Source organism: bacterium (assembly GCA_018812485.1).
Taxonomy (GTDB): Bacteria; JAHJDO01; JAHJDO01; order JAHJDO01; family JAHJDO01; genus JAHJDO01.
The window spans coordinates 1-50,306 of sequence record JAHJDO010000134.1 but is presented as its reverse complement, the minus strand read 5'-3'; the positions used below and the strand labels follow the sequence as shown (position 1 = coordinate 50,306).

The 50,306-nt window shown below is 37.2% G+C and carries 49 protein-coding genes and 2 tRNA genes; 41 read left to right on the top strand and 10 right to left on the bottom strand.

The features are described from left to right. The first annotated feature begins 150 nt into the window (after window positions 1-150). The 8 genes from KKC91_11510 to KKC91_11475 are packed head-to-tail and all read left to right on the top strand — an operon-like array spanning window position 151 to window position 6,708. On the top strand, window positions 151-783 hold the full coding sequence (locus KKC91_11510) for a site-2 protease family protein (protein ID MBU0479179.1): 633 nt from the start codon (window positions 151-153) through the stop codon (window positions 781-783). A 59-nt stretch (window positions 784-842) separates the two neighbouring features. After that, window positions 843-1,829, top strand: a complete 987-nt coding sequence (trpS, locus tag KKC91_11505) for a tryptophan--tRNA ligase (GenBank protein ID MBU0479178.1) — start codon at window positions 843-845, stop codon at window positions 1,827-1,829. Then, window positions 1,830-2,897: a prephenate dehydratase gene (pheA, locus tag KKC91_11500; protein ID MBU0479177.1), complete on the top strand. Its 1,068-nt coding sequence runs from the start codon at window positions 1,830-1,832 to the stop codon at window positions 2,895-2,897. Between the two features lie 40 nt (window positions 2,898-2,937). After that, a complete protein-coding gene (locus KKC91_11495; GenBank protein MBU0479176.1) occupies window positions 2,938-3,717 on the top strand; it encodes a UPF0280 family protein in 780 nt (259 codons plus the stop codon). Beyond that, window positions 3,669-3,866, top strand: coding sequence for a 30S ribosomal protein S21 (gene rpsU / locus KKC91_11490; protein MBU0479175.1), 198 nt, complete (start codon window positions 3,669-3,671; stop codon window positions 3,864-3,866). Before KKC91_11495 ends, rpsU begins: the two co-directional genes overlap by 49 nt. Then, window positions 3,866-4,552 (top strand): TrkA C-terminal domain-containing protein, encoded by a 687-nt coding sequence (locus KKC91_11485; GenBank protein ID MBU0479174.1) that lies wholly within the window; start codon window positions 3,866-3,868, stop codon window positions 4,550-4,552. The genes rpsU and KKC91_11485 overlap by 1 nt, the downstream gene beginning before the upstream one ends. Next, window positions 4,545-5,750, top strand: a complete 1,206-nt coding sequence (locus KKC91_11480) for a 2,3-bisphosphoglycerate-independent phosphoglycerate mutase (protein MBU0479173.1) — start codon at window positions 4,545-4,547, stop codon at window positions 5,748-5,750. Before KKC91_11485 ends, KKC91_11480 begins: the two co-directional genes overlap by 8 nt. 4 nt (window positions 5,751-5,754) lie before the next feature. Further along, complete coding sequence (locus KKC91_11475; GenBank protein ID MBU0479172.1) at window positions 5,755-6,708, top strand: GDP-mannose 4,6-dehydratase; 954 nt, start codon at window positions 5,755-5,757, stop codon at window positions 6,706-6,708. Here the strand turns inward: KKC91_11475 and KKC91_11470 are convergent, their stop codons facing one another. Next, entirely contained in the window at window positions 6,709-8,205 is a 1,497-nt protein-coding gene (locus KKC91_11470) for a tetratricopeptide repeat protein (GenBank protein MBU0479171.1), read from the bottom strand. Window positions 8,206-8,349: 144 nt separating this feature from the next. On the opposite strand from KKC91_11470, the gene recO reads away from it, so the two are divergent. From recO to KKC91_11395, 15 genes are all read left to right on the top strand, one after another. Continuing rightward, window positions 8,350-9,099, top strand: a complete 750-nt coding sequence (gene recO / locus KKC91_11465; protein ID MBU0479170.1) for a DNA repair protein RecO — start codon at window positions 8,350-8,352, stop codon at window positions 9,097-9,099. Further along, window positions 9,096-9,935, top strand: a complete 840-nt coding sequence (locus tag KKC91_11460) for a glycine--tRNA ligase subunit alpha (GenBank protein MBU0479169.1) — start codon at window positions 9,096-9,098, stop codon at window positions 9,933-9,935. Before recO ends, KKC91_11460 begins: the two co-directional genes overlap by 4 nt. Then, window positions 9,932-12,031, top strand: a complete 2,100-nt coding sequence (glyS, locus tag KKC91_11455; protein MBU0479168.1) for a glycine--tRNA ligase subunit beta — start codon at window positions 9,932-9,934, stop codon at window positions 12,029-12,031. Before KKC91_11460 ends, glyS begins: the two co-directional genes overlap by 4 nt. An 11-nt stretch (window positions 12,032-12,042) precedes the next feature. Next, window positions 12,043-12,115 (top strand) — tRNA-Ala (locus tag KKC91_11450). 25 nt (window positions 12,116-12,140) lie between these two features. Then, entirely contained in the window at window positions 12,141-13,304 is a 1,164-nt protein-coding gene (locus KKC91_11445; GenBank protein MBU0479167.1) for an RtcB family protein, read from the top strand. Continuing rightward, a complete protein-coding gene (locus tag KKC91_11440) occupies window positions 13,301-13,570 on the top strand; it encodes an acylphosphatase (GenBank protein ID MBU0479166.1) in 270 nt (89 codons plus the stop codon). The genes KKC91_11445 and KKC91_11440 overlap by 4 nt, the downstream gene beginning before the upstream one ends. 11 nt (window positions 13,571-13,581) lie before the next feature. Next, the gene (gene gmhB, locus KKC91_11435) at window positions 13,582-14,163 is read left to right on the top strand and encodes a D-glycero-beta-D-manno-heptose 1,7-bisphosphate 7-phosphatase (GenBank protein MBU0479165.1); all 582 of its coding nucleotides are present in this window, start codon (window positions 13,582-13,584) and stop codon (window positions 14,161-14,163) included. Then, window positions 14,156-15,154 carry a bifunctional hydroxymethylpyrimidine kinase/phosphomethylpyrimidine kinase gene (locus KKC91_11430; GenBank protein MBU0479164.1) on the top strand — a complete coding sequence of 333 codons (999 nt, stop codon included), beginning with the start codon at window positions 14,156-14,158 and terminating at the stop codon, window positions 15,152-15,154. Before gmhB ends, KKC91_11430 begins: the two co-directional genes overlap by 8 nt. Next, window positions 15,151-15,621: an adenylyltransferase/cytidyltransferase family protein gene (locus tag KKC91_11425; GenBank protein ID MBU0479163.1), complete on the top strand. Its 471-nt coding sequence runs from the start codon at window positions 15,151-15,153 to the stop codon at window positions 15,619-15,621. The genes KKC91_11430 and KKC91_11425 overlap by 4 nt, the downstream gene beginning before the upstream one ends. Window positions 15,622-15,624: 3 nt before the next feature. Further along, window positions 15,625-16,422 (top strand): serine/threonine protein kinase, encoded by a 798-nt coding sequence (locus KKC91_11420; protein MBU0479162.1) that lies wholly within the window; start codon window positions 15,625-15,627, stop codon window positions 16,420-16,422. Next, on the top strand, window positions 16,423-16,626 hold the full coding sequence (locus KKC91_11415) for a helix-turn-helix domain-containing protein (GenBank protein MBU0479161.1): 204 nt from the start codon (window positions 16,423-16,425) through the stop codon (window positions 16,624-16,626). Beyond that, entirely contained in the window at window positions 16,623-17,552 is a 930-nt protein-coding gene (gene miaA, locus KKC91_11410; GenBank protein ID MBU0479160.1) for a tRNA (adenosine(37)-N6)-dimethylallyltransferase MiaA, read from the top strand. The genes KKC91_11415 and miaA overlap by 4 nt, the downstream gene beginning before the upstream one ends. 68 nt (window positions 17,553-17,620) lie before the next feature. After that, a complete protein-coding gene (locus tag KKC91_11405; protein ID MBU0479159.1) occupies window positions 17,621-18,418 on the top strand; it encodes a 2-amino-3,7-dideoxy-D-threo-hept-6-ulosonate synthase in 798 nt (265 codons plus the stop codon). Window positions 18,419-18,433: 15 nt separating this feature from the next. Further along, the gene (locus KKC91_11400) at window positions 18,434-19,423 is read left to right on the top strand and encodes a 3-dehydroquinate synthase II (GenBank protein MBU0479158.1); all 990 of its coding nucleotides are present in this window, start codon (window positions 18,434-18,436) and stop codon (window positions 19,421-19,423) included. Between the two features lie 8 nt (window positions 19,424-19,431). Continuing rightward, window positions 19,432-21,429 carry a sodium:solute symporter gene (locus tag KKC91_11395; protein MBU0479157.1) on the top strand — a complete coding sequence of 666 codons (1,998 nt, stop codon included), beginning with the start codon at window positions 19,432-19,434 and terminating at the stop codon, window positions 21,427-21,429. A gap of 22 nt (window positions 21,430-21,451) precedes the next feature. Here KKC91_11395 and KKC91_11390 read toward each other — a convergent pair whose 3' ends face one another. The 8 genes from KKC91_11390 to KKC91_11355 form a co-directional block, all read right to left on the bottom strand. After that, window positions 21,452-22,609, bottom strand: a complete 1,158-nt coding sequence (locus KKC91_11390; GenBank protein MBU0479156.1) for a DUF799 family lipoprotein — start codon at window positions 22,607-22,609, stop codon at window positions 21,452-21,454. Beyond that, window positions 22,603-23,595, bottom strand: a complete 993-nt coding sequence (locus KKC91_11385; GenBank protein MBU0479155.1) for a patatin-like phospholipase family protein — start codon at window positions 23,593-23,595, stop codon at window positions 22,603-22,605. The genes KKC91_11390 and KKC91_11385 overlap by 7 nt, the downstream gene beginning before the upstream one ends. 40 nt (window positions 23,596-23,635) lie before the next feature. Next, window positions 23,636-24,085: a nucleotidyltransferase gene (locus KKC91_11380; protein MBU0479154.1), complete on the bottom strand. Its 450-nt coding sequence runs from the start codon at window positions 24,083-24,085 to the stop codon at window positions 23,636-23,638. Then, a complete protein-coding gene (locus KKC91_11375) occupies window positions 24,045-24,227 on the bottom strand; it encodes a hypothetical protein (GenBank protein MBU0479153.1) in 183 nt (60 codons plus the stop codon). The genes KKC91_11380 and KKC91_11375 overlap by 41 nt, the downstream gene beginning before the upstream one ends. A 159-nt stretch (window positions 24,228-24,386) precedes the next feature. After that, window positions 24,387-24,686 carry a zinc ribbon domain-containing protein gene (locus tag KKC91_11370; GenBank protein ID MBU0479152.1) on the bottom strand — a complete coding sequence of 100 codons (300 nt, stop codon included), beginning with the start codon at window positions 24,684-24,686 and terminating at the stop codon, window positions 24,387-24,389. Between the two features lie 51 nt (window positions 24,687-24,737). Next, window positions 24,738-27,851 carry an efflux RND transporter permease subunit gene (locus KKC91_11365; GenBank protein MBU0479151.1) on the bottom strand — a complete coding sequence of 1,038 codons (3,114 nt, stop codon included), beginning with the start codon at window positions 27,849-27,851 and terminating at the stop codon, window positions 24,738-24,740. Beyond that, window positions 27,848-29,296: a TolC family protein gene (locus KKC91_11360; protein MBU0479150.1), complete on the bottom strand. Its 1,449-nt coding sequence runs from the start codon at window positions 29,294-29,296 to the stop codon at window positions 27,848-27,850. The genes KKC91_11365 and KKC91_11360 overlap by 4 nt, the downstream gene beginning before the upstream one ends. Next, window positions 29,293-30,540 carry an ATP-binding protein gene (locus tag KKC91_11355; protein MBU0479149.1) on the bottom strand — a complete coding sequence of 416 codons (1,248 nt, stop codon included), beginning with the start codon at window positions 30,538-30,540 and terminating at the stop codon, window positions 29,293-29,295. Before KKC91_11355 ends, KKC91_11360 begins: the two co-directional genes overlap by 4 nt. Before the next feature lie 355 nt (window positions 30,541-30,895). On the opposite strand from KKC91_11355, the gene KKC91_11350 reads away from it, so the two are divergent. From KKC91_11350 to KKC91_11335, 4 genes are read left to right on the top strand one after another with little or no spacing between them, the layout of a single operon-like run. Next, window positions 30,896-31,132 carry a hypothetical protein gene (locus tag KKC91_11350; protein MBU0479148.1) on the top strand — a complete coding sequence of 79 codons (237 nt, stop codon included), beginning with the start codon at window positions 30,896-30,898 and terminating at the stop codon, window positions 31,130-31,132. Between the two features lie 12 nt (window positions 31,133-31,144). Beyond that, entirely contained in the window at window positions 31,145-31,771 is a 627-nt protein-coding gene (locus KKC91_11345; protein ID MBU0479147.1) for a hypothetical protein, read from the top strand. Window positions 31,772-31,781: 10 nt separating this feature from the next. Beyond that, window positions 31,782-34,058 carry a hypothetical protein gene (locus tag KKC91_11340; protein MBU0479146.1) on the top strand — a complete coding sequence of 759 codons (2,277 nt, stop codon included), beginning with the start codon at window positions 31,782-31,784 and terminating at the stop codon, window positions 34,056-34,058. A gap of 19 nt (window positions 34,059-34,077) precedes the next feature. Continuing rightward, on the top strand, window positions 34,078-34,452 hold the full coding sequence (locus tag KKC91_11335; protein ID MBU0479145.1) for a hypothetical protein: 375 nt from the start codon (window positions 34,078-34,080) through the stop codon (window positions 34,450-34,452). A 156-nt stretch (window positions 34,453-34,608) separates the two neighbouring features. Here the strand turns inward: KKC91_11335 and KKC91_11330 are convergent, their stop codons facing one another. Further along, window positions 34,609-35,769 carry an AAA family ATPase gene (locus KKC91_11330; GenBank protein ID MBU0479144.1) on the bottom strand — a complete coding sequence of 387 codons (1,161 nt, stop codon included), beginning with the start codon at window positions 35,767-35,769 and terminating at the stop codon, window positions 34,609-34,611. A gap of 232 nt (window positions 35,770-36,001) precedes the next feature. Between KKC91_11330 and KKC91_11325 the strand changes: the two genes are divergently transcribed. The 14 genes from KKC91_11325 (at window position 36,002) to KKC91_11260 (ending at window position 50,088) form a co-directional block, all read left to right on the top strand. After that, the gene (locus tag KKC91_11325) at window positions 36,002-37,135 is read left to right on the top strand and encodes an alanine--glyoxylate aminotransferase family protein (GenBank protein MBU0479143.1); all 1,134 of its coding nucleotides are present in this window, start codon (window positions 36,002-36,004) and stop codon (window positions 37,133-37,135) included. Next, the gene (serA, locus tag KKC91_11320; GenBank protein MBU0479142.1) at window positions 37,132-38,712 is read left to right on the top strand and encodes a phosphoglycerate dehydrogenase; all 1,581 of its coding nucleotides are present in this window, start codon (window positions 37,132-37,134) and stop codon (window positions 38,710-38,712) included. The genes KKC91_11325 and serA overlap by 4 nt, the downstream gene beginning before the upstream one ends. A 2-nt stretch (window positions 38,713-38,714) precedes the next feature. Beyond that, window positions 38,715-39,650, top strand: a complete 936-nt coding sequence (locus KKC91_11315) for a homoserine kinase (protein MBU0479141.1) — start codon at window positions 38,715-38,717, stop codon at window positions 39,648-39,650. After that, complete coding sequence (locus tag KKC91_11310) at window positions 39,628-40,893, top strand: homocitrate synthase (GenBank protein MBU0479140.1); 1,266 nt, start codon at window positions 39,628-39,630, stop codon at window positions 40,891-40,893. The genes KKC91_11315 and KKC91_11310 overlap by 23 nt, the downstream gene beginning before the upstream one ends. A gap of 9 nt (window positions 40,894-40,902) precedes the next feature. Beyond that, window positions 40,903-42,195: an adenylosuccinate synthase gene (locus KKC91_11305; protein ID MBU0479139.1), complete on the top strand. Its 1,293-nt coding sequence runs from the start codon at window positions 40,903-40,905 to the stop codon at window positions 42,193-42,195. Window positions 42,196-42,216: 21 nt separating this feature from the next. Then, a tRNA-Lys gene (locus tag KKC91_11300) sits at window positions 42,217-42,293 on the top strand. 90 nt (window positions 42,294-42,383) lie between these two features. After that, window positions 42,384-43,601 (top strand): PDZ domain-containing protein, encoded by a 1,218-nt coding sequence (locus KKC91_11295; GenBank protein ID MBU0479138.1) that lies wholly within the window; start codon window positions 42,384-42,386, stop codon window positions 43,599-43,601. After that, window positions 43,598-45,088, top strand: coding sequence for a PDZ domain-containing protein (locus tag KKC91_11290; GenBank protein MBU0479137.1), 1,491 nt, complete (start codon window positions 43,598-43,600; stop codon window positions 45,086-45,088). Before KKC91_11295 ends, KKC91_11290 begins: the two co-directional genes overlap by 4 nt. 28 nt (window positions 45,089-45,116) lie before the next feature. Beyond that, the gene (locus KKC91_11285) at window positions 45,117-45,680 is read left to right on the top strand and encodes a methyl-accepting chemotaxis protein (protein MBU0479136.1); all 564 of its coding nucleotides are present in this window, start codon (window positions 45,117-45,119) and stop codon (window positions 45,678-45,680) included. Window positions 45,681-45,751: 71 nt separating this feature from the next. Next, window positions 45,752-46,213 carry an HAD-IIIA family hydrolase gene (locus tag KKC91_11280; GenBank protein ID MBU0479135.1) on the top strand — a complete coding sequence of 154 codons (462 nt, stop codon included), beginning with the start codon at window positions 45,752-45,754 and terminating at the stop codon, window positions 46,211-46,213. A 12-nt stretch (window positions 46,214-46,225) separates the two neighbouring features. Beyond that, window positions 46,226-47,095, top strand: coding sequence for an ATP phosphoribosyltransferase (locus KKC91_11275; GenBank protein ID MBU0479134.1), 870 nt, complete (start codon window positions 46,226-46,228; stop codon window positions 47,093-47,095). 2 nt (window positions 47,096-47,097) lie between these two features. After that, window positions 47,098-47,997: a tetratricopeptide repeat protein gene (locus tag KKC91_11270; protein ID MBU0479133.1), complete on the top strand. Its 900-nt coding sequence runs from the start codon at window positions 47,098-47,100 to the stop codon at window positions 47,995-47,997. 1 nt (window position 47,998) lies between these two features. Next, window positions 47,999-48,802, top strand: a complete 804-nt coding sequence (gene iolB / locus KKC91_11265) for a 5-deoxy-glucuronate isomerase (GenBank protein MBU0479132.1) — start codon at window positions 47,999-48,001, stop codon at window positions 48,800-48,802. Between the two features lie 80 nt (window positions 48,803-48,882). After that, the gene (locus KKC91_11260) at window positions 48,883-50,088 is read left to right on the top strand and encodes a GntR family transcriptional regulator (protein ID MBU0479131.1); all 1,206 of its coding nucleotides are present in this window, start codon (window positions 48,883-48,885) and stop codon (window positions 50,086-50,088) included. The last annotated feature ends 218 nt before the right edge of the window (window positions 50,089-50,306 follow it).

Here is a 50,306-nt window from a genome sequence, read left to right as displayed (position 1 = left end):
TGTTTTTTTCTTAGGAGAGAGGATAGCCCTTTCTTTTTCCTATCTCAATTACTTTTGCATAAAATATTTTACATTACCAATAAAACTTCCCATTGTCTTATATCATTAAAATATGATATAATTTCTTTTATTGAAATGTGAGTGTTAAAAATATTGAATCCTGCAATTCTATTATTAATTTTTGTTTTGCTTTTTGCAGTTATAACACACGAGGTTGCCCATGGCTGGGTTGCCTATAAGTGCGGAGATCCTACTGCCCGAGATATGGGAAGACTTACGCTTAATCCCCTGCCCCACATAGATCTATTTATGACGATAATAGTTCCTTTTTTAATATATCAGATGTCAGGGTTTATATTTGGAGGGGCAAAACCAGTTCCCATTAATCCTAATAATTTCAGGCACCCTAAAAGAGACATGATTCTCGTGTCTCTTGCCGGATGTGTGTCGAATTTCATAGCAGCTATTTTTTTTGCACTTCTTATAAGATTAGGGATTGCGGGAATACTGCCGGCTTTTACTATGCTGTGTATGTATGGCGTGCTGATAAATATTCTTTTGGGGGTGTTTAATCTTATCCCAATACCTCCGTTGGATGGTTCGAAAGTGTTAATGTCAGTTCTGCCGCACAGACAGATGATGGCTTACTTAAAATTTGAGCGGTTTGGATTTATTTTGATAATGCTATTCGTTTTTTCTGGGATGTTTGGCTTTATTGTTAGATATGTCGTCTTGCCATTAGGATATTTTATGACTGGTGGATTAATTAATAAGATATTATAGGAATGATAGAAATAGAGATGAAACGGAAATACGAATATGTCTAACGAGGTAAAAAAAAGATTTTAACAGGAGATAGGCCAACAGGGCAGTTACACATTGGACATCTTCTAGGCGCCCTGCAAGACCGTGTAGCACTTCAGGATGAATATGATACCTTTATAATAATTGCTGATATACAGGCGTTAACTGACAATTTTAAAGATCCCCAAAAAGTGCGAAGCAATATTTTTGAGGTTGCAATTGATAACCTTGCTGTTGGTATAGACCCAGACAAGTCAACCATTTTTATTCAATCTTTAATTCCTGAAATAGCAGAACTAACTGTTTTTTATTCTAATCTAGTTACAATTGCCAGATTAGAGAGAAATCCGACGGTTAAAGAGGAGATTAAACAAAAAAAAGATTTATTTGGCGATAATGTAACATTTGGGTTCTTGGGATATCCAATTAGTCAGGCGGCAGACATTACTGCGTTTCAGGCTGATTTGGTACCAGTAGGTGATGATCAGTTGCCTCAAATTGAGTTAACTAGAGAAATTGTTAGAAAATTCAACCAAATTTATGGGCAAACACTAAAGGAGCCGGAACCTAGAATAGGGCGGTTTCCCAGGGTTAAAGGATTAGATGGGAATAAAATGAGCAAGAGCTTGAATAATGCTATATATCTAGCTGATTCTCCGGAAATAATTGAAAGGAAAGTTCTCTCAGCAATAACTGATACACAGAAAATTCGTCTTAAGGATAAAGGGCATCCGGATATCTGTGTAGTGTATCATTATTACGAAATGTTTGGTGCTGAAAAATTAGAGATAATTAGAAAAGAGTGTAAAAAGGGAGATAGGGGTTGTGTTCAATGCAAAAAACAATTAGCTCAAGATATAATTAAGAGGTTGTCTCCCATCCGAGAAAAAAGATTATACTATCAAAAGAAAAGAAAACTAGTTGGAGAAATTTTGTATGAGGGAACTAAAAAAGCGAGGCAAGTTGCGCAAGCTACTATGTCAGAGGTTAGGAAAGCAATGAAACTATACAGCGGAGGCTTTTAAATGGGTATTAATAAATTGAGAAAAATGATAGATGAAGCAGATGAGGGGATTTTAAACCTGTTAAATCAAAGAGCAAAAACAGCAGTGGCTATTGGTAAGGAAAAGCAGAAAAAGCGATTAAAAACACACGATAAGCTTCGTGAAGAGAAGATTCTCGAAAAACTTGTTTTGAGAAATGAAGGTCCCTTATCAAAAAAAATGGTTATTGCTGTATATCGTGAAATACTATCTGCATGTCGCAGTTTGCAGTCCTCTATTAAAGTAGCGTATTTGGGGCCAAAAGCTTCTAATGCCTATCTTGCTGCAAGAAAGAGATTTGGAGCATCTGTTGATTTTGTCCCTGTTAGTACTATTTTTGATGTTTTCAGAGAAGTTGAAAAAGACAAGGCGCATTTTGGTCTTGTTCCTGTTGAAAACTCCACAGAGGGAATGGTTTCCCATACATTAGACATGTTTTTTAGCTCTGAGCTTAAGATATCTGGAGAAGTTAGTTTGCCTATTACTCATAATTTATTAGCAAAAGGTTCTAAAAAGGAAATTAAACGTGTGTATTCTCATCCGCAGGCTCTAGCGCAGTGTAGAACATGGGTAAAGAATAATCTATCCTCTGTTCAATTCATAGAAACATCCAGCACTGCAGAGGCCGCAAAGTTGGCATCTCAGTCAAAACAGAATGGGGCAATAGCCAATGAACTTGCTGCTGAAGTGTACGATTTAAACATGCTAGAGCAGCGTATTGAAGATTTAGAAACTAATTTAACGCGTTTTCTGGTTATTAGTAAGGATCTTAGTGAAAAATGCAAGCATATGAAGACCTCTATCATGTTCTTTGTAAAAGATGAGCCTGGGTCACTCTATAATATACTCGAAATTTTTAAAAGACGTAATATTAATTTAACAAAGATTGAATCACGGCCGTCCAAGCAGAAGGCGTGGGAGTATATCTTCTTTATTGACTGCGAAGGGTACTGTAAGGATAAAGAGATAGAACTTGCACTAAAAGAATTAGAAAAAAAGTGTATTTCTTTGAAAGTACTGGGTTCATATCCTGTTGACACTACTGTGTAAATCTGCTAAAAAGCGGATACTTCTATAAGGAAAAACACACGTGTATGAAGTAAGAACATACCAACGATTAGTAAGAGAGGATGACTTAGTAATAACTAAAGTAATTGCTAAGGAAACAGAACTATTTATTAAAGCATGTGTGGATTTAGAAGAGGAAGCTTTAAATTCTCTGTTAAAGTATCGTAGAGACATAGAGGATTATATAAATCAGTATCCTTTATTTGAGACAACATTGTCTTCATATTCTCCGAATGATGATGCTCCTGAGATAGTAAAAGAAATGGCTATACAGGCAAGCAAGGTTAATGTTGGACCTATGGCGTCAGTTGCTGGCGCAATTGCAGAATATGTTGGAAAGGATCTTATTGAATTTAGTGACGAGCTTATCATAGAAAATGGCGGCGATGTATATATGAATAGCAAAAAAACGAGAAATGTTTGTATTTTTGCTGGAGAATCCATTTTTAGTGAAGATATAAAAATTAAAATAGAATCTCAACACATGCCGATAGGTGTCTGCACATCAAGTGGCTCAGTAGGACATTCTATAAGTTTTGGAACCGCAGATGCAGTTACTGTTTTATCTAAGTCAGCTGTCTTCGCAGATGCAGCAGCCACATCTATAGCAAATATGGTAGAAACAGAGGAAGATGTGGAAAGTATCTTAAGTTTTTCAAAAAAAATCCACAATCTTAACGGAGTAATTATCATAAAAAATAATACTCTAGGTGCGTGGGGAGATTTTTGTATTGAAAGGAGGGGAGGAATAAAGTGCCAAAAGTCAGGGTGCGAAAAGATGAACCAATTGATAAAGCACTGAGGCGGCTAAAAAGGAAGATGGACAAGGAGGGTATAATAAGACAGATAAGACAGCTTGAACATTTCGAAAAGCCGTCTCAAAAGAAACGCAGGAAAATGCTAAAGGCCAAGAAAGACGCTTACAACAAAAACAGAAACAAGGATCAGTAATGGGGCTATTTTTCCTTATTATTACCATAGCATTGATTTTCTTGATATGGGAGATTGCGTCAGTTGCCCTTTCAATCACAGGACTGGCGCATGACAAAGCTCGTTTTCAGGCACTTTCTGCCCTAACGGGAACAGGTTTTACAACAAGAGATTCAGAGCTTATAGTTAGTCATCGCCAGCGGCGAGCAATTGTAATGGCGTTAATGATTCTTGGAAATATTGGTATTATACTGATTCTTTCAAATATTATTGTTTCCAAGACTACAGTGTATTTATTTGTAAAACTGGGCATTTTTTCTGCATTGCTGTTCTTTTTATATAAGATTTCCTCTCATAAAGGATTAATGCGTAAGTTAAAAGGAAAGATAGAAGATAGACTACTTAAGAGTTCTGTGTTTGAGAAAAGGGCAATAGAAGAAATCCTTAATTTAGCTCAGGGATATGGCGTTGTAGAACTGAATCTAAAAGAAAATTTTCCTTATATTGGGCGTACTCTTGCAGAGTCGCCTTTAAGGGAAAAGGACATATTAGTATTAACAATAAATAGGGACAATATAACTATTCCTGCACCAAAAGGCCAGATGAAAATGCAGATAGGGGACACATTGATTTGTTATGGTAAATTGGCTGGGATAAAAGAATTAGTCAGTCAGCAAAAATCAAAAGGAGAAGCAAAAGTTGGATAAGTTGGATTTAATAAAGGATCTGTCGGTTACTAATGATACAAAGATGGTACTGTTAGTTCTTGACGGACTTGGAGGGCTGGGTTTAGAAGCAGGAGGGAAGACAGAGCTGGAAACAGCAAATACTTCTAATCTTGATTTGCTTGCTGAATCAGCTGCTTTAGGAATGACTGATCCTATGATGACTGGAATAACCCCTGGAAGCGGACCTGCGCATCTGGCGCTTTTTGGATATGATCCGATCAAATATGCAATAGGCAGAGGAGCTCTTGCAGCTGCAGGAATAGGATTTAACATGCAGGAAGACGACTTGGCAGCTAGAATTAACTTTGCTACAGTTGATAATAGTGGATTGATAACAGATCGCAGAGCTGGCCGTATTACAACAGATGAAAGCTCTCAGTTATGCGAGCTACTGGATAAAATAGAAATCGACAATGTTGAGATATTTGTGAAACCAGTAAAAGAACATCGTGCAGTGGTAATATTCAGAGGATCTGGCTTATCAGACAAACTTTCAGATTCTGATCCTCAGAAAACAGGTGTGCGGACTAAAGAGGTCGTTGCTTTAGCTGATGGGGCTAAAACTACGGCTGTTTTAGTGAACGAGTTTATTCATAAAGCTCAAAGTATATTGGCTGATAAACACCCGGCAAATACAATATTATTAAGAGGTTTTGCAAGGAAACCCGAATTGCCGCAAATGAAGGATGTATATAAGCTGAATGCTGCTGCCATTGCAGGCTATCCTATGTATAAAGGGCTGGCTCAGTTTGTTGGTATGGAGATACTTAAGACAGGAGGCAGTATCTTGGAGGAATTTGAGACTTTAAGAACTAATTTTGACAGATTCGATTTTTTCTTTATCCATATAAAGGCAACTGATAGTTCCGGAGAGGATGGTGATTTTGATAGAAAGGTAAATGTTATTGAAGATGTTGACAAAAGTTTAGCGCTTATTACCGATCTTAAACCCGATGTTCTAGTTATAACAGGCGATCATTCTACACCTGCTTTTTTAAAATCACACAGCTGGCATTCTGTTCCTTTTTTACTGTATTCGAAATATTGCAGACCTGATGACATGAAGCGTTTTGGGGAAACAAGCTGTTTAAAAGGAGCTCTGGGTAGGTTTCCAGCCCTTGATATAATGCCCCTAATGATGGCTAATGCGTTGAGATTAACAAAATACGGAGCGTAGAATTATGAAGATTTTAATTACAGGAATTACTGGTTTTGTAGGCAGTCATCTTGCCGATTATGCATTAGCAAAGGGAAATGTCGAAGTATATGGAACTATAAGATGGCGTAGTAAAACAGAGAACATTGAGCATATAAAGGACAAACTTCATTTAATTCAGTGTAATCTTAATGATGCATCTTCTGTGAATGATTTGATTGTGGATATAAAACCAGACAAAATATTTCACCTGGCTGCGCAAAGTTTTGTGCCTACTTCATGGAACAGTCCTGCAGAAACTCTTACTTCAAATATTATTGGAGAATTGAATATATTTGAAGCTATTAGAAGGGCTAAGATTAATCCGTGGATGCAGATTGCCGGTTCCTCGGAAGAATATGGTATGGTTTATCCTGAAGAAACTCCTATCAAAGAGACAAATCCATTGAGACCTTTAAGTCCTTATGGAGTAAGTAAGGTTGGGCAGGATCTGCTAGCTTACCAGTACTATATGAGTTACAAACTTAATGTTGTAAGAACCAGGGCTTTCAATCATACGGGACCAAGAAGAGGAGATGTTTTTGTTTGTTCGGAATTTGCAAAGCAGATAGCAAAAATAGAGAAAGGGCAGAAAGAACCTCTGATCCTTGTTGGGAATCTTGATGCTCAACGGGACTTTACAGATGTTCGCGATACAGTAAAAGCTTACTGGTTGGGGTTGGATAAGTGCAAGCCCGGTGAAGTTTATAATATCTGTACAGGCAAAGCATATAAGATTAGCGCGGTCTTGGATATACTAATTGGTTTATCAAAGCTAAAAATAGAGATAAAAAAGGATCCTGCAAAGATGAGACCTTCAGATGTCCCATATCTTGGCGGGGACAGCACTAAGTTTAGGGAAGCAACTGGATGGAAGCCAGAGATTCCTTTTGAGAGAACATTAAAAGACCTATTGAATTACTGGCGAGAGAAGGTTTGATCATTTTATAGATTCTTCATGCTTTTTTTGCTTTTTTAAGACAAGCGACATATTGTAAAGAGCTTCTTTTAGATTTGGATTAATTTCTAATGACTTTTTAAAGTATTTTTCAGCGTTAAGTAATCTGTTATTATGATATTCTATAAGACCGAGATTGCAATAGGCCTTTTCATGAGCAGGATTAATTTCAATACATTTTTTGTAGTAATTCTCTGCATTAGAATATTTCCCTTCGGAAAGGAATATACAACCAAGGTTATAATATCCCAGCACACTGTACGGGTTATCCCAAATGGTTTTTGACCACAGTGTCTTATCATCTTTCCAATCATAATTTCGTTCAAATGTCCTCATGCCATAAACTACACACAGCAGAGAACATATAAATAAAACAAGATATTTCGTTCTGCTTTTTAATAAGAAAGGTTTTATTACAGAAACTAGAATCAGACAGAATCCAAAAGATGCCAGAAATAAGTATCTCTCTGCAACAACATTTACAAGAGGATTGACAACAGGTATAAGTGCTGCAAAAATCCAGATTACTCCAATGATTAAAGGTTTGTTTTTCTTATCGTGAAATGTTGTAATTAGAATAATCCCAGTTGTGATGAATGTTGCTATATCAAGTATACTAAAATTGCTAGATAAAGGATGTTCTGTGGAAAGATTTAATGGAATAATCAAAAGCCGCAGATATTCCTTTAACATAAGGCTCATTATGTAAGGAGACATTGTTAATGAGTAGTCAATCTTTGATATAAAACTAGTTCCCGGCGCATGCAGAATAAAAATCCTTGCAACTAAAAATAGAGTTGATATCAATACATAGGGCAGAGCCTTATACTTCAAATTATTTTTTTCATATAATTTGCTGTAAACAATAAAGATAAGCGGCATAATAATAACACTCTCTTTAGAGGAAAGAGCAAGTATTAAAAATAAACAAGAGAAAAAAATATATCCTTTGTTTTTTGCCTTTATGTAAAATAAAAATGACAGTAAAGCAAAAATAAATGCGAGTATGTCTCCTCTAAAACAAATTGCATTTATAACCTCTGTATGGATTGGATGCAATGAGAATAACAGTGCAGTTATAAGTGCAGATTTCCAGCATGAGAAAAGCAAGAAAGCTATTTTATAGGCGAGTATTACTGCCAGCATATAAAGTATTAAATTTGTCAAATGGTAACCAGACGCATTGTTATCCCAAATATAATAATCAATGAAATAGCTAGTTGTAGTAATAGGTCTGAAGCTTTCTTGTCCCGAATGCACCCATGTTTCTTGTCCTGAATAGGTAAAGTAATTTTTTGAAAAAACTTGCTTCAGGTTATGGATGTCTTTAATAAAAGTATTTTTGACTATTAGTTGGGTGTCATCCCAAACAAACGCATTTTTTAATGTATTTGAATAAACCAGAAAAGTGACCACCGTTAGACAAATAATATGGAAAGTTTTAGTCCGTAAAAAAGACTTAGAAGTAGTAATGTTCATATTTATTCTCAAACTTCATTAATTTTATATCAGCAATAATGCGCTTTTACAATATGAATAAACACATATCAAGATAATTTTGATTACAAAATAAAGGACATTTGGTATAATCTCCAGCAGTCCAAGCTTATTCAGGTATCTTAGATGAATATCCAAACTACAGAGGCAGTCGTTCTTAGAAGTACAAATTTTGCAGAATCCAGCAAAATCGTTACATTCTATTCTCCTCAATTTGGCAAGATAAAAGGCATTGCAAAGGGTGCTAGAAGCGCAAAAAACAAGTTCGGCAGCAGCTTGGAGATATTTAGTCACGTTACTTTGGTCTTTTATCAGAAGAAAACAGATATTCAGCTTGTTAGCCAATGTGATCTGAAAAATGCATTTTTAAATATACGTAATGATATAGTTAAAATAGCTTATGCATCATATTTTATAGAACTTATAAATAAAACTACTGAAGGGGCTCAAGAGTGCGAGCAGATTTTCAGCTTACTTCTTAATGCCTTAATTACATTAGAAACTACTAATGTGGAACCAAAAGTTCTCACGCACTTTTTTGAAATCAAGCTTTTAAAAATGCTTGGATGTATACCTGTTTTTGATAGGTGTGTGAATTGTGGAGCAAAGATACTCAATGCAAGATTCAGTCTAAGTCTCGGGGGCGTTCTTAATAGGGAATGCTGGGGAGCAGATGAAAGTGCTCTTCGGGTATCTCTAGGCACTATACTGACTGTACAGCATTTGCAATCATCAGACTTCTCAGACATTTCCCGTTTAAAACTCAGTAAATTATCTAGTAAAGAGCTTAAACTAATGCTAGAATCCTATATAAAATATACATTGGTTAGAAGTCTGAAATCTTTGGATTTTCTGGAACAAATTATAAGCATATGACATTTCAAGAAATCATATCAGCACTTACTGAATATTGGGCGAAACAGGGTTGTGTAATTGCCGAACCCTATGATCTTGAGGTTGGAGCAGGGACTTTCAGTCCTTATACTTTCTTAAGAGTGCTTGATAAAAAGCCGTGGAAGACTGCCTATGTTCAGCCGTCAAGAAGACCGACAGACGGCAGGTATGGAGAAAACCCAAACAGACTTGGCCGCTTTTATCAATACCAGGTAATACTAAAACCTTCTCCTGATAATGTGCAGGACCTATATCTGGATAGCATAAAAGAGCTGGGGATAAATCTCTCCAAACACGATATAAGGTTTGTTGAAGATGACTGGGAATCTCCCACACTTGGAGCGACAGGACTTGGCTGGGAAGTTTGGCTTGACGGCATGGAGATAACTCAGTTTACGTATTTTCAGCAGGTTGGAGGAATTGAATTAGCTCCTATATCAGTTGAGCTAACTTATGGTCTGGAGCGGATCGCAATGTATCTTCAGGGGAAAAACAATGTGTTTGATATCCAGTGGACAAATGGGTTTAAATATGGAGATGTTTACAAGGACAATGAAAGAGAATTTTCTATATATAATTTTGAGAAGGCTGATACAAAAATGCAGTTTAAACTCTTCAATATGTATGAAAAAGAAGCAAAAAGATTGATAGAGGAAGAACTAGTTCTTCCAGCATACGATTATACATTGAAATGTTCTCATGTCTTTAATATTCTGGATGCAAGAGGAGTAATTGGTGTGGCAGAAAGGGCAGAATTTATACAAAGAGTGAGAAAGCTGGCTTGTATGTGCGCAAAGATATATCTGGAAAGAGAATGAAAAATTTATTATTTGAGATAGGAGTGGAGGAATTACCTGCTTCATATGTTAGTTCAGCGAGAGATGATATTGTGAGAATTGCCTCTGAGATGTTAGGAGAAGCAGGTCTAAAATTTTCAGAACCACACTGCTTAGGCACTCCCAGAAGACTTGTTCTTTTTATTAAAGATATAAGCGAAAAGCAGGACGATAAGGAGATAACGGTTCAGGGTCCGCCGTATGATAAGGCATTTGATAATGATAATAAACCGATGCCAGCCGCAATTGGTTTTGCTAAAAAACTTGGTCTTCAAGTTGGTGAGCTAGAAATAGTAGAAACTAAATCAGGAAAATATATTTTTGCAAAGAAAATTGAGAAGGGGAAACCAACTAATGAACTGCTCAAGGAGCTGCTTCCAAACCTGATAAAAAGTATACCCTTTCCAAAGACTATGAGATGGGATAATTCTGGTGTCAAATTTGCGCGACCAATAAGGTGGTTAGGGTGTTTGTATGGGGATGAAGTGATTCCTGTTAAATTCGGAAAACTTGAGGCAGGCAATATAACTTATGGACATCGTTTTCTTGCCCCAGACGTAATAAAAATCAAGAGCGCAGACATTGACGAATATAAAAAAAGTTTGAATCATGCTTTTGTTATCGTTGATCAGGATGAAAGAAAGAAGAAAATAGAAGAAGATTTAAACAAAATACTAAAGAAATATAATCCTGCTTTTTTTGTGCCACCTGATGAAGAGCTTTTGGAAATAGTAACTGATCTGGTTGAATATCCAAATGTTCTGAAAGGCACTTTTCCTGAAGAGTTCTTAAAGGTTCCTGATATTGTGCTTGAGGCGGCAATGAAATCTCATCAAAAATATTTCCCTGTTATTAAGGGAAAACAACTTGAACTTACTAACAAGTTTGTTTTTGTCTCTAATATGAAAGGCAATGAAGAACAAATCATAGAGGGGAATGAGAGAGTGCTTAACGCAAGACTTGCCGATGCTAAATTCTTCTGGGATGAGGATAAAAAAACAAGTTTGGAAGAACGCGCAAAACAGATAATGGAGGCAAGAAATGCGCATCAGTTCGGAACGCTGCCTAAAAGAATCAGAGCAATAGAAAGATTAGCAAAGGTGGTAAATAAGAATGTACGCGTAGATTCAAAAACACTTAAGAAAGTATGTGAATTATGCAAAGCTGATCTGGGAACTCATATGGTTGAGGATTTTCCTGAACTTCAAGGGGAAATAGGCGGAGAATATGCAAGAGAGGGCAATGTCTCTGAAGAAGTTAGTTCAGGCATAGCTTGTCATTATTATCCAAGATTTGCAGAGGATAAACTTCCGAACACAAAGGCAGGAAGTGTGGTTTCTATCTCCGATAAAATGAATGCGATTGTGTCTCATATTATTGAGAATGAGAACGCAATAACCGGTTCAGGCGATAAATTCGCATTAAGAAGGCAGGCAATAGGAATTCTTAGAATAATTCTTGAAAGAGAATATGACATTGATCTGGAGAATATAATCGGCGAGTGTATAAAACTTTATAAAATCAGTGAAGATAAGCATGAGAAGGTTTTTCGCCTGGTCGTTGATTTCTTCAAACAAAGATTAAAAAATCATCTTATAAGTTGGCATTTTTACAGATATGATTTTGTTGATGCTGTGCTTAATACTCATGGTTTTAAACCGGTAGAAAAAGATAAAATCCTGTACGCACTTTCTAAACCAAGTAAAAATGATTTTGAATCAATAACAACCTCTTTCAAGCGTATTTCCAATATTCTGAAACAGGCAAGAGAAAGGGGAATAGAGTTTATTTATTTTAACAAGAGAAAACTTGTTGAGCCTGAAGAAAAGACACTTGCTGAAAAGTTTTTAGATATCAGTAAAAACGTAAACAAATTAATAAAGAAAAAAGAGTATACTAATGCATTTAGTCAGATTATAAGTCTGAGAAAACCTTTAGATGATTTTTTTGACAAGGTTATGGTAATGGATGAAAATCATGCCTTGAGAAACAACCGCCTTGCATTCCTGCAGGAAATAGAGAGCATGTTTTCACAGCTTGCCAATTTCTCGTATGTCGTAACAGAAAAAAACAAGTAGAAAGAAGAGTTGGGGCAGTAGCTCAGTTGGGAGAGCATCACGTTCGCAACGTGGGGGTCGGGGGTTCGAATCCCTTCTGCTCCACTTATAAAAATAGAAGGTCAAAATCATGGAATGGGTAAATTCTAATTACAGGCTTCCAATCAAATCGTGGTGCAGGGATATTGAAGAAGAGGCAATGACTCAAGCGGGGAATCTTTCGGAGCATCCCCGAACTTTTCATCATGTTGCCTTAATGCCGGACTGCCATGTTGGATATGGTATGCCTATCGGAGGTGTGATTGCTTGCAGCGATGCTGTTATTCCAAACGCTGTTGGAGTTGATATTGGCTGCGGTATGTGTGCTGTTAAGACTACATATAATACTTCTGAAGTTTCAGAGCGAGCAGTAAAAGACATTATTTATAAGCTGAGAAGTATAATCCCTGTTGGCTTTTTGCATCACAAAAAAGGGCAAAGCTGGCCGGGTTTTAATCAAGCTCCGGATATTCCCGTTATTCGGAGAGAATTGGAATCCGCAAAAAGACAGCTCGGGACTCTTGGTGGAGGTAACCACTTCATAGAGATTCAATCCGGTTCTGATGGATTTATCTGGCTGATGCTTCATTCCGGCAGTAGAAATTTTGGCTACAAGGTAGCAAAAGAGTATAATGCAGTTGCTCAGAGGATTTGCAATAGAGAACATTTTAATGGGCAGAAGGATCTTTCATTTCTGTCTATTGGCACAAGGGGAGCTGAAGAATACATTGAGGCTATGAAATACGCCCTTGCATTTGCGCAGGAAAACCGAAGATTAATGATGGCGCATTTTAAAGCGGCGGCCAGGGAGATTCTTCATTGCGGGTTTGACGAGGAAATAAATATCCATCATAATTTCGCAGCTATGGAAACTCATTTTGGAAGAAGTGTGTGGATTCACAGAAAAGGCGCTACTCAGGCGAAAAAAGGACAGATGGGAATCATCCCGGGCTCTATGGGAACGACATCGTACATTGTAAGAGGATTGGGCAATTCTGAAAGTTTTATGTCATGTTCGCATGGAGCAGGTCGGTGTATGAGCAGGACAAAGTTTAATAGAATTCACTCTGTTGAAGAATGCAATAAGGCTATGCATGGTATTGTTTACGCTCAGTGGAGCAAAGACAGAAGGGACAATATTGATTTGAGCGAAGCGCCGCAGGCATATAAGGATATTGACGCAGTTATTGAAAGTCAAAGTGATTTGGTTGAGGTTATTGTTAAGCTCAGACCATTGGGAGTAATAAAGGGGTGATACGCTTGCGTGCAAATTTTTCAGGGACAGTTCAGGGAGTAGGATTTAGATTTACTGCAAGAAGAATTGCCGAGCAGTATGAAGTTACAGGTTTTGTCAAAAATCTTCCAAACGGGCGGGTAGAAGTAGTGGCAGAAGGCGATAGAGAAGTCGTTGAAAACTTCATAGACTCTATATGCAGCAGTCTTCGTGATTATATAAGGAATGTTGAAAAGCATTGGGAGCCTGCAACAGAAGAATATAAAGAATTTGAAATTAGATTTTAGGGAGGATTTAGGTGACTGACAATAGATATTCACATAGAGCAGTTTTTTTAGATAGAGACGGAACAATTAATACAGAGGTTGATTATTTAAAGAGTGTGAAGGATTTAAGGCTCATCGAAAATACTGCAAAAGCTATCCGGATTTTAAATCAGAATAAGATTAAAGTTATTATTGTTACCAACCAGTCAGGCATTGGCCGAGGTCTATTCTCTATAGACGATTTAGATAATGTGCATAATGAATTAAAGAGAAGATTGCGTAGGAATGGTGCTTATATAGACGCAATATACTATTGCCCACACCATCCTGATGAGGAATGCTCTTGTAGAAAACCTAAAAAGGGGATGTTCAAACTGGCTGCAAAGGATTTTGATTTAAAACTCAATAAATGTTATATTATAGGAGATAAATTAACAGATATTAAAGTTGCCCATAATATATCTGCAATGGGAATACTGGTTAGAACAGGTTATGGAAAACTAGAGCAAAATAAGCTAAGGAAGGCGGGTATTGTGCCTGCCCATATTGCAGAAGATTTATATGATGCTGTAAAATGGATAATAAGAAATATAAACAGAGAAAAAAATGAGTGATTTAGCAGGTATTACTAAAAAGTTCAGCGGTAAAAGAGTACTTAGCATTGGGGATATGATATGTGACGAATATGTATATGGGGAGGTCTCCCGCATATCAAGGGAAGCGCCTGTATTGATTTTAAAGTTTGATTCAAACATGTTCAAGGTGGGAGGAGCAGCAAATGCGATATCAAACCTAAAAGCGTTAGGTGCAAGAGTATATCCCGTTGGTGTGATAGGGAATGATAATGCTGGGAAAGAGGTCATTTCCTTTCTCGGGAAAATGAGGGTGGACACAGACGGAATTATTATTGATAAATCCTGTTCAACCATTACAAAAACACGGATTATGGCAGGTAGTTACCATACAGCAAAGCAGCAGGTTATACGAATAGATAAAGAAAAGAATTTTCGCATAAGTTCAATTAGCGAAACAAAAATGCTTACTTATCTTGACGAAGTACTAGATACTATGGATGCTGTACTTATTTCAGATTATGGATATAAGACTATCTCGAAAGCGGTGTATTCTGTAATATCTAAGTATGCAAGAGAGAAGAAACTTGTTCTGGTTGTTGATTCCAGATATGGATTACTCAATTATAAGTGCGCAACAGCAGTAACACCGAATGAGACAGAGGTTGAAGATGTTTTTCATTACAGCATTAATGGAGAAAAATCCCTGTGCAACATAGCAGAGAGGCTTAAATCCGAGATAGAGTGCGAGAATGCAATCATAACGCGCGGTAGTAAAGGCATGATGGTATTAGACAAACACAGTAAAAGTACATTTATCCCAATACACGGAAGTACAGACGTGGTTGATGTTACTGGCGCAGGGGATACGGTTTCTGCTGTAGTAACTCTGGCTCTTTCAGCAGGAGCAAGTGCAATTGAGGCTGCAAGACTGGCAAACTATGCGGGCAGTATTGTTGTTATGAAGACCGGTGCAGCTACAGCCACACAAAAAGAGCTGGTTGAGGTTGTAAAACACGCAAAAAAATCATGAAGGTTTGCAGTCTAAATAACCTTCCTAATCTGGTAAAAAAACTTAAAAAAGATAATAAAAGAATAATTTTTGCAAATGGCTGTTTTGATATTCTTCATGTAGGGCATACCAGATATCTTGAGCAGGCAAAGTCTTTGGGCGATATATTAATTGTAGGGATCAATGATGATGAATCTGAATCGCAGTTGAAAGGGCATGGCAGACCAATTATGCCGGAGGAAGATAGAATAGAGATTGTAGCAGCTTTAGAATGCGTGAATTATGTAGTGCTTTTTTCAGACCTTACTGTAGAAAATTTGTTAAGAATTATAAAACCAGCAATACATGCAAAAGGAACAGATTACACAGCTGAGACTGTTCCAGAACGAAATATTGTTCTTTCCTATGGTGGACAGATTGCAATAACTGGAGATAGAAAAAATCATTCAACAACCGATATAATAAAAAAAATACAACAGCAGTTATAAATTATGATTGGCACATACATATCAGAATACAAAATAATCAAACATCTTTCTTCTACTAGTCTTACTGATGTTTATTTGGGGATTAAAGACAAGAGAAAAGTAGCCATCAAGGTGCTGCAAATAAAACCGGATACTGACAAAAAACATGTCAGTAGATTTTTTTATGAAGCCGAGATAATGCAGAAATTAAATCATGAAAATATTCCCAAGGTGTATAATGTTAACAGAGAAGATGATATTTGTTATATTGTATTAGAATATTTTGATGGACACAATCTCAGAGAGATGATAAGAACGCATCATACTCTGTTAAAAGACTATATTGATATAATTTTGAAGATGTGTGTAACACTTGCATATATTCACGAAAAGGGGATTATCCATCAAGATATAAAAAGCAGAAATATGATTTTGACAAAAGACATGGATGTAAAAATAGTAGATTTTGGTTTAGCTTATGAAAAGAATAAATCTAATGTAAGGATTAGAGAAAGGGCTGGTACTCCGCATTATATGTCGCCTGAACAAATAAAAGGATATAGAGGAGATGAGAGATCTGATGTTTACTCTCTTGGTGTTGTTATGTATGAACTTATAACAGGCAGGAGACCATTTGAAGGAAATTCATTCGATGAAATTGTTACTCAGCAAGTGAATATGCTTGTAAAATCCCCTCGATTTTATAATCGAGAGATGTCTAAGGATATTGAGAATATTGTTCTAAGAGCTCTTAATGTTGATCCTGCAAAAAGATACCAGAGCGTAGAAGAATTGGTTTTAGATATAAAAAAGGGCATGTAGATGATAGAAGATAAGTATCTAACAAGAAAACAGGTTCAACGAATGTTAAAGCTTACTAGAGAAGAGATGCTGAAACTTATTACTGAGCAAAAGCTGAAAGCCTATCGCCTAGACAATTGCATTGTGTTTAAATATGAGGATGTAGATAAATTTATGCTTGCAATTGAGCAAGAAGGAAGCTCTGACAAGTCAAAGAATAGATGAATTCCTCCGTCATAGTCCTTGTAGGTCCTACAGGTATAGGTAAAAGTAAAGTTGCTGTAAGCCTTTCTGCATTCTTCCCCTCAGAAATTGTATCAGCAGATTCCATGCAAGTGTATAAATACATGAATATTGGAACAGCAAAACCGTCAAGAGAAGAGAGAAGATCAGTTCTTCATCACATGATAGATATTATTTATCCTGATCAATATTTCAGTGCAGGGGAATATGCGAAAATGGCAAGAGACAAAATAAATAGAATTATTAACTCAGGCAAAACCCCGATACTTGTCGGGGGCTCAGGTTTATATATAAGAGCTGTAATTGACGGTCTTTTCCCTGAACCTATGATCAAAGAGACTATTAAAAAAAGAGTAAAAACTCAGCTGGCTAATAAGGGTTCACATTGTCTGTATGGAAAGCTTAAAAAAGTTGATCCCATAGCTGCATCAAGAATTCATCCAAATGATTGGAGAAGAATAATCAGAGCTTTGGAAGTTTTTTTATCAACAGGAGAGACCATTTCAAGTCTTCAGAGTAAAACTAAAGCCGAGTCCATAGATTGTCAATATCACATAATAGGGCTTAAGACAGGACGCAAAAATCTTTATAGGAGAATTGAGGGCAGAGTGGATTTTATGTTTAAAAAAGGACTTGTGAGAGAGGTTAGGCAGCTCATAATAAGAGGATATGACGAAGACCTTTTGCCTATGCGGAGTTTGGGATATAGGGAAGTTTTGGGATATATAAATGGACATTATGGTCTTGATGAGGCAAAAGCACTCCTCAAGAAAAATACCCGTCATTTTGCAAAAAGACAGATGACTTGGTTCAACAAGGATCCTAGGACTAAGTGGATAGAAATAAGTGATATAGATGAAGAAATTGACTTGATTTGTCATAACATTCTCAGATTAGCAGGATTATGAGAAATTTGACATGAAACATAAAATTTAATATCATGCGGATTGTATCCAAATATAAAGGAGACTGCAATATGTCCAGATTAGGAAAGAGTGTACGTTTAGAGAGAATAATTAATAGAAATACTGGAAGAACTGTTATTGTGCCAATGGACCATGGTGTAACTGTAGGTCCAATTAAGGGAATTGAAAACATGCGGGACATGGTAAATGACATCGCTGAAGGCGGTGCAAATGCAGTTTTAGGGCATGTTGGTCTTCCAATGCATGGCCACAGAAGACATGGCAAGGACATAGGATTGATTCTGCATCTTTCTGGCAGTACTCTCTGGAGTCCTGATCCAAATGCAAAGGTACTGGTAAACACAGTTGAAAATGCTCTGAAAATGGGCGCTGATGGAGTATCTGTTCATATAAATATTGGTGCTGAGAACGAGGCAGAGATGCTAAGGGATCTTGGTATGGTCAGTGTTGCATGTATGAACTGGGGCATGCCTCTTCTTGCAATGATGTATATACGTGGGAAGAAGTTCAAGAGTGAATCAGATGTTGAAGGAGTTAAACATGCGGCAAGGATTGCAGCAGAATTAGGCGCAGATATTGTTAAGGTTACATACACAGGGTCAAAGGAGACTTTTTCCGAAGTTGTTGAAGGATGTCCAATACCAGTAGTTATTGCCGGAGGGGAAAAAGCGTCTAATGACAGCGAAGTGCTTGAAAATGTCAAAAACTCGCTGGAAGCAGGCGGATCGGGGGTTTCTATTGGAAGAAATGCATTCCAGCATAAGCATCCTAAAAAGATGGTTGAGGCAATATGCAAGATTGTGCACGAAGATGTCTCTGTAGAGGAAGCGTTAAAAATTTTAAATTAATAAGGATGATAAATAGTGAAACAAGTTTGGGTTAATGCGAGACCGTGGAATAAAGAGATTGTTATTGCAGCTCTGGAATGTGGAGCAGATTTTGTTGTTGTTGATAGAGGATTTAACGGGAAGGTAAAGGAACTGGGAAAAATACAAACTGTTTCCGAGGATGGAGATCTGCGAATAGACAAGGATGTTGCGCAAATAGAAATTAAGAAAAAAGAGGATGAAATCAAAGCAGCAACGATACATAACAAATGGATAGTTATTAAAACGCATGACTGGAAGATTATCCCTCTGGAAAATCTTATTGCTCAAACAAAAGGGTTGATAGCAGAAGTTAAAAATTTACAAGAAGCAGAAGCAGCCTTGAATATCCTTGAGAAAGGGGTAGATGGTGTTTTATTGGATATAAAAAATCCTGCTGAATTAAGAAAAGTGATTAAACGGCTAAAAATAGAAAGTATCTTGCTATCTATTAAAAAAATAAAGATCAAGTCTGTAAAGTCATTAGGCGTTGGAGATAGGGTTTGCATAGATACATGTACTAATATGACTATTGGAGAAGGAATGCTGGTTGGTAATACAAGCTCGGGCATGTTTCTTTTGCATTCAGAATCAGTAGAAAATCCGTATGTTGATCAAAGACCTTTTCGTGTAAATGCAGGAGGAGTGCATGCATATGTGATGGTTACAGAGGGAAAAACACGATATCTTTCGGATCTTAAAGCAGGGGATAAGGCACTGATTGTAAACTGGGAAGGAAAGACACAAGAGGTGATTGTTGGCAGAATAAAGATTGAGAAAAGGCCTATGCTTCTTGTAGAAGGAACCTGCAACAAACAGAAAGTATCACTTGTATTACAAAATGCAGAAACAATAAGATTAGTAACTCCGGAAGGAAAACCAGTTTCTGTCGTCAGCTTGAAGCCTGGAGATGAAGTGCTCGGGCACATAGAAAAGTCTGGCAGGCATTTTGGAATGAAGATTGAAGAAACTATTATTGAAAAATAGAGGATATTATGAATCTGAACTTTCTGGACTGGGCAATTGTATTTTGCTCAATAGGACTTTTAACCTATTTCAGCCTTAAAACAGTAAAATATATGAAAGGTGTGGCAGATTTTCTTTCAGCTAATCGTTCGGCTGGGCGTTTTTTGCTTTCGATAGCTGGTGGTATGTCAGGTGTTGGCGCCATTTCTGCAATTGCTATGTTTGAAATGTACTATGCAGCTGGTTTTCCACCTATCTGGTGGAGCCTCATGATGCTTCCTGTCGGAGTTTTTATCGTCATGACAGGATGGGTTTACTACAGATTCCGTGAAACCCGCTGTATGACCATAGCCCAATTTTTTGAGGTTCGTTACAGCAAAAAATTCCGTATCTACTCAGGAATTATAACATGGCTGTCCGGTATTGTTAATTTTGGGATATTCCCCGCAGTAGCTTCTCGGTTCTTCGTCTATTTCTGTGGATTCCCAAATAAATTCATGCTGATGGGAATGGAGATTCCCACGTTTGCTCCTGTAATGATTTTAACTTTGGGGATAGCCATGCTCTATACCTGCCTGGGGGGACAGATTACAGTTATGGTTACTGACTGTATTCAGGGTATTTTCTGTGCCATTGCTTTCATTATTGTATGTTTAGTTCTTCTCAACCAATTTTCATGGCTGGATATTACTCAAGCCATAAAAATGGCGCCTGTAGATGCTTCTATGTTGCATCCTTATCACACATCAAAGGTAAAAGATTTTAACGTTTTCTTTTTTCTTATCACAGTATTCGGGTCATTTTATGCATACATGTCATGGCAGGGCTCTCAAGCATATTTTAGCTCGGGTCTTAATCCGCATGAGCAGAAAATGGGCGCAGTTATCAGCCTGTGGAAACAACTTGTTCAGGTATTGATGTTAGTTCTTTTGCCAATCTGCGCTTTTGCTTTTCTTAATCTTCCGAAATTTTCTACACAAGCTTCGGCAGTTGTAAATGTCCTGAAAACCGTAGACAATTCTACAATCGCAAATCAAATGCGTGTGCCGGTTGCTCTTGCTTATATTCTTCCAAATGGAATCAAGGGGCTTTTTTGTGCAGTGATGTTATTCTTTCTCATCACCACCCAGGACACTTATCTGCATTCATGGGGAAGCATCCTTATTCAGGACGTTATATTGCCTTTCCGCAAAAAACCACTTGAGGCAAAACACCATGTTTCGCTATTACGCTGGTCTATTTTTGGTGTGGCAGTCTTTGCATTTTTATTTAGTCTTTTATTCAGACAAAGTGAATATATTTTAATGTTTTTTGCAATAACCGGCGCTATAGTCAGTGGTCTGGGCGCAGCTATTGTCGGCGGATTATACTGGAAACGAGGCACAACTTTTGCCGCCTGTACAGCCCTAACAATCGGCTGGGTTATGGCAATTAGCCGTATCGTCCTGCGACAGATTGCACCCCACTTCAAGAATATTGCTGACAGAGGGCTGTTTCTGCAGTTTATGGATAAACTCAATTCCATCAATAGTCAGACTGTATGGTTTTTTATCATGCTCTCCTGCATTCTGAGCTATATCATAATTTCCATACTGACTTGCAGGAAACCATTCAATATGCAGCGAATGCTGCATATTGGAGAATATGCTGTAAAGGGAGAGCATGTCAAAGCTTCCGATGCTCCTAAGTCCATCTGGTGGAAGATAATGGGTATAAGCAAGGAGTTCAGCCGTTCGGACAAGTTCCTAGCCGGCGCTTTGGTAGTCTGGAATTTTGGCTGGTTTGGCATTTTCCTCTTTGGAACCATCTACAACCTAATTGTTGATGTTCCGACGGATTCGTGGGCTACTTTTTGGCATATTTGGATATGGCTGCAACTTCTGATTGGAATTCCCGCCACCATCTGGTTTACATGGGGGGGGATACGAGATATAAAACGACTATTTAAACGTCTTTCAACTATCAAACGCAATGATATGGATGACGGAACGGTTGTGCACCATCATCTTCTAGGCGAAAAAGATTAAAGACAATTCGATACCTAAATCGTTAAGGGATTATTAAAATCTGTCCCGGATTTAAAAAGTTGATTTGCGGGACTCTTTCCTTGTTTGCATCATAGATTAGTTTCCATTTTGCTCTGTCTCCATATATATCAGGATTTCCGGCTATGCTGTGTAATGTATCTCCTTTTTTAACCATATAGTATCTGGCGGTGTGTTTTTCTGTATTAATATGTTCTTTTGGGTAAAGAGCAGCTTGTTTTTTACTAAGACGCTGCAATTTTTTTGCTGTTTCAATCTTGATAAAATGAGAAACAACATCCTCTTTATGGATCCATCCAAACCTAGGGGGTTGCAACTCCTTATCTTCAGTGATTTCTATAAAATACCAATCATCCAATCTGCTAATCATATTAAATTTTGTTTTTCTGGACGCGCTTGCGATAATTTCAGCATTCCTTGATGGTTCGGAGTAAATGGAAGCAGTTTTATTATTTATGATAACTGTGGGAATTACAGGAGTGACTACATCTGGCAGGGTTATGGATATATCTCTAAAAAGCTGGTCAGAAACCCGATATATCCATGTCTTTCTCATATGCAAAGCCGCTTTAAGACTTCCCATCACTAAGTCCTGTGGAGATAGATATAGTCTGCCTTCATGACTTGTAGATATACCGCTTGCCTGCCATAATAAGTTGCCTGTGTGTGAATCAACCATTTTTACAGAAACCCCAATACCTACCTGGGAATAAATTACCCCATAGAATTTTCTGTAATGAGTAACCTTTCCGTAGATCAGGGCATCAGCAGGCAAAGTTTTTTCAGGATTTATCAAGCCTTGTTCTTTAAGTAAAGCATCACTCTTTTTAAGTTTCATATATGTATAGGATTTTGTGCTTATGTGTCTGAAGAATGTATCTCTTAGGAGGTCAGCTATATCTTTTGGAAGATTGTTGTTTTTTGTTTGAATGTTTCCATCTTTCTTTATTTCTCTTGTAATATTTTCGAATGGAAGTATTGCGACAATCTTAGGAGGGTCTTTATAAAGAAAAGAGGATATTATATAATCTGGTTTATACTTTATTCCAAACTCCTCAAGAATATTATTTTTTTTACTTTCTTTTCTGGTAAGTCTTAAGGAAGTGATACAACCTGTAAGAAATACACACAATAAAACGAATACGAAGATTCTTTTTAACATATATTAGCTTTTTTTTTAATTTTTGGTAACACATCTAATACTGATTTATAACCTTCTGATATAGCTTCTGCTCCTTTGTGAAATTCCAAGGTGGAGATATGATTCACCTCAGGATTAATTATTATGTCAGCTTTCTTTAAGTTTGAAGCAGCTATTTTATGCTCCATAATATAGAATGAGTGTATTAAAACATCAATTATATTGGGAGTGTTTGAATCTACTTGTTGCCCTTTATATATTTTATTTTTTAATATAGAAGTAAATTCACGGACGGTTTCTAACTTGTCTTTGTTTGCCTGAATGAGCTTATCTATTTTACTATTTAATTTTGCAAGGGATTTGTTTATCGTGTGATTTCGGGAATGTTGGGGCAGAGTAAGAGGTTGTTTATTAATTACCTCAGAAGTAATATGTCCTCTTTTTTGAGGCTCTGGTATTACATTACAGGCAATAACAAGTTTTGCTCCCATATTTCTTACTATATTTACAGGAACAGGATTTACTATGCCTCCATCTACTAAAAACTTGTTTTCAAACTTTACAGGCGTAAATATCACTGGAATTGAAATGCTTGCTCTTACAGCTTCAGCTACAGAACCGCTGTCAATCACTACTTCTTCCCCTGTAATGACATCAGTGGCTATGACTCTAAGTGGAATTTTTAAATCCTTAAATTCTATGTCTCCGATAATGGAACGCAGAAGCTCTTTAATCTTTTCTCCGTGAATAAATCCTTTTTTCAATAGAGCTAAATTCGGATCAAGTAAAAGAGCTAATTGTCTCCAATCTATGTTTAATATTATTTCTTCAAGAGTATTTATTTCACCATCTTTAGCGAAACAGGCGCCCACTAATGCTCCAATGCTTGTTCCAGCTATCATGTCGACAGGAACATTGTTTTCCACTAAAGCTTTCAGAACTCCAATGTGGGCCAGACCTCTTGCAGCCCCGCCTCCCAGGGCAAGTCCTATTTTAGTTTTCTTCATCTCTCTGTTTTTTCTCCGAGGTGAAACAGAATAGAAATTGCTAATTAGGTCTTTCTTGCTTTAACAATCTTTTGAGAACTTTCAAATCTTCTCTATCTTTAACTCTTCCAGCAGCTTTCTTCATTTTTATAATATCTTCTAGAGAAGCAAAATAAACTTTCTGCTTACCAAAGAAGTTCTCAACTTTATTCTCCCAAACCTCTTCAAATGAAATACCTTTGACAAATGGATGAATGTCTGTTTCCACAATATATTGCCGGATAAGAGTTTTTTTCTTCAGAAGCAATTCAGGAGTTAAGGATGACACATCATAACCAAATTCTTCCAGGCTTATCAGTGTGTTTCTTGCGTTTTTGATTGTTGGTCTTATAAAGATATCAGTATCTAATGTGGATCTTGAGTAACCATAGACAGGGAAGGTGACTGCGCCAATCAGGACAAATTCTACCTTATTGTCTCTGAGTAATGAAAGTAGTTTTTCTGTCTTCATTTCTTCTAAGAATTTTTGCCATCTCTTTAGATTTTTGAAGCATCATTTGCATCCGTTCACCAATAGAGAGCTTTTTCAAGTAGTCCAGTTCAAACTCCATTTCTTTTTTTTCACTACTATTATCTATCTGTAGTATAGACACAATATCACCCTCTCATACTGTAAAAACAGATTACCATAAACCCTGATGATTCACAAGAAATTATAATGCCCTCTTGCTTAAAACCTCAGTAAAAATAGGCAAAAATGTGTGCACCTATTTTTGTAGAGTACATTCAGTTTGTTCTGCCTACCGCTCATTCTAGAATTCGTTCATCAGTTCGTAGCATTGTCTGAGACTTGCAATGGATTTCATAGTTGCCTGAAGCAAAAGCCAGCTGAGTAAAAGAATGCCTATTGTCAGTCCGATTTTCCAGGCTCGTGTTGTTTGCGGGCGCCACCATATCAAAGGAAGTGCCAGGGGACCCACACAGCCAACTGCAATGACAATAAAGGTTTTACTGAAATACCATTTAATCTTCTTCTCCAAGAATTCACCGCAGTGCTTACACTTTATCGCTTCGTCCTGAATCTCTTCGGCACAGAATGGACACTTCTTCATAACTCACCTTTCCTAGATATTACCATAGCTCAAATTGCTTAAAACCTCCATCTATTCCTCATCCTTTTTTACTGTTGTGTGTCCTGCAATCTTAAGCGTTATGTCATCAATAATGGCATAGATACATGGAAGGACAATTAGGGTTAGCAGGGTGGCGCAAACGATGCCCCATACAATAGTGAGAGCCATTGGTCTTAGAAATGGGTCGTTTCCCCAGATACCATAGGCTGTCGGTGCAAGGCCCAATGCTGTTGTGATTGTAGTGAGCAGGACAGGTCTTAATCTTAACTGTCCGCTCTCTATGATAGACGCCCGTCTATCCACTCCTTTTCTGCGCAGGTTATTGATGAAATCTACAAGCACAATAGAGTCATTTACCACAATACCGTTGAGGCCTACAATACCCATCATCATAAAGAAACTTATAGGAAGCTGATGGAAGAAAAATGCCCATATAACACCTATCAGGCCAAAAGGGATAGCCATCATTACTATAAGCGGCTGAATCAATGAGTTAAAGTTAGCGGCTAAGATCAGGAATATCAAGAAGAATGCCAGACCAAAGGCTTTAACAAAGCTGTTGACCATTTTGATATTCTCCTCTTGCTCTCCTGTGTATTTTATATCATAACCCGGATACTTCCCTGGGATGTACTTAAAGTTTTCAGCCAAAAGTTGATTAGCCTTTGAAGAAGTTATCTTTTTAGTATCAACATCAGTGTGAATTGTAATTACTCTTTTTCCGTCTAAATGGCGGATACGGGTTACTGATGTTCTGTCTTCCAGATGCGCAACTTTTTTTAGCGGGATAAGATTGCCGAATTTGTTTGATATAAGTATTTTTTCAAAGGTCTCTTTTTTACTGCGGGAAGTTTCAGGGAAACGAACAATTACATCAATTTCTTCCTCAGCTTTGGTCGGTTTAATAGATGTAGCAAGTCCACCTTTAAATGCAGAACGGATAGTAGAGGCAATCTCTTTTACTGAAAGATAGGAACGCGCTGCCTGTTCCTCATTAATTACAACCCGAATTTCACCTCTTCCTACTTCATAATCAGAGGCAATATCTGTTACTCCTTCTATGTTCTTCAGGAATGGAAATATCTCATTTGATATTTTTTCTAGTACTGCGAAGTCTTCTCCGCGAATTCTAATCGCCACAGCTTTTCCAACAGGCGGACCTTCATGGGGTTTTTCAAAATAAATTTTCTCAAATCCTTTGACATCTTTAGTTCTATCTCTCAAATCCTCTACGATTTGCTCAACGTTTCTTTCCCGCTCAGTATTTGGAGTAAGGTAAACCACAATCTGCGCTACATGAGGACCTGATTTTCCATAAGGGTCAAACATCCATGTATCTCCTGAGGAACCAACCTGAGTTGTATAGGCATCCAGCTCATTTTCAGGAAGCTGCGCCACTTTTTCCTCAATCTCTTTTACTAATTTGTTTGTAGTATAAAGGTTTGTACCTGAGGGAGTTTCTACGCGTATAAAGAACTGCTCTATACCCTCAGATCCAAAAAGGATAAAAGGCATTATCCTGCTTAGTGCAAAAGTCAGAAGGAGCACCACGATAACACCAGCGAGCACCCAATAGCGCCGGTTAAGAGCTTTGTTAATTATTCCCGTATAAAATTTGAGTAATGTCTTGAACCATGGCAAGTCCTTCTTTGATCTGTATTTCTTGTTTTTTCCTATTCCAACAAAATCCGCAAAATGAGACGGGAGAATTACTAAAGCTTCAAACAGTGATGCGCTTAAAGCAATAATCACAACTATCGGTATGCCCAATATAAATTTACCAATTATCCCTTCTATGAGCATAAGCGGACTGAAAGCTACAATAGTTGTGATTATTGTGGCTGTAACAGGTTTAACAACTTCCTGTGTCCCGATAATAGCTGCCTGATGAGGATCTAAACCTGTCTCCAGATGGCGCGCGCAATTCTCTGCCACGATAATTCCGTCGTCCACTAACATTCCCAGAACTATGATCAGGCCAAGCATAGTTATAAGATTTACGCTTAAGCCTGTAAATCCCATGATTGTCAGTGTAACGCAAAAAGCAATAGGGATTCCCAATGCTGTTAACAAAGCCACTCTATAGTTAAGGAACAACATAAGAACACATAAAACGAGAACCAATCCGATAATTCCGTTATTTCTTAATACACCCAACCGCCTGTTAATGTAAAAAGACATGTCATTAATGTAGGAGACCTTTAATTTCGGGTCTGCTCTATGAATAAAGTCAGTTGTTTTATCCTTAACTATATCAACAATTTTGACTGTATCGCCTGTTGATTTTTTGATTACAGTTAGATTAATTGAACGTGTTCCAAAGCTTTTATTGATCACATCCTCTTCTTTAAGAGAAAAACGAACTGAAGCAATATCCTTTATGCGCAGCCAATTGCCAAGGTCATTGGCGCGTATGATCACGTTTTCAATCTCCTGCTTTTTGTGAAATTCCCCTGTGGTACGGATGCTGAATTCTTTTTCCCCACGCAGTTTTCCGCCCGGAATACTGATGTTTTTCTCACGCAAAGCATTCATTACTTCTTCCACGCTGACGTGAAAGTCTTTCATTTTATCAGGATCCACCTCCACCCACACTTCTTCATCTCTCCAGCCCCGTTTGGAGATAGACGAGACACCGGGTATATCCTCAAGTATATCCTCAAGGTTTTCTGCGTATTTTCGAAGTTCAGTCTCCGGCAAATCTCCGCTCAATGCGATTTCAACTGCTGGGACCTCACCTGTAGTGATTTCTGTTACAATTGGATCTTCAGCATCGCCGGGAAGATCCTGAACCTGATCAACAGCCTGTTGAATATCATCTACAACCTTGTCTTTGTCTTTTGCATCGTGACTAATATTGATCATGATAGTAGAAACGTTTTCATCAGATATGGACTGTATCTCTTTAATTCCGTCTACGCTCTTGAGCTCTTTTTCAATAGGTACTGTTACTAATTTTTCAATCTCTTCAGGAGGAGCGCCAGGATAAGCAGTGCTGATAACTACTGCATCCATCGAGACTTCAGGGAAAGCCTCTTTTCTTATCTTATAGATGTATAAGGTATAGAAACCCGCAATCAGGATAAAAACTGAAATGAGATTAATTAAAAGAGAATGTTTAACTGAAAATTCACTTATTTTCATAACACGCCCTTCCAGTATTTATCAAGCAGTGTATTTTTTGCCAGATCCAGGTCAATAAGGCTGACCCTGTATTTAAATAATGATGAGCTTAGATCTAGATTGGCTTGTAATAAATCTTCTTCATAACGAAGAATAATATCCGAGCTTGAACGTCCATAACTAAGATGCTTCATTTCTTCTTTTAGTTTGTTTTCCTGCAATTTGCTAATGGAAGTAAGCAGTTCAATTCGATTCTTCAGACTGTTTACTTCTTTAACTTTGTTGTTGATCTCTTTTAATATTAGTCGTTCAGTCCGTTTAAGGAAAAGAAGAAGCTGTTCCTTGTTTAGTTTTGCCTTTTCAAGGTCTGCCTTTGCCGAGCGGTTTTCAAGGGGTATTCTAAAGGTAATCCCCGTAAAAAACTCGTAGTTATTTTCGTCAGAAGTTTTATTCCACGAGTCTTGATAGTTTGAAGCCAGCCCGTTCTTCAGAAAACTGGCCTCCAGATCAATTTCAGGCCATAGAGCATCCTTTTTTATTTTTATATCTATATTTTGCGATTCTATTTTGTTCTTTATGACCTTATAGTCCCTGCGATGCAGGATTGCCTCTTTCAGTATTGCATACACATCAACGCTGTGCAGAGTGGTAACCAGCGGGTCAAGAGGCTGCAGCTGAATGTGTGTGTCTTCTTCGTTAAGCAGGAATAACAGGTTGTTTTTTGCAATTTCCTTCTCTAGATGAGCTATAAGCACTTCATTTTTTCTTGTGCGCATATTGGCTTCAATTGCGAACAAGTCTCCTTTTTCAGTTGTTCCTCTTTCATAGTTTTCTTTGTATATGGAATATAGCTTTTCAGCTTCCTTCTGCATATCCAATTTTATATCGAGTTCTTTTTCTTTGAGAACAACATTCCAGTAAGCTGCCTGGGCTTTATAAAGAGCATTTTCAATTTCACCTAAAGAGGAATATTCTGCATTGTCTATATTAATTTTTGTTATCTTAATATTAGATCGGTCAGCTAGTCCAAAAAAGTTTTTCCCCAGTGATTGATTGAGAGAAAATTTAATGCTTGATTCATTATAGTTGTTTATTGCTGAAGAAGAGGAATTGGCATCAACTAATGAATGTTCTGCATCTATTTTAATGCTTGATCCTGTTGGAAGCTTTTTCTCAACGCCAAGTGAATATTCATTTGTAGCGGTTTTTATTCTGGAGAGAGTTGTTGAGGTCTTTTTCTTATCATCCTCATAGCTTGCTCCTGAATTCAGGAATGTATCAAAGATTGATTTTGCCTTTCCAAGAGATGTTCTTTCTTTATACACATCAATCTTAGCAATCTGGATATCCAGTGAATTTTCAAGCGCTAATCGTGTAACATCATCAATTGAAATTTGTTGTTCTGCATACGAACTTTGTAATAGTAGAAAAAGCAGTGCTGCTATGAGAATAGCCTTGCTTTTCATCTCGGAACAGTAGCCTTGCTGATTTCAGCAAGGTGCTTTAGATATGAATTTACACTTATGGTTGATACATTTTTTGTCAAAGGTACTTCCTGTTTGCTTAAAGAAATGACACTGCCGTCACCGATCTTTAGTTTTGGAAATAGCTTCTTAAATGTCTCTATCGGTTTTGCCATGCCGAGATTTGGAGTTTTACTTAATTTAATCTCAAAGGGGTAAAGCTTTAGGTTGCTTTCAATAATTAAATCAATCTCTACATCATTATGTGTCCGCAGGTAGAAAAGATTGGGTTTGATACCACGGTTAAAAAAGTGTTTTACGGTCTCTTGAATAACAAAATTTTCAAACAAGGCGCCGGCTAATGGTCCGTTTAGTAAATGCTCTTTGGTCTCCAAGCCGGTTAAATAACAAACTAACCCAGCGTCTAAAAAATAAACTTTTGGACTTTTAGTTATCCGCTTTCCTAAATTCCTGTAATATGGTGGAAGGACATAAATAATATGGCTTGCTTCTAATATTGAAAGCCATTTTTTAATGGTATTGCCGCTTACGCCTAAATCACTGGCAAGTGAGCTTAAGTTCAATATTCCCGAACAGCGCCCAGCCAAAAGACGCATAAACTGCTGAAATTCTCTTAAAATGCCTATGTTATAAATTGTGCGTATGTCTCGTTCTAAGTAGGTCTGCACATAACTACCGTACCATTGCCGGGAACTTACGCCTGAGTGAATTGAGTTTTCTGGGTAAGAACCCCTGAGGCAGGCATGAAGAAAACTCTCTTGATCATTGGATAATTTAGCTTTTAGCGAGACAATCTTCCTTTTCTCTTCTATGCTAAATGGCAATAGATCAAGCAAGGCAACCCTGCCGGCTAATGTATCTCCCAGATTTTTGATAAGATGAAATTGCTGTGAACCTGTAATAATAAATCTGCCATAACTATGACGTTTTTGATCAATTAGCATCTTTATATAAGAAAGGATTTCAGGGACATATTGAATTTCATCAAACACTATATTCTCACCAAGGCTATCAATAAAAAGTCGGGGGTCAGAAATCGCCCGTTCGCGCATAAGTGGATCATCAAAGGAAACCACAGCATGAGTCTTTCCAAAAACATTCTTAACCAGAGTAGATTTCCCTGATTGTCGTGGACCAGTTAAGGCAACAGCAGGAAAATGCCTAACCGAATGACGGAGTGTATCTTCTATCTCCCTGTGTATATATAAATTTTCTTGACTAACCATAACTACCTTTTACCATCAATGTTACGCCACGTCAAGACAAATCTGCATTGTGAATTCAAATTTGCCTTAATCGTCTATGTATTTGTCAAAAGTATCCCCAAAAATCGCACATTAAAACATCCCCCTGATTTCGCCCTTTTTTCTTTATGATTTTGGGATGGTGGGAGTATAATGTTGAGTTTGTACGAATAAACAAATATCTTGAAGACGACGCAGGTTGGCGTTTTTTCTCCTGTAAGACATCATAAAAGTTACAACTAATGAAAAATATTTTAAAAATACTTGACAAGTTTTTTTAATAGTATATAATCAATGGAAAATATGTAATAATTAATTGACATTAATGGAGGCAAGCATGGTAAAACCTAAAGTTGAAAATGAAAATAAAGAACAAAGATTTAAAAGGATTGCTTCAAAAAGGACAGAAAAGGTGTTGGACACCATTCGTAAATTAGGTAATTGTTCTAACCGCGGGATATATGGTTACTCTAACGAAGATGTATCCAAAATATTTTCCGCTGTTGATTCTGAGCTAAGAAGAGTTAAAATTCTTTTTAACAGCAAATCTAAGTCCAACAAATTCACTTTATAAAAGGAGGACAAAATGCCTATAGGTGGAGGGTTATCAAATGTTGATGTTGTATTATATGTTCTACATAAGTTAGGTGGCACGTCTAAAAAGCTTCATACTGAACTTATCGCATGGGAAGCGTACAATCTTTCCGAAGAACGTTTTTGTTGGAGTTTACTCGAATTTCGGAAACGTAAATTTCCAGATAAAACCACCGTCAGATATGCACTTGAATCAGCAAAAAAACAAAAGCTTGTTAAGGGAAGGGCAGGAAGAGATAAGGGCGGTGGTGAAAGTGAAGGATGGCAGTTTACTTCTGCCGGTATAAAATGGTTTTTTGAGAATCAAACACGAATTTTGAACAGTTTAAAAGTAGAGAAACCTATTTCCCAAGAATTGCCAAAACATCAAGCACAGCGTTTTATTAAAGGAATCCACAAAGAAAAAACATTTAAGATATATCAAGAAAAAAAGTCTCTTGAGGAGGCATCAGCTTATGACTTTACAGATATGTTGAGATGTAGCCCTGACGCAAGCAAAGAAGTTATAAGGCAAAAATTCGATCTTTTTAAAACTACCGCTTTTGCGATTAATGATTCAGAGATTCAATCTTTCTTAGATATTTGTGGAGAAAGATTTAAGGATTTATTAATTAATTGAGGAGGATGCAATGGCAATTAAACTCGGTCAACCCTTAGAATTGAAGGTAACGAAAAGATATTGGGTGCATAATCGCCAGTTCTCAATAAGAGATTCTTTTGATGCACTAGTTGAACTTATAACTAATGCTGATGATAGTTATCATAGATTATATAAGCGTAAATTAATTCCAAAAGATGGTGGACGGATATTGATAGAAACCCTTGCTCGTAAAAATGCTAGTTCTATCTTGATCGTACGAGATAGGGCGGAAGGAATGACACTAGATACTATGCTGGAAAAGCTATTAAATGTTGGTAAACGAAGTAGTGAAGAAGGGGACAGGGGTATCATGGGAAGAGGCGCCAAAGATGTTACAGAATTAGGTGATACTACATTTGAGTCAATTGTAGACGGTAAATATTATAAAGTAAAAATAACTAGCGATGGCGATTTTATTCCATTAGTAAAGCGTAGAACAGTGACTCAAGAATTACGAAAGTATCTTAATATCGAAAGACGTAACGGTACCGTAGTGACTATTGAATTGACACGGCATCGTTTACCAAGGTCTAAAACTATTTGTGAAAATCTTCCTTTTCACTTTGCCTTAAGAGATATAATGGCAGAAAACTCTCCTTGCGATATTGGGTTCAAGGACATTAATAGTAATGATAATCTGAAAAAGTTGAAGCATTATCAATCGCCGGCAGAGCTAGTTTGTAAAGAAGAATTTATTGTTCCAGGTTATCCTCACGCAAAGGCGAAGTTAATTATATTCCGATCTCCAGAGCCATTAGTGGATATTTCTGATAAATTTAGAAAATCTGGATTGATTATTAAAGGTAAGCGTGCAATACACGAATGTAGTTTGTTGCAGAATAGTTTTGAGAATGATGTTTATGGGAAAAAATATTTTGGTCGCATAGAGTGTGAATATATAGACTTTTTAATGGAAGAGTATGATAAAAGAATAGAAAGTCGTGTAGCCCCAACAATAGAAAACCCTAGTTTAGTAATAGATCCCAATAGGCAGTATGGTTTGTATAGAGAGCACCCGTTTGTTAAAACCTTACTTGATTTGCCTACTCAACGTTTGAAGGAGTTAATTGATAAGGATCGCGCCGCTTCGAAAAAGTCAAAAGAGGAAATAGTCGATGAGGAATTAAAAAGACGGTTTGATAAACTCGCGCAAGCTGCATCAAAATTCTTAGTTCAACAGGTAGAAGATTTAGACGAGCCGAGCATTGACGAAGGATTGCATGATGACTCATTTACTAAGCGTGGAATTCTCATATATCCTACCTATGCAAATGTGGCATTAGGGAATGTGAGGTCATTTAGTTTATACGTTGATCGTAGAATATTTAATAAAGAAGAAGCAGAGGTGTCATTAGGAAAAGACAGCGAAGCTATCGAATTTTTGAATCCCATTGTTAAGTTAGTTGCGCACAAAAAAAGAAATAATTTATTATATGGTAGATTTAGTATCAAAGGAATTGCTTTAAAGGATGGAGTTATTATTGAAACTCAACATGAAGGATTACATAAAGCTGAAGCATTTGTTACGGTCGTTGAAAACAAAATAGAGGAGAGAGAATTTATTTCCCCTTTAGAGTTTGAGCATAAACACTATAAAATCAGAGAAAGGAGTTCAAAAACTATACAGCTATTTGCTAAATACCCCGAGCTTATTAATATAGAAACAGAAATTAAGGTTATTTCAAGTGATAATGTCAGTTTGCCAATAAAAGGTAGATGCATACTAGTTCCTGTGCACGGGTCTAATTTTGCACGTGCTGATATCGTCATAGAAGCAAGGAGGTTGTGTCATGAGACAATTAATTTATCAGCAAAGTTGGGCAATTATGATGCGATTACGAAAGTAAAAACAATACAGAAAGAAGAAAGTGGTCCTCCTCTGGAAATTGATATAAAAGATGAAGACTTCGGTAATTATAGAGCGAAGTGGGGCGATCACGAAGGCAAGCCTTACTTACTTCTTATATCTGCCAAACATCCTTCACTAAAGAGATATTTAGGCCCCCCTCCTAATTTTGTAGGGCAAAAGTCTATTTATTTTCGTGCAATTCTAGCAGAGATAATTGCAGAGTGTGTGTGCAGAAAATCTTTGCTCTTGGAATCACAGCATCACTCTTGGATGTTTCAGTGGGCTAATTTAAAAGAGGATAATATAATAGCTGATGCTGTAGTGGCAGAATTGCAAAAAAGAATGAAGGAATTTCTTCCAGTGGCGCATAAAATTATGATTGAAGATAAAGATATAAGAATTTTGGAAAATTTTTAAAAAAGGAGGTGAAAGTAAAATGAAATCAAAAAACTATGGAGTGCATCACATCTTTGACCAGCGCACAGATATATTCTATTTTGACAAAGTAACAAAACACGGTATATCAAGTATAGGTAAAGACGGAATTACAGGCGATGATACACAATTATATCCTCTATATGGAACAACTGCAAAGACAGTCTGTGAGGGAAATGACACAAGGCTTCCAATTACAGACGAAAAAGCTGCTATGACAGGGGCTAATTCTCCTTCCGCAGATAATCCATTTGCTACAAAGGCAGATATAATAACAGCGATAAGGGAACTAAAAGCGAAGTTGGAAACTAAGAATAAAATTAATGTCATTAAAGAAAGAATTGAGCCTGCTGGAGATCAACCTATCGTAGGATAAAGAAATAGAAGAAATCCCAGAATCATCTGGATTCCCCAATCAATTCGTAGAATGACAAACGGGCAGCTGCAAGGGCTGCCCCTACAATAACCGCCAGCTAAAGCAGGCGGTTGCGGGGGAGGGGACAACAGATAGCTTCAGCTGTCTGTTGGAACTTTAAAGAATTTTTCCTTCCCATAATTCGCTCAGAAAATTATACCAGGGGACTATCTCTATTTTGGCATGAAGTCTCTTTTCTTTTTCATTGCAAACAATGATCCTTCTTTTTGGAGAATAACTTTCCATAAAAGTCATCAGTCCGTTAAGATCCCTTTTATCAACGCGGTTCGTTCCTTTTATCTCCACGGCAATCTCTCCTTTTCCGAGCACGAAATCTACTTCAATACCAGACTTTGTTCTCCAGAAATTTATTTCAAAATCCTTGCCGCTATAAGATCGGTAAGCAACTATCTCCATAAGCAAGAAGTGTTCAAACGCTTTTCCAAAGTCAACACCTTTTTCTTCCTCAAGATGCCGCTTTGTTAGGCATCCGGCAACTCCTACATCAAACAAGTAATACTTCGGAATCTTAGTTATAACATGCCGTGATTGTCTCTTTTTGAAAGGTTCAATCCGCATAGCCAGCAATGTGTCGACAAGGATTTGATAGTATTCTTTGACTGTTTTTGAATCTACTCCACACTCTCGCGCAACATTAGAATAATTCGTAAGCTCACCGTGTGAATATCCAAATGCGTCAAAAAACCTTGAAAAGGCAGGGATATTTCGCGTTAATCCCTCGGCAAAGACCTCCTCTTTTAAATAATCCTGCACATAAGCTTTTAAGGATTTTTTATAATCGTCATCCTGTAAATAATGCGATGGTATCATGCCATGATTTAGAATACGCAGGAGATCAATCTTTTTAAGCTCAGCTGTAACAAGCGGGAACATTTCGTAACGCCAGGCTCTTCCACCTAAAAGATTAACATGTCCCCTTCGTAATTTTCTTGCGCTTGATCCACAGAGAATAAATCTTAATCCTTTGTTCTCAATCAGCCAGTGTACTTCATCAAGCACCTGAGGAACTTTTTGCACCTCGTCAAGTATTATTGGATGCTTTAAGACACTATTATTCTTTGCAAGTATTTGCTCTCGCAATAGCGCCGGATTTTTCAAGATTTCGATAAAAAAGTCTGTCTTCAGAAAATCATACACAAGGCTATCAGGAAAGTGACTCTTTAAATATGTGGTTTTCCCCGTTTTTCTTGGTCCCCACAAAAACGCGGATTGCCTTTCAGGAAGCTTTATCTCCAGCATTCTTTTAATATTCTTCATCTCGGAATACCCTCCATATTAGTCCTGCTATTTCGGAATATACATTGTTTTTATCAAATAGTCAATTTGTATTTGTCAAAAAATATCCTAAAAAATTGTCCCACTTCAAAGGGGGATTTAGGATGGGTGTAAAAAGTCCATTTTTCCATTTGACAAAGGTTGCATAATTGAATAAGATTCAGGTGCGTTTTCGATAAGTTGTAAGTCAAAAAAACAACATAGGGGAGAAAAAATGAGAAAAAATTATCTTCTAACTCCAGGCCCGACTTCTGTTCCTTCTGATGTTCTATTAGATCTCGCTAAGCCTATTGTGCATCATAGAACCCCTCAATTTACTGAGATATTTCGTTCTGTTAATGAAGGGCTGAAATATGTCTTTCAGACAAAAAACGATGTCCTCATGTTTGCTTCATCAGGCACAGGAGCTATGGAAGCCAGTGTTGTTAATCTTCTGTCTCCCGGGGATAAAGCACTGACAATTAAAGGGGGTAAGTTTGGAGAAAGATGGGATGAAATATGTAAGGCATACAACATAGAAACTTTCCCAATAGATGTTGAATGGGGTAAGCCTGTTAATCCTGAGGATGTAAGGAGCATTTTAAAAAGAGAAAAGGGAATAAAAGTTGTTTTTGCCACATTGATAGAAACATCAACGGGTGTTATGCATGATGTCAAAGCATTAGGCAGTATTGTCAAAGAATTTCCTGCTGTTTTAGTAGTGGATGCTGTTAGCGGGCTTGGAGCGGTTGATATACAGACTGATAATTGGAATGTGGATGTAGTAGTTGCCGGTTCTCAGAAGGCGTTAATGCTGCCTCCCGGATTGGCGTTTGCAAGCGTAAGCAATAAAGCATGGGATTTGGTAGAAAACTCCAAATGTCCTAAATATTACTGGAGTTTTGCAAAGGCAAGAAAATCTCTAAAAACTGATCAAACTCCATATACTCCTGCTGTGTCACTAATAGTTGGTTTAAGTAAGTCATTGGAGATGATAAAGGAAGAAGGACTTGAGAATGTACTTGCAAGACACAGCAAACTGGCTAAAGCTACGCGAGCTGCAATAAAAGCTATGGGGCTTGAACTTTTAGCTTCAGAATCTCCATCAGACGCAGTAACGGCTGTTAAGGTTCCACAGGGAGTAGATGGCGTGGATTTGGTAAAGAGCTTAAAGAAGAGATATGATGTTATGATTACCGGCGGCCAGGAGCAGCTTAAGGGGAAGATAATAAGAATCGCTCATATGGGTTATTCAGATACGTTTGATATTATTACAGTAATTTCAGCCTTGGAAATGGCTCTGGTAGATTCCGGATATAATTTTGAACTTGGCAAAGGGATAAAAGCTGCAGAGGAGGTCCTAAAATGAAGATATTAGTAAGTGATTCCTTGGCAAAAGAAGGAATAGAGATTCTCAAAAATAGTAAGATAGATGTTGATGTAAAAACAAGCATGTCTCCCGAAGAACTCAGAGGCTGCATCAAAGATTATGAAGGTCTGGTTATAAGAAGTAAAACCAAGGTTACAAAGGATATAATTGAGTCTGCAGAAAAGTTAAAGGTAATTGGCAGGGCTGGAGTTGGCGTGGATAACGTAGATATACCTGCAGCTACGGAACGCGGTATAGTTGTTATGAATACGCCCGGAGGCAATACTATTTCAGCGGCAGAACATACACTAAGCATGCTTCTGGCTCTTTCCCGCAATATTCCTCAGGCAAACCAATCTTTAAAGAATGGTCTCTGGGATAAAAAGAAATTTATTGGAACAGAGGTGTATGGCAAGGTGTTGGGTATAATTGGGCTAGGGAAAATTGGCACAGAGGTTGCTAACCGCGCTCAGGCATTTGGAATGCGTATTACAGCATATGATCCATTTATCTCCACTGAAAAGGCAGATAAGCTTGGCATAAGACTTGAGACTTTTGAGAACGTTTTAAAAAAGGCAGATTATATAACAGTTCACCTTCCTCTGACGCCTGATACAAAGTATATAATAAATGATAAAGAGTTTGGTTTGATGAAACGGGGTGCAAGGATTATCAATTGTGCGCGTGGCGGCATAATAGATGAGAATGCTCTATGTAGAGCCGTAAAGTCAGGGAAACTTGCAGGAGCAGCTGTGGATGTCTTTGAGACAGAACCTTTGCCTGCGGACAGCCCTCTTCTATTATATGAGAATATCATAGTCACACCACATTTAGCTGCTTCTACTGAGGAGGCTCAGATTAATGTTGCTATAGACATTGCGCATCAGATAATAGACGCACTGCAAAACGAGAATTATTCTAATGCTGTCAATATTCCGAGTATAGATCCTAAGGTGTTCAAAGAGATAAAGCCATATTTTAATCTGGCAGAACGGTTGGGGAAGTTGCAGCGGCAGCTGGTTGATGGGCATATAAAGGTTTTGAGAATAGAATATAGCGGAGACGTTACAAACTATAATGTGACTCCTATAACAGTAGCTTTAATAAAAGGTTTGCTGGATCCTGTGCTTAACAAGGTTGTTAATTATGTAAATGCGTCTTTTATTGCAAGAGAGAGAGGAATAAAAGTTGTAGAGAGTAAGACTAGTAAGGCGGAGGATTTTGCAAATTTAATCACTATATACACACAAACTAATTCTGGAGAATCTTCAATAGCAGGAACTCTGTTTAGGGAAAATGATCCAAGGATTGTACGTATAAATGATTATCATGTTGATGCAGTTCCTGAGGGGTTTATGCTTGTGTGTATAAATAAAGATATGCCTGGAATAATGGGGAATATGGGAACAATACTTGGCAAGCATAATGTCAATATTGCAAGCATGACACTTGGTAGGAAAAAGCAGGGGGGTCAGGCAGTGACTGTGTTTAACCTGGATAATGAACCTCCTAGAAAAACACTAAGTGAAATTGAGTGCCTAAAAGAGATAGTATCAGTTAAGTTAGTAAAGTTCTGAAGATGAAGTCAGTAACAATAAAAGTTCCGGCAACAACAGCAAATCTCGGGCCAGGTTTTGATACGCTTGCCCTAGCTCTGGATTTGTATAATTATGTTACAATTGAATTAAATACAAAGACGCATATAGAAGTCGAGAATGAAGGGAAAAACAGTTTACCTCTTGATGAGAAGAATATAGTATATATTGCCGCAAAGGCTGTTTTTGATATGGCTGGGGTCAGGATGGATGGATTGAAAATAAAGCTGGTTAATAATATCCCATTAGCCAGAGGATTGGGAAGCAGCGCATCAGCGCGAGTGGGAGGAGCGATGGGAGCAAATTGTTTGCTTGGGAACAGGTTTAGCAGGGACGAAATTATGTCTCTAACTGCAGAGCTTGAAGGGCATCCTGATAATGTAACGCCAGCTCTTTTTGGAGGTTTTACGATTTCTTATGTTGATAAAGGAGAATTAAGGTATTTCAAGATTAATCCAAATGTTGAGTTTAAAATGGTAGTGGTTATTCCGCAGTTTGAGGTATCAACATCCAAGGCGCGTGAAATACTGCCTTCAAAAATTTCGAGAAAAGAAGCTGTATTTAATATAGGTCGAGCATGTTTGTTAGTCAGCTCTATTCTAACTGGACAACTTGAATATATTGGCCCTGGCATGCAGGATATGCTGCATCAGCCTTACAGAAAAAAACTAGTTCCTGGTATGGAGGATGTTTTTGAAGCTGCTATGAAAAATGGTGCTAGAGGTGTGGCTTTAAGCGGAGCCGGTCCTTCAATAGCCGCTTTTGCAACAGAAAGCTTTGAAGCAATAGGAAAGTCTATGCAAAGAGCTTTTCTGGAGCACAATATAGAGAGCAGATTTCTGGTAACAGGAATCAATAATAATGGAACGGAAATTATAGGGTGCAAAGGAAAGAGATATGGAACAGAAGAAAAAGAATAAAATTTATATAATTGATGTTACAAATCGAGACGGTGTCCAAACAGCGAAACTTGGTCTGGCAAAGCTGGAAAAAACAATGATAAATATTATGCTCAATGATATGGGCATATATCAGAGTGAGTTTGGATTCCCTCTTACAAAACACGAAACTAATTACATTAATGCTAATCTTGAGCTTGCAGAGATGGGGCTCATTTCTCCTATGATTCTTGAGGGCTGGAGCAGAGCAATGGCAAAGGATATTGAAGAGTCTTACAAGAATACTAACATTAAGCATTGGAATCTGTCTATTTCAACATCCAAGCAGATGATAGATGGGAAATTCGGAGGGAGGATAACAAGGGATTTTGAGAGCAAAGATAAACCAAGTGTTTTGGGTCTTATGGCAGATGCTATAAAAGCAGCGAAGAAGCATGGAGCATTGACAATTGGCATTAATGCAGAAGATGCATCAAGGACAGATATGGAGTTTCTTATTAAATTTGCAAAATATGCCAGAGAGCATGGAGCAGACAGAATCCGCTATTGTGATACATTAGGTTATGATGATCCTTTCTCGATTTATGGGAGAGTAAAAACACTTGCAGAGAAAGTAAAAATACCAATAGAACTTCATTGCCATAATGATTTAGGGCTTGCAGTGGCATGTTCTATAGCTGGAGCTAAAGGCGCAATAGACGGAGGAGTAGATGCATACATAAATACCACGCTTAATGGTATGGGAGAAAGAGCAGGGAACGCAGATCTGGTATCAGTTATTCTTGCTATTAAAAAGTCCTCAGGATTTGAGGGAAACTATAAATTGGACGATAGGATTAAGTTAAAGAAAGCATGGAAAATAGCGAAGTACGCATCTTATGCATTTGGAGTTCCAATACCTGTAAATCAGGTTGCTGTTGGAGATAATGCTTTTGCGCATGAATCAGGAATACACGCAGACGGCGCTCTCAAGGATAGAAGAAATTACGAATTATATGATTTTGAGGAACTGGGTAGAGGCGAGCCTGAGGTAATAGATACAGGCAGAAAGATAACAGCAGGGGAGTATAGCGGAGTAAAGGGCTTTAGAAATGTGTATGGAAAACTGGAAATAGAGTTCAAAGATGATAAAGAAGCTGCTAAAGTTCTTGATCTTGTTAGATATGCCAATGTGCATACACAAAAGCCTCTTACTAATGATGAATTAAAGTTCATTGCGCATTATCCAGAGCAAGCAAAACAAATAATGACAGTAATACCATGAGGAGAATTGATGAGTAATGTAGCTGTTGTTGGTACACAATGGGGAGATGAGGGCAAGGGGAAAATCATTGACCTGCTTACTGAGAATGCTGATATTGTGGCTCGCTATCAGGGCGGAAACAATGCTGGGCACACTGTAATAATCAATGAGAAAGAGTTTACGCTTCACCTTATTCCTTCTGGAATATTGCATAAAGATAAAAAATGCATAATAGGTAATGGTGTTGTTATTAATCCAAAAGCATTACTAGCGGAGATTTCCGAATTAGAGAATAAAGGGATTAAAGTAAGTGAGGATAATCTGTATATAAGCAAGTCGGCTCATGTAACAATGCCTTATCATATAGTGTCAGAAAAGTTAAAGGAGGAGAGGGATAGAGGCAGGATCGGGACAACGCTTAGGGGAATTGGGCCAACATATGTAGACAAAGCAGCAAGAATGGGAATAAGAATGTGCGACCTTATTGACCCTGACAGTTTCAGAAGAAAGTTAGAAGAGAATTTAGATCAGATCAATGTACTGTTCGAGAAAATATACGGAGTAAAAGGGTTTCAAGTAAATGAGATATTTGATGAATATTCCGAGTATGTAGAAAAATTAGTCCCATTTGTTAAAGATACTGTTTTTATGTTAAATAAAGCGATAGATGAAGGTGTTAGCGTATTGTTTGAAGGAGCACAGGGCAGTCTCCTGGATGTTGATCACGGCACGTATCCTTATGTAACATCTTCAAATTCTACTGCTGGAGGAATTTGCACAGGTCTTGGCATTGGACCAACAAAAATAGATAGTATTATAGGAGTAGTGAAAGCTTATACAACAAGAGTTGGAGAAGGGCCGTTTCCAACAGAGCTCAAAGGGGAACTAGGTGACAAGTTGAGAAATGCCGGGCCAATAGGTGAGTATGGTAGAAGCACAGGCAGACCACGCAGATGCGGCTGGTTTGATGGAGTTATTACCAGATATTCAGCAATGTTAAACGGGCTAAGTCGTGTGGCAGTTACACGGCTTGATATACTTGACGATCTTGATGAGATAAATGTTTGTGTTGCGTATGAATACAATAATAAGAGGTTAGAAGAGTTTCCATATCGCGCCGATATACTTCAGCAATGCAAGCCAATTTATGAAAAACTTCCGGGCTGGAGGCAGAGCACAGTTAATACAAGAGAATATAGCAAGCTGCCTAAAAATGCGCAGAAATACTTAAACAAGTTGTCAAAATTAATGAATGTGCCAATAGCTATAGTCTCTGTTGGGCCGCAAAGAAGACAGACGATTTTTATTGAGAAAGATTTCTAAATTAGTATAATCAACGTTTTCGGGTCGCTAGCTCATCTGGTTAGAGCACCGGCCTTTTAAGCCGGGTGTGGAGAGTTCGAGTCTCTCGCGACCTACCAAGCCGAAAAAATCGATACAGCTTGAAAATTCCTGCCTGATTTGCTATCTTGCTAATTGTCAAATAAAAGCGTGGAGTTTGTAGTTACTTTATGAATAAGTTTGAAAAAATTAGGGAGTTGTTCTTATCTAGTGTGTTAGCGACAGTGCTTGCGATAAATAGTGTAAGTCTGTTTGCAGACACGATATTTCTAATACACGGAGACACCATTAAAGGCATAGTAACAGAACAATATGAAGATAGAGTAATTGTCAGCGTTCCCGGTGGAGAAATAGGAATATATAGAAACAGAATATTGCGTGTTGAATTTGATGAACCTGAGCAGAATTATTTGCAGATGGGAGATAAATACCTGGAGAAGAAGCAGTTTGATAAAGCATTGCAATTATATGAGAAAGCATTGAAAACAAATCCTAACTTTCAACAGGCAAAGGATGCTTTATTAAAATTAGAAGATAGAAAGAAAGCTCAAGAGATGGAGAGACAAAAGGAAGAAGAATTATTAAGAAAAATAATGGAAGAGTCGGAAATTACATTGGAAAACATGCTGGGAATAAAAATATTGAATGAAAATGAAATGGAAATCTATCCTAACAGTCCAGCATCAAAAAAGGGAATTCAGGCAGGTGATAAATTAGTGTCCATATATAATCAGCTAGTAAAGCATATGTCTCTGTCAAATATACAGAAATATTTAATAGGCTCTGGAACAGGGGAAGTAAAGCTCGCAATCGAAAGACACATAAAGATAACCGAATCTGGTAGATTGGGAATAAGGATAGAAATAAAACAGACAGGATTAACTATAACGGAAGCAGTGAAGAATAGTCTGGCGGAGAGAGTAGGGCTGAAAGCTGGGGATAATATAACAGTGATAAATGAAAAAAACACAAGATATATGAACATGAAGCAAGTGATAGAAAATCTGAAGCAACGATCCGCAGGACAACTAACTCTAGCAATAAGAAGAAATATTGTCTTAAATAGAATGCCTGTTGAAGAAACCAAAATTCCTGCTCGCGCAAAAATTATCTCAGAAAAGGATATATCAATAAGCATGTTGATAATTCCAGGCACGGATAGAAAAGGGCTTGGAATAAAAATAGAGAAAATTCCAGAAGGGATAAAAATAACTGACGTGACAAAAGGCAGCGCAGCGGATATAGCAGGGTTAAAAGTGGGCGATATAATAACAGCAATAGATAAAAAATCTCTGAAAGGCATGAGCATGTCAGAGATAATAAAAACATTGAAAGAAAAAAAGGATGTTGAATTCACTATAACGGTAATAAAAGAAATGAAAATATGAATAGAGTACGGCTTATATCTCTAATAATAGCTTGGACAACACTGTGTAATTTGAATGTAAATAATCTCTTTGCTGACGAAATATTTCTTAAAAATGGAGATAGCTTGAAAGGGATAGTTGTAGAACAATATGATGATAGAATTATCGTAAGTACTTCTGGTGGAGAAATAGGAATATATAAGAACCGAATATTAAATACGGAATTTAACAATGTTGAGCAAAGTTATTTGTGGCTGGGAGACACATACTTGAAAAAGAATGAGTTGGATAGAGCTGAAAAAGCTTACAAAGATGCATTGGAAATAAATCCTGATTTTCAATCAGCAAAAGATGCATTGTTAAGATTACAAGAGACAAAAAAAGCGGACGTTATAGAAGCCCCGGAAATAAAAGAACAAATGGACTTTATATTAAGAAACATGTTTGGGATAGAAATAGACAAAATTAGTAATGACAACAGGCTGCAAGTTTATCTGGAATTTATATTAAGAAACATGCTGGGAATAGAAATAGATAGAATTAGTAATGACAATAGGCTACAAGTTTATCCTAATTGTCCAGCAGTAAAAGATCAAATTCAAACAGGAAATAAATTAGTCGCTGTGCACGGTCTACTGATAAAATATATGCCTATTGTCAATGTCGAAAAGTATTTGATAGGTTCTGGAAAAGGGAAAGTAAGAATAACCATAGAGAGGGATGTTCAACTATATAAACCTGGTAAACTTGGAGTAGAAATAGAAATAAAACAAACAGGATTGACTGTAACACATGTAGTAACAAATAGTGCGGCAGAGAGAATGAAGTTACAAAAAGGAGATAGAATAGTAAAAATAAATGAAAAAAGCACAAGATATATGAATATAAAGCAGGCAGTAAAAAATCTGAAGCAAGGATGTGAGCAACAACTGAGTCTGGTAATGAGAAGAGATATTGTTCTAGACAGAAGACCTTTTGAAGGGAAAGAGATTGTTGCTTCTCTAGAAAAGAAACAGGGAGACTATTTAGGATTAAAGTTGGCAGATAATAATGTGGAAATCATCTCGATAGTAGAGAATTCACCAGCAGACAAAGCAGGGTTGAAAAATGGAGATAAAATATTAGAGGTAGCTGGTAAAAGCACCAAGTATACAACTTACAAAAGATTGATAGATAGCTGTCCAACAGAAGAGGAATTGGAATTAACGGTAGAACAAAATGTTCCAATGGCTATGACTAAAATTCCAGGAACGAATAGAAAAGGTTTAGGAATAAAAATAGAAACAGTTTCTGATGGAATAATAATAACGGATGTAACAAAAAATAGTGCAGCAGACTTGGCAAAATTAAAAGCAGGCGATATAATAACAGCGATAGATAAAGAAGGCATAAGAAATATGGCAATGTCAGGTATAATAAAAAAACTGAAAGAAAGACAGAACGTTAAATTTAGTATAGCAGTAAGAAGAAAAATTAAAGTCAGAAGAAAAGTTGAACTAACGCAGTAAAATTTAAACCTAAAAAGGAGATAAGCCAATGGAAAAGAATAAGAAATTTAGATGGCATTATTTAGTAGATAAGAAATTTCAGATGAAGTATGTGACTGTAACATTAATATTTGTGTTCTTAATAAGTGCAATATGTGCATACACAGCATATCATGTAGTCTGGACACAGTTAGGTGAAAAACTGGCGCAGGTGTATCCCCAGTCAATGTTAGTTAGTATATTAAATGTAGTAAAAATAAAATTGATAATACATTTGATATTACTTATTCCTGTAGTGGTTTTTGTCTCGATTTTTCTTTCACATAGAGTAGTAGGACCTATTTCTAAGATAAAAAAACACATGAAGAAATTAATTGAAAAAGATTTCAGCGAAGAAATTCATCTACGAAAAACAGATGAGTTTCGCGACATTGCAGAGTTAATAAATAAATCTACGGATTCAATAAAGCAAAGTTTGGTAAGAGTTAAGGAGCCTGTAGACAAAATAAAATCGTTATCAGAGAATGCAACACTTCAGGATAATGAGAGGAAGGACTTGCATCAGGAAATAGAATCTCTGGATAATATACTGTCAGAGTTTAAGATAGGGTAAAAGGTGCGGGAGTGGTTGATAATAATAAAATAAAAAAGATAGAGCTGCTTATTCTTGATGTGGACGGAGTTATGACGGATGGGCGGATTATATGGACTAGTTCTGCTGAAGAGATGAAGTTTTTTAATGTACAGGATGGTGTTGGAATAATTTTAGCTCAAAGAGTAGGCTTAAAGGTGGCAATAATATCTGCGCGGGAATCTAAGGTAACTGAGATCCGTGCAAAAGAGCTGAAGATAACAGATTGTTATCAAGTTGTAGAAAATAAGCTTATTACATATAAAGAGCTGATAGATAAACATAAATTACTTGATGAACAGGCTGCCTATATAGGTGATGATCTGCATGATGTCCCTGTTCTCAGAAGAGTGGGCTTTGCAGTGGCTACAGCAAATGCTCAGGAGGAAGCAAAGCAAGTTTCACATTATGTAACTAAAAAAAATGGCGGCGAAGGAGCTGTACGCGAAGTTATCAACATGATCCTTAAAGCAAAGGGATTGTGGAATAAAGCAGTGGAAAAGTATTACATATAAGGAGAATAAAGGGTGAAACTAAAACTTGGATTACCAAAAGGGAGTCTTCAGGAAGCAACTGCCAGAATATTTAAAAAAGCTGGATTTAATATATCAACTTCTGAACGTTCTTACTTTCCAATAGTTGATGATAACGAGATTGAGGCCATTCTTATCAGAGCGCAGGAAATGGCAAGATATGTATATGATGGGGTTCTGGATTGTGGTCTGACAGGAAAGGATTGGATAATGGAAAATGGCGTTCAGGTTGTTGAAGTAGCAGATCTTATATATGCAAAAAGCGGGATGAAACCAGTTAGGTGGGTTTTAGGAGTTAATGATAATTCAGAAATAAAGACAGTTAAGGATCTGGAAGGAAAGAGGATTGCAACAGAACTTGTAAATGTTACAAAGAAATACCTTAAATCACAAGGTGTGCAAGCGGAAGTAGAATTTTCATGGGGCGCAACTGAAGCAAAAGTTCCTGACCTGGTAGATGCAATTGTTGAGCTTACTGAAACAGGCTCATCTTTACGGGCAAATAATATTCGGATAATAGATGAAATTATGACTTCAACAACTAAACTTATTGCAAATAAGGGTGCATGGAAAAACACGTGGAAAAAGAGAAAGATCCAGAATCTTGCAATGCTTCTTACAGGTGCATTAAACGCTGAAGAAAAGGTTGGTCTTAAAATGAATGTTGCTCAGAAAGATCTAAAGAGTATCATAAAAATACTGCCTGCAGTAAAGACTCCTACAATATCACAATTAGTTGGGGGAAAATGGGTGGCGCTGGAAGTAGTAATAGATGAAGATATAGTTAGAAATATTATCCCTAAGTTAAAGGAAGCTGGCGCGCAGGGCATTGTAGAGTATCCACTTAACAAAGTAATCTACTAAAGATGAAATTCTGTAAGCATTTCGTTTTAAGTTTACTTATTCTTTCCCTGATATCTTTATCAGGTTGTGCAATACTTACCCACAACGAAGATATATCTCCTAATAATTCTGACGCCTATGCACATTATTGTATGGGAATTATATATGAGAATAAAAGAGAGATTGATAAGGCTATATGTGAGTATGAGAGCACAATACAGGTAGACAGGACAGCAATAAGACCAAGATACATTCTGGCTGGACTCTACGTTAGAAGGGGATTCATTGAACAGGCTATAGAGCAATATAGAATATTATCTAAGCTGGATCCTAAGAATACAAGACTCTGTACAGTTCTTGGCGCTTTGTATTTACATCAAGGACTTACGTACAGTAAAATAGGAGATTATGAACATGCTGTTGGATCCTATAAAAAGTTATTAAAAATATTCAGATCTGATTTAAGCTATTATTATCTTGGGGTTGCCTACGAGCGCATGGGGAAAATATATCATGCAGACAGGCAGTTTAACCGCGCTATAAAATTAAATCCGGATTATGCGGAAGCTTATAATTATTTAGGATATATGTATATAGATAAGGGGAAGAAACTTGATAAATCTATAAAATTAATTAAGAAGGCTCTTGAAATTGAGCCGGAGAACGGCTACTTTGTTGACAGCTTAGGGTGGGGATATTACAAAAGAGGAATGCTTGATGCAGCAATGTTACAGCTTGAAAGAGCTGTGGAGCTTACTAAAGCAGAAGAAGATGATCCTGTAATAAGAGATCATCTTGGAGATGTATATTTCCAAAAAAAAATGTATAATAAAGCTATCAAGCAGTGGGAAAAAGCGGTAGAATTGGGCGCAGAAGATAGGAAGATAATTGAAGAGAAAATAAAAAATGCAGGGGAGAACTAATATGGACATTAGATTTAATTATGAACCAAAATCCGGTTATACAAAGGTATTATTTCCTGATGGAGAATTATTGAATTATATTGAATTTGGTATTATAAAACTTTCTCAAGGAGAACAATATTCAGAAAATACGGAGGATAATGAGGTTGTCCTGGTTATTCTTAAGGGAAAGTGTGTGATCAGTACAAACATTATAAAGTGGGGGCCGATAGGTGGGAGAAAGGATGTATTTAGTGGTAAGGCTTATGCTACGTATATACCAAGACAGAACAGATATGATATTACTGCAACGACTGATTTAGAAGTGGCTGTATGCAAAGGAAGAACTAATTTTTCTGGGGAACCTGTTGTTATAACTCCTGATAAAGTAAAAGTGCGAGCTGTTGGAAATGGGGTCTGGACAAGAAATGTATACGATATTATTGATGAGAGAACTCCTGCAGGGTGTCTTCTTGTTGGGGAGACAATAAATCCTCCTGGCAATTGGTCATCATTCCCTCCGCATAAACATGATATTGAAAATCCACCAGAAGAAACAAAATTAGAAGAGGTATACTTTTTTAAAATCCAGCCTGAAGAGGGATTTGGCATGCAGAGACTTTATACAGCACCTGATTCGAAAGATGAAGGTTTTGATGAAGCAGTGGTCTTGAAAAACAACACTGTAACTGTTATGCCTAGAGGTTATCATCCTGTCTGTGCCGCGCCAGGATATTCAGTTTATTACCTCTGGATACTTGCAGGGAAAAACAGAAAACTCATTCCCAAAGAAGATCCGCAGCATTCATGGATTAAGAACAAATAAACTCCTGTTTTAAAAAACTCTTGACATTTTAGCTGGTATATTATACTATGCCAACAGAATCTTTAATATAGCGGTATGGTATGCTAAAAAAAACCAGTAGTAGAGACAGAAGTTCTGTTCATCTAAAAGTCACTATAGATAAAACTGATCCTACACCTATTTACTATCAAATCGTCAAATCAATTTCTGAAGAGATATCTAAAAATCGCGTTCTAAATAATACTTCACTTCCATCAGAGAGATTTATTGCAGAACAGCTGGGAGTTAATAGAGGAACCATCCGCAAGGCTTACAGCAGGCTTGTATCAGGAGGAATAATTAGAAGAGAGGGAAAAAGAAGAATCTTTATTTCTCCAGGTAAAAAAACCATAACATCTAATATTATCGGATTGGTGCTTCCAATGGATTTATCCTTTTATGTTCAAAATAAAGCATGGATAACCTTTGATTATATAAGCGGTGTTATGGACGCGTCAAAGGAATCTAACTGCTCTGTAAATCTCATAGCATTTCCGTCATTATCAAAGAATAAAGAAAGTGTTAAAGAATGGTTTGAGAATATTAAGGCAACTAATTTAGGTGGGCTTGTATACCTAGGACCACGGACTCATGAAAAAGATCCTGCGCTTGATATGTTAATGACTTTAGAAATTCCCCGGGTTTTTGTGTCAGGACACTGTACAGAGGAGAATTTCGGAGCAGTAAGAGGCGATGAGAAGGTTGGAATGCAGGCAGGAGTGGAACATTTAATAGAGCTTGGTCATAAAAGAATAGGTGTTATCGGATTAGCAAATGGAGGAGCTCATTCATCCATATTTAGGCATGATGCATATTGTCGTACGGAATCATTTGTATCTGTTCTCAAGAAAAATGGCATAGAGATTGATAACAAGTTAATACTGAAGTGCAAAAATGCAGAAGGAGAAATTAAAAGAGGAGTGAAAAGATTTTTGGGATACAAAAATCGTCCGACAGCAGTAATGTGTTTCAATGATGAAGTAGCTGTAAGTGTAATGAGAGAATCGCAGAAGATGGGACTCAATATCCCGGATGACCTGTCAGTAATAGGATTTGATGATTCAACTCAGGCATCAGAAAGCATGCCTAGACTTACAACAATAAGACGGCCACGAAGGATTATAGGGAAAGAAGCATTAAAATTTGTTCTTAAATGGATAAAAAATGGGGAATGTCCCAGCCCTTCTGTCAGATTTTTGCCGACATCACTTGTAATAAGAGAGTCCACGGGTTTATTAAAGGGTGTTCGTAATGGAATTGGCTATTAAGGTGTCTAGCATTTTGTGCTATATTGAGGAAAAACAAAAAGGAGGCGAAAATGTTAAGTAAAATAAGGAAGATTTGGAGAACAAGGGCGGGATTTATCTTTGTAGGGACATGTCAAATGAAGAATATATTTTTATCTATTTATCATAAATACTCCTTTCTTTTCTCTGGTAAAAAACCTCTAAGGGTGTATTCATCTTTTCGCGATCACCGCCAGACC

What these genes read in the sequence shown, in the direction of transcription:
- pheA (MBU0479177.1), top strand. Translation starts at nt 1,830, where the DNA reads ATGGGTATTAATAAATTGAGAAAAATGATAGATGAAGCAGATGAGGGG.
- KKC91_11485 (MBU0479174.1), top strand. Translation starts at nt 3,866, where the DNA reads ATGGGGCTATTTTTCCTTATTATTACCATAGCATTGATTTTCTTGATA.
- KKC91_11475 (MBU0479172.1), top strand. Translation starts at nt 5,755, where the DNA reads ATGAAGATTTTAATTACAGGAATTACTGGTTTTGTAGGCAGTCATCTT.
- KKC91_11470 (MBU0479171.1), bottom strand. Translation starts at nt 8,205, where the DNA reads ATGAACATTACTACTTCTAAGTCTTTTTTACGGACTAAAACTTTCCAT.
- recO (MBU0479170.1), top strand. Translation starts at nt 8,350, where the DNA reads ATGAATATCCAAACTACAGAGGCAGTCGTTCTTAGAAGTACAAATTTT.
- KKC91_11460 (MBU0479169.1), top strand. Translation starts at nt 9,096, where the DNA reads ATGACATTTCAAGAAATCATATCAGCACTTACTGAATATTGGGCGAAA.
- glyS (MBU0479168.1), top strand. Translation starts at nt 9,932, where the DNA reads ATGAAAAATTTATTATTTGAGATAGGAGTGGAGGAATTACCTGCTTCA.
- KKC91_11445 (MBU0479167.1), top strand. Translation starts at nt 12,141, where the DNA reads ATGGAATGGGTAAATTCTAATTACAGGCTTCCAATCAAATCGTGGTGC.
- KKC91_11430 (MBU0479164.1), top strand. Translation starts at nt 14,156, where the DNA reads ATGAGTGATTTAGCAGGTATTACTAAAAAGTTCAGCGGTAAAAGAGTA.
- KKC91_11425 (MBU0479163.1), top strand. Translation starts at nt 15,151, where the DNA reads ATGAAGGTTTGCAGTCTAAATAACCTTCCTAATCTGGTAAAAAAACTT.
- KKC91_11420 (MBU0479162.1), top strand. Translation starts at nt 15,625, where the DNA reads ATGATTGGCACATACATATCAGAATACAAAATAATCAAACATCTTTCT.
- KKC91_11415 (MBU0479161.1), top strand. Translation starts at nt 16,423, where the DNA reads ATGATAGAAGATAAGTATCTAACAAGAAAACAGGTTCAACGAATGTTA.
- miaA (MBU0479160.1), top strand. Translation starts at nt 16,623, where the DNA reads ATGAATTCCTCCGTCATAGTCCTTGTAGGTCCTACAGGTATAGGTAAA.
- KKC91_11405 (MBU0479159.1), top strand. Translation starts at nt 17,621, where the DNA reads ATGTCCAGATTAGGAAAGAGTGTACGTTTAGAGAGAATAATTAATAGA.
- KKC91_11395 (MBU0479157.1), top strand. Translation starts at nt 19,432, where the DNA reads ATGAATCTGAACTTTCTGGACTGGGCAATTGTATTTTGCTCAATAGGA.
- KKC91_11390 (MBU0479156.1), bottom strand. Translation starts at nt 22,609, where the DNA reads ATGTTAAAAAGAATCTTCGTATTCGTTTTATTGTGTGTATTTCTTACA.
- KKC91_11385 (MBU0479155.1), bottom strand. Translation starts at nt 23,595, where the DNA reads ATGAAGAAAACTAAAATAGGACTTGCCCTGGGAGGCGGGGCTGCAAGA.
- KKC91_11380 (MBU0479154.1), bottom strand. Translation starts at nt 24,085, where the DNA reads ATGAAGACAGAAAAACTACTTTCATTACTCAGAGACAATAAGGTAGAA.
- KKC91_11370 (MBU0479152.1), bottom strand. Translation starts at nt 24,686, where the DNA reads ATGAAGAAGTGTCCATTCTGTGCCGAAGAGATTCAGGACGAAGCGATA.
- KKC91_11365 (MBU0479151.1), bottom strand. Translation starts at nt 27,851, where the DNA reads ATGAAAATAAGTGAATTTTCAGTTAAACATTCTCTTTTAATTAATCTC.
- KKC91_11360 (MBU0479150.1), bottom strand. Translation starts at nt 29,296, where the DNA reads ATGAAAAGCAAGGCTATTCTCATAGCAGCACTGCTTTTTCTACTATTA.
- KKC91_11355 (MBU0479149.1), bottom strand. Translation starts at nt 30,540, where the DNA reads ATGGTTAGTCAAGAAAATTTATATATACACAGGGAGATAGAAGATACA.
- KKC91_11350 (MBU0479148.1), top strand. Translation starts at nt 30,896, where the DNA reads ATGGTAAAACCTAAAGTTGAAAATGAAAATAAAGAACAAAGATTTAAA.
- KKC91_11345 (MBU0479147.1), top strand. Translation starts at nt 31,145, where the DNA reads ATGCCTATAGGTGGAGGGTTATCAAATGTTGATGTTGTATTATATGTT.
- KKC91_11340 (MBU0479146.1), top strand. Translation starts at nt 31,782, where the DNA reads ATGGCAATTAAACTCGGTCAACCCTTAGAATTGAAGGTAACGAAAAGA.
- KKC91_11335 (MBU0479145.1), top strand. Translation starts at nt 34,078, where the DNA reads ATGAAATCAAAAAACTATGGAGTGCATCACATCTTTGACCAGCGCACA.
- KKC91_11330 (MBU0479144.1), bottom strand. Translation starts at nt 35,769, where the DNA reads ATGAAGAATATTAAAAGAATGCTGGAGATAAAGCTTCCTGAAAGGCAA.
- KKC91_11325 (MBU0479143.1), top strand. Translation starts at nt 36,002, where the DNA reads ATGAGAAAAAATTATCTTCTAACTCCAGGCCCGACTTCTGTTCCTTCT.
- serA (MBU0479142.1), top strand. Translation starts at nt 37,132, where the DNA reads ATGAAGATATTAGTAAGTGATTCCTTGGCAAAAGAAGGAATAGAGATT.
- KKC91_11315 (MBU0479141.1), top strand. Translation starts at nt 38,715, where the DNA reads ATGAAGTCAGTAACAATAAAAGTTCCGGCAACAACAGCAAATCTCGGG.
- KKC91_11310 (MBU0479140.1), top strand. Translation starts at nt 39,628, where the DNA reads ATGGAACAGAAGAAAAAGAATAAAATTTATATAATTGATGTTACAAAT.
- KKC91_11305 (MBU0479139.1), top strand. Translation starts at nt 40,903, where the DNA reads ATGAGTAATGTAGCTGTTGTTGGTACACAATGGGGAGATGAGGGCAAG.
- KKC91_11295 (MBU0479138.1), top strand. Translation starts at nt 42,384, where the DNA reads ATGAATAAGTTTGAAAAAATTAGGGAGTTGTTCTTATCTAGTGTGTTA.
- KKC91_11290 (MBU0479137.1), top strand. Translation starts at nt 43,598, where the DNA reads ATGAATAGAGTACGGCTTATATCTCTAATAATAGCTTGGACAACACTG.
- KKC91_11285 (MBU0479136.1), top strand. Translation starts at nt 45,117, where the DNA reads ATGGAAAAGAATAAGAAATTTAGATGGCATTATTTAGTAGATAAGAAA.
- KKC91_11280 (MBU0479135.1), top strand. Translation starts at nt 45,752, where the DNA reads ATGACGGATGGGCGGATTATATGGACTAGTTCTGCTGAAGAGATGAAG.
- KKC91_11270 (MBU0479133.1), top strand. Translation starts at nt 47,098, where the DNA reads ATGAAATTCTGTAAGCATTTCGTTTTAAGTTTACTTATTCTTTCCCTG.
- iolB (MBU0479132.1), top strand. Translation starts at nt 47,999, where the DNA reads ATGGACATTAGATTTAATTATGAACCAAAATCCGGTTATACAAAGGTA.
- KKC91_11260 (MBU0479131.1), top strand. Translation starts at nt 48,883, where the DNA reads ATGCTAAAAAAAACCAGTAGTAGAGACAGAAGTTCTGTTCATCTAAAA.